This is a genomic window from Bacillus sp. 11B20, assembly GCF_056098985.1.
Genome location: NZ_JBLZWZ010000007.1, coordinates 807,403 through 865,073, shown reverse-complemented (window position 1 = coordinate 865,073; position 57,671 = coordinate 807,403). Strand labels below are relative to the sequence as shown.

61 protein-coding genes and 1 pseudogene (2 of these 62 only partly in view) are annotated in these 57,671 nt (G+C 39.6%); 13 read left to right on the top strand and 49 right to left on the bottom strand.

Annotation, left to right across the window (positions count from 1 at the left end; genetic code table 11):
• Positions 1-330, bottom strand: the 5' portion of a protein-coding gene (locus ACN6NB_RS08605) for a hypothetical protein (RefSeq protein ID WP_039178904.1). The gene continues 117 nt to the left of window position 1, outside the view; 330 of the gene's 447 nt are visible here — the first part of the coding sequence; it begins with the start codon at positions 328-330; the stop codon falls past the left edge of the window.
• Between the two features lie 296 nt (positions 331-626).
• Between ACN6NB_RS08605 and ACN6NB_RS08600 the strand changes: the two genes are divergently transcribed.
• Positions 627-1,169 (top strand): IseA DL-endopeptidase inhibitor family protein, encoded by a 543-nt coding sequence (locus ACN6NB_RS08600; RefSeq protein ID WP_039178902.1) that lies wholly within the window; start codon positions 627-629, stop codon positions 1,167-1,169.
• A 32-nt stretch (positions 1,170-1,201) separates the two neighbouring features.
• On the opposite strand, the gene ACN6NB_RS08595 is transcribed toward ACN6NB_RS08600, so the two are convergent.
• The 7 genes from ACN6NB_RS08595 to ACN6NB_RS08565 form a co-directional block, all read right to left on the bottom strand.
• Positions 1,202-2,050 carry an STAS domain-containing protein gene (locus ACN6NB_RS08595; protein ID WP_039178899.1) on the bottom strand — a complete coding sequence of 283 codons (849 nt, stop codon included), beginning with the start codon at positions 2,048-2,050 and terminating at the stop codon, positions 1,202-1,204.
• Positions 2,051-2,196: 146 nt separating this feature from the next.
• Positions 2,197-2,577, bottom strand: a complete 381-nt coding sequence (locus tag ACN6NB_RS08590) for a NucA/NucB deoxyribonuclease domain-containing protein (RefSeq protein ID WP_228280000.1) — start codon at positions 2,575-2,577, stop codon at positions 2,197-2,199.
• 259 nt (positions 2,578-2,836) lie between these two features.
• Entirely contained in the window at positions 2,837-3,745 is a 909-nt protein-coding gene (locus ACN6NB_RS08585; protein ID WP_144491261.1) for a trypsin-like serine peptidase, read from the bottom strand.
• Between the two features lie 194 nt (positions 3,746-3,939).
• Entirely contained in the window at positions 3,940-7,083 is a 3,144-nt protein-coding gene (locus tag ACN6NB_RS08580) for a bifunctional cytochrome P450/NADPH--P450 reductase (protein WP_144491260.1), read from the bottom strand.
• Positions 7,084-7,104: 21 nt separating this feature from the next.
• Positions 7,105-7,683, bottom strand: a complete 579-nt coding sequence (locus tag ACN6NB_RS08575) for a TetR/AcrR family transcriptional regulator (protein WP_059375412.1) — start codon at positions 7,681-7,683, stop codon at positions 7,105-7,107.
• A gap of 227 nt (positions 7,684-7,910) precedes the next feature.
• Positions 7,911-8,621 (bottom strand): DUF421 domain-containing protein, encoded by a 711-nt coding sequence (locus tag ACN6NB_RS08570; RefSeq protein ID WP_144491259.1) that lies wholly within the window; start codon positions 8,619-8,621, stop codon positions 7,911-7,913.
• A 64-nt stretch (positions 8,622-8,685) separates the two neighbouring features.
• Positions 8,686-10,902, bottom strand: coding sequence for an RNA ligase (locus ACN6NB_RS08565; protein WP_144491258.1), 2,217 nt, complete (start codon positions 10,900-10,902; stop codon positions 8,686-8,688).
• A 110-nt stretch (positions 10,903-11,012) separates the two neighbouring features.
• On the opposite strand from ACN6NB_RS08565, the gene ACN6NB_RS08560 reads away from it, so the two are divergent.
• Positions 11,013-11,204: a TIGR00366 family protein gene (locus ACN6NB_RS08560; RefSeq protein ID WP_039178883.1), complete on the top strand. Its 192-nt coding sequence runs from the start codon at positions 11,013-11,015 to the stop codon at positions 11,202-11,204.
• A gap of 12 nt (positions 11,205-11,216) precedes the next feature.
• On the opposite strand, the gene ACN6NB_RS08555 is transcribed toward ACN6NB_RS08560, so the two are convergent.
• From ACN6NB_RS08555 to ACN6NB_RS08515, 9 genes are all read right to left on the bottom strand, one after another.
• The gene (locus ACN6NB_RS08555) at positions 11,217-12,125 is read right to left on the bottom strand and encodes a DMT family transporter (protein ID WP_039178879.1); all 909 of its coding nucleotides are present in this window, start codon (positions 12,123-12,125) and stop codon (positions 11,217-11,219) included.
• A gap of 145 nt (positions 12,126-12,270) precedes the next feature.
• A complete protein-coding gene (locus ACN6NB_RS08550) occupies positions 12,271-12,993 on the bottom strand; it encodes a LutC/YkgG family protein (RefSeq protein ID WP_144491257.1) in 723 nt (240 codons plus the stop codon).
• The gene (locus ACN6NB_RS08545) at positions 12,993-14,414 is read right to left on the bottom strand and encodes a LutB/LldF family L-lactate oxidation iron-sulfur protein (protein ID WP_144491256.1); all 1,422 of its coding nucleotides are present in this window, start codon (positions 14,412-14,414) and stop codon (positions 12,993-12,995) included. The genes ACN6NB_RS08550 and ACN6NB_RS08545 overlap by 1 nt, the downstream gene beginning before the upstream one ends.
• Before the next feature lie 15 nt (positions 14,415-14,429).
• Entirely contained in the window at positions 14,430-15,152 is a 723-nt protein-coding gene (locus tag ACN6NB_RS08540; protein ID WP_058838693.1) for a (Fe-S)-binding protein, read from the bottom strand.
• A 189-nt stretch (positions 15,153-15,341) separates the two neighbouring features.
• The gene (locus ACN6NB_RS08535; protein WP_144491255.1) at positions 15,342-16,193 is read right to left on the bottom strand and encodes an SDR family oxidoreductase; all 852 of its coding nucleotides are present in this window, start codon (positions 16,191-16,193) and stop codon (positions 15,342-15,344) included.
• A gap of 100 nt (positions 16,194-16,293) precedes the next feature.
• The gene (locus ACN6NB_RS08530; RefSeq protein WP_059375422.1) at positions 16,294-16,707 is read right to left on the bottom strand and encodes an Rrf2 family transcriptional regulator; all 414 of its coding nucleotides are present in this window, start codon (positions 16,705-16,707) and stop codon (positions 16,294-16,296) included.
• A gap of 48 nt (positions 16,708-16,755) precedes the next feature.
• Complete coding sequence (locus tag ACN6NB_RS08525) at positions 16,756-17,229, bottom strand: VOC family protein (protein WP_052196523.1); 474 nt, start codon at positions 17,227-17,229, stop codon at positions 16,756-16,758.
• A 476-nt stretch (positions 17,230-17,705) separates the two neighbouring features.
• Complete coding sequence (locus tag ACN6NB_RS08520) at positions 17,706-18,482, bottom strand: adenylate/guanylate cyclase domain-containing protein (protein WP_144490488.1); 777 nt, start codon at positions 18,480-18,482, stop codon at positions 17,706-17,708.
• A gap of 24 nt (positions 18,483-18,506) precedes the next feature.
• Positions 18,507-19,979 carry an adenylate/guanylate cyclase domain-containing protein gene (locus tag ACN6NB_RS08515; protein ID WP_260984012.1) on the bottom strand — a complete coding sequence of 491 codons (1,473 nt, stop codon included), beginning with the start codon at positions 19,977-19,979 and terminating at the stop codon, positions 18,507-18,509.
• A 187-nt stretch (positions 19,980-20,166) separates the two neighbouring features.
• Between ACN6NB_RS08515 and ACN6NB_RS08510 the strand changes: the two genes are divergently transcribed.
• Positions 20,167-20,757: a Pycsar system effector family protein gene (locus tag ACN6NB_RS08510; protein ID WP_144490490.1), complete on the top strand. Its 591-nt coding sequence runs from the start codon at positions 20,167-20,169 to the stop codon at positions 20,755-20,757.
• Positions 20,758-20,930: 173 nt separating this feature from the next.
• On the top strand, positions 20,931-21,374 hold the full coding sequence (locus ACN6NB_RS08505; RefSeq protein WP_144490491.1) for a DUF2188 domain-containing protein: 444 nt from the start codon (positions 20,931-20,933) through the stop codon (positions 21,372-21,374).
• 23 nt (positions 21,375-21,397) lie between these two features.
• Here the strand turns inward: ACN6NB_RS08505 and ku are convergent, their stop codons facing one another.
• Positions 21,398-22,246 (bottom strand): non-homologous end joining protein Ku, encoded by an 849-nt coding sequence (ku, locus tag ACN6NB_RS08500; protein WP_144490492.1) that lies wholly within the window; start codon positions 22,244-22,246, stop codon positions 21,398-21,400.
• A 115-nt stretch (positions 22,247-22,361) separates the two neighbouring features.
• On the opposite strand from ku, the gene ACN6NB_RS08495 reads away from it, so the two are divergent.
• Together ACN6NB_RS08495 and ACN6NB_RS08490 are read left to right on the top strand one after the other, a co-directional pair.
• Complete coding sequence (locus ACN6NB_RS08495) at positions 22,362-24,194, top strand: DNA ligase D (RefSeq protein WP_144490493.1); 1,833 nt, start codon at positions 22,362-22,364, stop codon at positions 24,192-24,194.
• Between the two features lie 67 nt (positions 24,195-24,261).
• Positions 24,262-24,957, top strand: a complete 696-nt coding sequence (locus ACN6NB_RS08490; protein WP_126681889.1) for a YoaK family protein — start codon at positions 24,262-24,264, stop codon at positions 24,955-24,957.
• Between the two features lie 40 nt (positions 24,958-24,997).
• On the opposite strand, the gene ACN6NB_RS08485 is transcribed toward ACN6NB_RS08490, so the two are convergent.
• The gene (locus tag ACN6NB_RS08485) at positions 24,998-25,231 is read right to left on the bottom strand and encodes a hypothetical protein (RefSeq protein WP_024425111.1); all 234 of its coding nucleotides are present in this window, start codon (positions 25,229-25,231) and stop codon (positions 24,998-25,000) included.
• Positions 25,232-25,686: 455 nt separating this feature from the next.
• Entirely contained in the window at positions 25,687-26,799 is a 1,113-nt protein-coding gene (locus ACN6NB_RS08480) for a response regulator aspartate phosphatase (protein ID WP_126681888.1), read from the bottom strand.
• Positions 26,800-27,403: 604 nt separating this feature from the next.
• Here ACN6NB_RS08480 and ACN6NB_RS08475 point away from each other — a divergent pair.
• A complete protein-coding gene (locus ACN6NB_RS08475; RefSeq protein ID WP_144516348.1) occupies positions 27,404-27,775 on the top strand; it encodes an iron chaperone in 372 nt (123 codons plus the stop codon).
• 50 nt (positions 27,776-27,825) lie between these two features.
• Here the strand turns inward: ACN6NB_RS08475 and ACN6NB_RS08470 are convergent, their stop codons facing one another.
• The gene (locus ACN6NB_RS08470) at positions 27,826-28,407 is read right to left on the bottom strand and encodes an undecaprenyl-diphosphatase (RefSeq protein ID WP_144491253.1); all 582 of its coding nucleotides are present in this window, start codon (positions 28,405-28,407) and stop codon (positions 27,826-27,828) included.
• A gap of 228 nt (positions 28,408-28,635) precedes the next feature.
• On the opposite strand from ACN6NB_RS08470, the gene ACN6NB_RS08465 reads away from it, so the two are divergent.
• Positions 28,636-29,097 (top strand): macro domain-containing protein, encoded by a 462-nt coding sequence (locus ACN6NB_RS08465; protein ID WP_144491252.1) that lies wholly within the window; start codon positions 28,636-28,638, stop codon positions 29,095-29,097.
• A gap of 277 nt (positions 29,098-29,374) precedes the next feature.
• Here ACN6NB_RS08465 and ACN6NB_RS08460 read toward each other — a convergent pair whose 3' ends face one another.
• The 17 genes and pseudogenes from ACN6NB_RS08460 to spoVK form a co-directional block, all read right to left on the bottom strand.
• Positions 29,375-29,848: an antitoxin YezG family protein gene (locus tag ACN6NB_RS08460; protein ID WP_144485285.1), complete on the bottom strand. Its 474-nt coding sequence runs from the start codon at positions 29,846-29,848 to the stop codon at positions 29,375-29,377.
• Positions 29,848-31,770, bottom strand: coding sequence for a T7SS effector LXG polymorphic toxin (locus ACN6NB_RS08455; RefSeq protein ID WP_144491251.1), 1,923 nt, complete (start codon positions 31,768-31,770; stop codon positions 29,848-29,850). Before ACN6NB_RS08455 ends, ACN6NB_RS08460 begins: the two co-directional genes overlap by 1 nt.
• An 89-nt stretch (positions 31,771-31,859) precedes the next feature.
• Positions 31,860-31,994 carry a hypothetical protein gene (locus ACN6NB_RS08450; protein ID WP_254966822.1) on the bottom strand — a complete coding sequence of 45 codons (135 nt, stop codon included), beginning with the start codon at positions 31,992-31,994 and terminating at the stop codon, positions 31,860-31,862.
• Positions 31,995-33,104, bottom strand: a complete 1,110-nt coding sequence (locus ACN6NB_RS08445; RefSeq protein ID WP_059375450.1) for a response regulator aspartate phosphatase — start codon at positions 33,102-33,104, stop codon at positions 31,995-31,997.
• 305 nt (positions 33,105-33,409) lie between these two features.
• Positions 33,410-33,991: a YiiX/YebB-like N1pC/P60 family cysteine hydrolase gene (locus ACN6NB_RS08440; protein ID WP_099663282.1), complete on the bottom strand. Its 582-nt coding sequence runs from the start codon at positions 33,989-33,991 to the stop codon at positions 33,410-33,412.
• Between the two features lie 372 nt (positions 33,992-34,363).
• Complete coding sequence (locus ACN6NB_RS08435; protein ID WP_142352181.1) at positions 34,364-34,981, bottom strand: hypothetical protein; 618 nt, start codon at positions 34,979-34,981, stop codon at positions 34,364-34,366.
• Positions 34,982-35,327: 346 nt separating this feature from the next.
• A pseudogene (locus tag ACN6NB_RS08430) lies at positions 35,328-36,065 on the bottom strand (XkdF-like putative serine protease domain-containing protein); the annotation flags it as partial.
• Positions 36,066-36,431: 366 nt separating this feature from the next.
• Positions 36,432-36,662 carry a hypothetical protein gene (locus tag ACN6NB_RS08425; protein WP_474253310.1) on the bottom strand — a complete coding sequence of 77 codons (231 nt, stop codon included), beginning with the start codon at positions 36,660-36,662 and terminating at the stop codon, positions 36,432-36,434.
• Between the two features lie 534 nt (positions 36,663-37,196).
• Positions 37,197-37,448: a hypothetical protein gene (locus ACN6NB_RS08420; protein WP_144494812.1), complete on the bottom strand. Its 252-nt coding sequence runs from the start codon at positions 37,446-37,448 to the stop codon at positions 37,197-37,199.
• Between the two features lie 67 nt (positions 37,449-37,515).
• The gene (locus ACN6NB_RS08415; RefSeq protein ID WP_144490505.1) at positions 37,516-37,860 is read right to left on the bottom strand and encodes a structural protein; all 345 of its coding nucleotides are present in this window, start codon (positions 37,858-37,860) and stop codon (positions 37,516-37,518) included.
• A 448-nt stretch (positions 37,861-38,308) separates the two neighbouring features.
• The gene (locus ACN6NB_RS08410) at positions 38,309-38,794 is read right to left on the bottom strand and encodes an SMI1/KNR4 family protein (protein ID WP_186315123.1); all 486 of its coding nucleotides are present in this window, start codon (positions 38,792-38,794) and stop codon (positions 38,309-38,311) included.
• 886 nt (positions 38,795-39,680) lie between these two features.
• A complete protein-coding gene (locus ACN6NB_RS08405; RefSeq protein WP_313959867.1) occupies positions 39,681-39,851 on the bottom strand; it encodes an XtrA/YqaO family protein in 171 nt (56 codons plus the stop codon).
• Between the two features lie 967 nt (positions 39,852-40,818).
• On the bottom strand, positions 40,819-42,153 hold the full coding sequence (glnA, locus tag ACN6NB_RS08400; RefSeq protein ID WP_007499421.1) for a type I glutamate--ammonia ligase: 1,335 nt from the start codon (positions 42,151-42,153) through the stop codon (positions 40,819-40,821).
• Positions 42,154-42,213: 60 nt separating this feature from the next.
• Complete coding sequence (locus ACN6NB_RS08395) at positions 42,214-42,624, bottom strand: MerR family transcriptional regulator (protein ID WP_039178801.1); 411 nt, start codon at positions 42,622-42,624, stop codon at positions 42,214-42,216.
• Between the two features lie 90 nt (positions 42,625-42,714).
• Positions 42,715-43,995 carry a methionine gamma-lyase family protein gene (locus tag ACN6NB_RS08390; RefSeq protein WP_247544161.1) on the bottom strand — a complete coding sequence of 427 codons (1,281 nt, stop codon included), beginning with the start codon at positions 43,993-43,995 and terminating at the stop codon, positions 42,715-42,717.
• 6 nt (positions 43,996-44,001) lie between these two features.
• Positions 44,002-45,273, bottom strand: a complete 1,272-nt coding sequence (hflX, locus tag ACN6NB_RS08385) for a GTPase HflX (RefSeq protein WP_041084763.1) — start codon at positions 45,271-45,273, stop codon at positions 44,002-44,004.
• A gap of 121 nt (positions 45,274-45,394) precedes the next feature.
• Positions 45,395-46,354 (bottom strand): stage V sporulation protein K, encoded by a 960-nt coding sequence (gene spoVK / locus ACN6NB_RS08380; RefSeq protein ID WP_024424083.1) that lies wholly within the window; start codon positions 46,352-46,354, stop codon positions 45,395-45,397.
• Between the two features lie 320 nt (positions 46,355-46,674).
• Between spoVK and ACN6NB_RS08375 the strand changes: the two genes are divergently transcribed.
• Positions 46,675-47,433: an N-acetylmuramoyl-L-alanine amidase gene (locus ACN6NB_RS08375; protein ID WP_039178790.1), complete on the top strand. Its 759-nt coding sequence runs from the start codon at positions 46,675-46,677 to the stop codon at positions 47,431-47,433.
• A 67-nt stretch (positions 47,434-47,500) separates the two neighbouring features.
• On the opposite strand, the gene ACN6NB_RS08370 is transcribed toward ACN6NB_RS08375, so the two are convergent.
• From ACN6NB_RS08370 to ACN6NB_RS08330, 9 genes are all read right to left on the bottom strand, one after another.
• Positions 47,501-48,118, bottom strand: coding sequence for a hypothetical protein (locus tag ACN6NB_RS08370; RefSeq protein ID WP_058837640.1), 618 nt, complete (start codon positions 48,116-48,118; stop codon positions 47,501-47,503).
• 84 nt (positions 48,119-48,202) lie between these two features.
• A complete protein-coding gene (nrdF, locus tag ACN6NB_RS08365) occupies positions 48,203-49,183 on the bottom strand; it encodes a class 1b ribonucleoside-diphosphate reductase subunit beta (RefSeq protein ID WP_024424085.1) in 981 nt (326 codons plus the stop codon).
• Positions 49,184-49,200: 17 nt separating this feature from the next.
• On the bottom strand, positions 49,201-51,303 hold the full coding sequence (gene nrdE, locus ACN6NB_RS08360; protein ID WP_144491244.1) for a class 1b ribonucleoside-diphosphate reductase subunit alpha: 2,103 nt from the start codon (positions 51,301-51,303) through the stop codon (positions 49,201-49,203).
• Positions 51,263-51,655, bottom strand: coding sequence for a class Ib ribonucleoside-diphosphate reductase assembly flavoprotein NrdI (gene nrdI, locus ACN6NB_RS08355; RefSeq protein WP_008360380.1), 393 nt, complete (start codon positions 51,653-51,655; stop codon positions 51,263-51,265). Before nrdI ends, nrdE begins: the two co-directional genes overlap by 41 nt.
• A 265-nt stretch (positions 51,656-51,920) precedes the next feature.
• Positions 51,921-52,133 (bottom strand): hypothetical protein, encoded by a 213-nt coding sequence (locus ACN6NB_RS08350; protein WP_003212415.1) that lies wholly within the window; start codon positions 52,131-52,133, stop codon positions 51,921-51,923.
• Between the two features lie 79 nt (positions 52,134-52,212).
• Entirely contained in the window at positions 52,213-52,497 is a 285-nt protein-coding gene (locus ACN6NB_RS08345) for a YmzC family protein (protein ID WP_260982285.1), read from the bottom strand.
• Positions 52,498-52,692: 195 nt separating this feature from the next.
• Entirely contained in the window at positions 52,693-52,914 is a 222-nt protein-coding gene (hfq, locus tag ACN6NB_RS08340) for an RNA chaperone Hfq (protein ID WP_024424088.1), read from the bottom strand.
• A 25-nt stretch (positions 52,915-52,939) separates the two neighbouring features.
• Positions 52,940-53,896, bottom strand: a complete 957-nt coding sequence (gene miaA, locus ACN6NB_RS08335; RefSeq protein ID WP_039183114.1) for a tRNA (adenosine(37)-N6)-dimethylallyltransferase MiaA — start codon at positions 53,894-53,896, stop codon at positions 52,940-52,942.
• Positions 53,897-53,966: 70 nt separating this feature from the next.
• Positions 53,967-54,368: a YmaF family protein gene (locus tag ACN6NB_RS08330; protein WP_039178775.1), complete on the bottom strand. Its 402-nt coding sequence runs from the start codon at positions 54,366-54,368 to the stop codon at positions 53,967-53,969.
• 104 nt (positions 54,369-54,472) lie between these two features.
• Between ACN6NB_RS08330 and ACN6NB_RS08325 the strand changes: the two genes are divergently transcribed.
• The 3 genes from ACN6NB_RS08325 to erbB all read left to right on the top strand — a co-directional run bounded on the left by ACN6NB_RS08325 (position 54,473) and on the right by erbB (position 55,735).
• Positions 54,473-54,724: a spore coat protein gene (locus ACN6NB_RS08325; protein WP_129193063.1), complete on the top strand. Its 252-nt coding sequence runs from the start codon at positions 54,473-54,475 to the stop codon at positions 54,722-54,724.
• A gap of 309 nt (positions 54,725-55,033) precedes the next feature.
• On the top strand, positions 55,034-55,351 hold the full coding sequence (erbA, locus tag ACN6NB_RS08320) for an SMR family multidrug efflux transporter EbrA (protein WP_039178769.1): 318 nt from the start codon (positions 55,034-55,036) through the stop codon (positions 55,349-55,351).
• Between the two features lie 15 nt (positions 55,352-55,366).
• A complete protein-coding gene (erbB, locus tag ACN6NB_RS08315; protein WP_039178767.1) occupies positions 55,367-55,735 on the top strand; it encodes an SMR family multidrug efflux transporter EbrB in 369 nt (122 codons plus the stop codon).
• A 46-nt stretch (positions 55,736-55,781) separates the two neighbouring features.
• On the opposite strand, the gene ACN6NB_RS08310 is transcribed toward erbB, so the two are convergent.
• Together ACN6NB_RS08310 and ACN6NB_RS08305 are read right to left on the bottom strand one after the other, a co-directional pair.
• On the bottom strand, positions 55,782-56,231 hold the full coding sequence (locus tag ACN6NB_RS08310; protein ID WP_039178763.1) for an OsmC family protein: 450 nt from the start codon (positions 56,229-56,231) through the stop codon (positions 55,782-55,784).
• Positions 56,232-56,307: 76 nt separating this feature from the next.
• Positions 56,308-57,042 (bottom strand): poly-gamma-glutamate hydrolase family protein, encoded by a 735-nt coding sequence (locus ACN6NB_RS08305; protein ID WP_039178760.1) that lies wholly within the window; start codon positions 57,040-57,042, stop codon positions 56,308-56,310.
• Between the two features lie 584 nt (positions 57,043-57,626).
• Between ACN6NB_RS08305 and ACN6NB_RS08300 the strand changes: the two genes are divergently transcribed.
• Positions 57,627-57,671, top strand: the 5' end (the start) of a protein-coding gene (locus tag ACN6NB_RS08300; RefSeq protein ID WP_144491243.1) for a S8 family peptidase. The gene runs 1,281 nt beyond the window's last position; only the first 45 of its 1,326 coding nucleotides appear in the window; its start codon is at positions 57,627-57,629; the stop codon falls past the right edge of the window.

The window sequence follows — 57,671 nt, the reverse complement described above, 5'->3', positions numbered from 1 at the left end:
TACTTGACCGTTTCTCAAAAACACAATTGTCCATCTTCTATTACATCCCGCTGCAAATTGTACAGTTTGATGACCTCCGCCAACACCGTGCCCAGATATAAGCGACTGCATACTCTGTGGCTGCGAGAGTGCTTGTTGATACTGCGAAATGATATGCTGCGGCGGTGCCGGCGGTGCAGATTGTCCGCCTGAACCTTGCCCTGGCCAAGTACCTCCTCCGATCGGAAACCCAGGAAACCCTCCACCTTGAGGAATACCAACAGATGGAAATCCTTGCATCTGCCTATCATATGAGTACCCATTCCACACACCTTCATACGGATGATACATAATAAACACCACTTTCTTTAGACATTCATCACGACAGTATATGTCATAAATAAAAAAGTGTGTTAAACGTCTAAATAGAAATTTTTCCAAAAGACGTTTCGTTCTTCTTTAGAACGGTTAAATAATCATTAAGAAGAAAAATAAAAAAAATGAAAACTTTTTGTCTCCCTCAAACGTTATATAATTAGAAACAAAAGAAATAAAAAAACATTTAGATTTAATACTTGTAATATCACTGTAATTATTGTAACATTTGTAACATAAGAAGTTTTCATTGAGAAAAGGAGGCAATTGCCTTGAAAAAATTATTTGTTTTATTAACTGCTATTATGCTTATGATCTCATTACAAACTACAACATTGGCCGCTTCCAAGAAATCAGCCGCTTTGACAAATAAAGAAGCGTTACATATTGCCCTTGATGCAAGAGAACACTTTTGGAGTGCAATGTCAGGCTACAAAATTAAAGAACATTCTAATTACAAATTAAAATCATTTACCTATAAAGATATGACATACAACTATCTTTCTAAAACATTTGATACAAAGAAAAAATTAAACAGCTACCTATCTCAAGTGTTCACTCAAGATGCCATCAAACATGGTTTAAAAGATTATCAGTTTATTGTTCATAAAGGCAAAATGGCTGTTCCAGTCGGTGACGGAGATAACATGCTCAATTGGGAAAAAGCCACACCTAAACTTGTTTCTAAGAAACAAACAGTCCGCACATATGAATTTACTGTCCCAACACTTGATGGACGCAAAGTAAAACGAACTGTTACGTACGAAAAAGTACAAAAAGATTGGAAAGTCACACAAATTGACGCTGTCATCTAAATAAAAAACCAGGCCTCTCATCGGCCTGGTTTTTATATTGGAGAAAATTCAGTCATGCGGTCCAGCGCGTGAGCAAGTGATGATGCCGTGCGAAATTCATTAAAAGGAAGCCCGAGCTGTACTGCTGTTTGAGCAATTTCTGGTCTAATTCCTGAAATGGTCGTCTCTACTCCAATTAACCGAAGTGATGTGACAAGATCAAAGATTTGATGAGCCACCATTGTATCAATAATGACAACACCAGATAGATCAATACATAAATGCTGAACCCCTTTTTGCGAGCACTGTTTTAGCGTATTTTCTAAAATAATCTTTGCTCTCGCTGTGTCAATATCACCTACTAAAGGCAACAACGCAATCTGGCTTTTTAAAACAATCACCGGTGAACTCAATTCATAAATCATATCTCTTTGAGCCACAAGCTTCTTCGTTGTATTTTTCACATATTGCTGGATAAACACATGGATTGAAATATTAAACGCTTCGGAAATTAAATCATACCAATAAAAAATGCGGTCAATATCAATGTCACCTTGACGCTGTTTAATAAATTCTTTTAAGTAATGCAGAACGACTCTTTGATTGGACATGTATTCTCTTACGACATAATCTAATGGTGTATTTAAATGCTTCGGATCACTGGCTAAATCCTCAGACCATTTTTTAAATTCAGTATGTAAATATGTCTTGTCTTCAATAATAGCTCGTATAAAGTGCTGGTAATAATCTTGATTCTGCCGTTTTAGCTCTGCAATGATGCTGGAATCTGTTGAACGATATATCGATTCTGGATCATCGTCCTCAATTGATTCATACCATGTTTCAGTCAGCTTCTCTGCATGCTGCATAAAAAAATCGTATAATGCACGGTTCTTATCCATAAGCAAATGTCCCTTCACATTTTCTTCTTGTCAGTCTTTGTACCTTATAGATTGATTGTACCACTGAATCTTTTTTCCCTGCCAGCTCGGATACGCTCTGCCATAAACAAAAAAGCACCCGCTCGAGGGGTGCCTTTTCCTCAGATTTATTTCACAATAAATAATATTCTTTTCCCATCAGGAAATCCGCTGATTTGGTGCCCGACCCATGAGCCTGCTCCCCTATTATCAGATGGACTGACATATTGAACGCTTGCGCCTTTTCCTCCCTCAAGACAAACCGCCATCGGCCATTCATCCCGGTCAAATCCAGGTTTTGTCGGAATCCCTTTTAATGATTCTTGCCTGCGGGCATCTGCTCCATTCCTGTCAATGGTACACACATCTGAATGCCCTTTTCGAATGGCTTCTTGAATATGACTGCCTGTTTCAGGGTACCTTTCCTTTGGAAATTGAACGACATGATCATATCGATCAGCCCCTTTTGCTGCCTGCTTCTCTCCAAATCCACCTAACAACATGCCCATCCATATCACAAAACATAAAGCGACAGCAGCGATCCAGCCTCTTTTCATCTTCAAAAGCGCGTGACCTCCTCATCCATCTCAAGCATGATTTTGACTTAAAGGAAATGTGACATTTTAATGTATGAGTGGTTCGCGAATGACATGTGAAAAAATTGATGTAGCTCTCAATCTCAAATCCACAGGTTAAAAAAATGAATCCTCTATTAAATGAATTCATACAAAAAAGCTTGTCCCCTATGAAGGAAACAAGCTCTATTTTTTATTGCGCTTTCGCATAGTTTATAAACTCAACAAAGGCAGCTGTCGCTTTTGGACCGCCATTCATCGTTCCGTTTGAATACCCAGCGTTATGAACTCCAACAATTTGCTGGTTTTGATCTAGCATGGCAGAACCTGAATTTCCGCTGAATGTATCAATCGTATAGTATGCTAGATTCGTATCTTCTCTCGTCACAGGACCTGACATCTCCCATTGTGACACCTTGCCAGTCGATCTCATTTTATCACCAGGATATCCTGAGATTTTAATGGTTGTCCCAGTCAAGTTTGTCACCTGGCGGATGGATCGGTAGCCGACCGTATTGCCAATATTCGTATCGGTTTTGATTACGGCAAAGTCATATTGACTTGCACCAGTATTAATATACCCGCTTGGCACATAGAACTCAGTCATTTTTGCCGAACCGTTCACCGCAGTACTATCATTCATACCTGGATATACGGTTCCTTTTTCACTATAGCTTCTCGATGCCGTATTGTACACGCAGTGTCCGTTTGTCAAAATTTTATTAGGAGCAATGAGTGTCCCTGTACAGCTGGAGCCGCCAAATGTAATATAAGCAATCGAATTGTATGGTGCTATTCTTGTATTTGCTACTTTGGTTCTACCATCGTCTCCAATGACGACTTTTGTTTGAAAATCTTTTAAATATTTTGATAGTGGTTTTACTTTTTCGCCAACAGTAGAAGAAAGATCATCCACTTTGTCAAAGGATGAGGGGGCTTTCGTATCATTGTGGAAATCACTTGAAGAAATCACTTTTCCATCAGAAGTCACCATGTCATAATCAGACGTTAGTACTGAATCCGATGCGGCATGGGCAAAACTAGGCACACTTAAAGCACCAAAAACGAGAAGAGAAGGGAGTAACATTTTCACCTTTTTCATCATATTCCTCCTTTATGTCCTATATCAAAAATCATACGATTGTTTCATATTGGAGTAAATGAGAGAATATTCTTATTTTTTACAAAATATTTCATATTTAAATTAGGTGTTTTGTAACTTCCCAACCTTCATTCTATCGATCTCTTTCTATGTGAACAGAAAAAAACCGCCTAATTGGCGGTCTTTCCTCTTTGTCAGCTCCACACATCTTTTACATATCTATTGTCATTTGCAAGGGCTGTCAGCCAATTTTCAGCTGTTTCCTTCGAGCATTGTTTCTCGTTTTGATAGAGATCGATTAGTGTAGCCTCTACATCTGGGGCCATGACTTTTCCGTCTCCGCACACGTAAAGGTAGGCACCTTGATCAAGCAATTCGATGAGCATGCCGCCTTCTTCTTTCAACAAATGCTGGACATATACTTTTTGCTCATCGTAACGAGAATAAGCACGATGGATATGGATAACTCCGTTTTGCGCGGCAAGCTGCATTTCATCAAAATATAGATCATCTTCCTCAGGGTGACGGCAGCCAAAATATAAGTGGGCTTCGCCTAGCTGCTTCCCTTCCTTCTGCCACACTTCTCTTGCCTGAACAAATCCTCTAAATGGAGCAATTCCTGTACCTGGTCCAATCATGATCATCGGCACTTCTGATGAAAGAGGCAGCTGGAATCCATCTTGCGCTTCATGCAGGAAGCAGGCTACTTCTTCTCCTTCTTTTAGACCACATAAATAGGTTGAGGCAACTCCGGCATATTCTCCTCTACCGCTCCACGCTTTATCTTTTACAACTGCTACTGTGATACTGACTTTTTCTTCATCTACCTTAGGCGAGCTAGAGATCGAATAATAACGCGGTTTCAAACCTGGTAAAAGCGCCAAAAAGTGTACAAACGGCAGCTCGCACGCTTCATATTGATCTAATAAATCCAGCATGGTTACTCGTTTCTTTAAAATGGCTTCTTGATATGCTTCTCCAGCCATTTGTTCAAGCTCCACGCGGTGAGGCGGACATACCGTATGTGCTGCGAGCTCTCTTAGCTGTGTACGTGTCGCAGGCTCTTGAAGCTCAACATGTGAGGCGAGTAATTCTTTGATTGGAATCGGCTGTTCTAATGGTAAATGACTTGCCTCTTTCTCAGATGAAAGCTTGATATGCTGCTCTGGATTTAGTTTAAAGCGGCGGGTCACACGCTCAACGAGTGCATCACTATTTTTCGGTACAATCCCAATATGATCTCCTTCTTTGTATGCTTTTCCAGCTGGCAATTTCAGTTCAATATGTCTTGTCTGCCTCGTGCTTTTTTCTGATTGTAATTCTTCATTTTTCAATACAACAGCTGAAAAGGCATCATATATTTTGGCTACAGGACGCTCCACTAGCTCATTCGTATAAGCAACTGATAGGTTTGGTTTTTCCTTCCCCTTTTCTTGGAAGGTGAGCTTAAATTCTTTTGCAAGCTGTTCAAAGACAGTTTTCTGGAAAATTTCTTTATCCTCATCCATATCACCACCTGCATCACCTTCTCCTAAATCAGCTACACGTTTGGCACCTTTTCTTTCAAGGGCCTCATCAATCAGACGGGGGATCCGCTGGTACGTGCTCGCCCAGTTTCGATCTCCGCATCCAAAGACCGCAAATGTCACGTTTGATAAATCCTGCTCCTCATCCTGCGCCAGCCAATCCACAAATTGCTTCGCATTGTCAGGCGGATATCCGTTGTATGAAGCGGTCACGATGAGGACAGCGCCTGTATCTGGCAATTGGCGTGTATATTCATCAAGCGGCGCAGTGGTCACATCGAATCCTTTTGCTTTCCCGTCTTCCGCCAATTCGTTCGCTATTTGCTTTGCTGTGCCAAGATTCGATCCGTACAAAACTAGCAGCGGTGTACCGTGACTCGGCACTTTTGACTCACTAGATTGGTTGCTTTTCTTCGGTTCTTCTTTCGGTGGTGCCATAAAGAATTGTTGCTTCCTTGGCCGCACCTTGATTTTGAAATCGTTTGGTTTAATCGTCAGAGATTCTTTTAAATCAAGCTCATAAGATGTGTGATCAATTAACTCTAAATTATGCAGAACCATCGCGAGAACCATCGTAGCTTCATGCAGGGCAAACTGCATACCGATACATGCACGCTGTCCATTCCCAAAAGGCTTGTAAGCATGCTGCGGGATTTTCTCAGGATGCGTAAACCGCTCTGGTTTAAATTCTTCAGCATCCTCGCCCCATACCGCTGGATCACGGTGTAATTTAGGGAGCAGAACAGAGACACTTTGATTCTTGTGAATCGGATATTTTCCCCCGATTACTGTGTCCTCTTTCGCATAAAGAGAGAATGTAGGCGCCGTAGGCCAGAGGCGAAGGGCTTCATTTAACACCATACGAGTGTAGCTTAGCTTTTGCACTTGTTTAAATGTCGGCAATCCGCCTTGCAGCACCTCATCTGCTTCTTGGACAGCTTTCTTTAATTTCTCTGGATTCTTTAATAAGAAATAAATCGCAAAGGATAGCAGTCCGCTTGTTGTTTCGTGCCCTGCAATTAAGAAGGTGATGATTTGATAACGGATATTTTCATCAGATAAACGTTCACCTGTTTCAGGGTCCTCTGCATGCAGCATAAGTGACAGTAAATCATCGCCTGTTTTATCTTGTTTTCTTCGTTCCTGTATAATGTCATCTACTAATTGCTTCATAAAATCGACATGCTGATCAAATTCTTTTCTTCTTTTGATCATGAGTTTATCTGCAATCGGCAATCGGCTCGACTGCTCCATTGCTTCATTTAAGCCTTTCAGCATGCTCTCTATAAATGGATGCTGGTTTTCTTTATAAAAGCTGTTAAAGCGAAAATCAAAACCGCAAAGGCCGATCGTATCTAAAGTCAGCTTTGTCATATCCTCAGCTACTTCAATTTCTTCATCGCGGCCTGTTCTTTGCCATTTTTGTACAAGCTGTGTCGCAATATCGAGCATCATCTCATGATAGCCCTTCATAGCCTGCTGGCTGAATGCTGGCATCAAGATTTGATGAGCCTTTCTCCAGTTCGGTTCTTCTGTCCAACTCGTAAATAACCCATCTCCTGCAAAGGCTCTTACTTTACTGAGACTAGTCCCAATAAATTTATCAAAACGGCTCTCATCAAATACTTCTTGGACAAGCTCATGGCTGGAAACAAAAATACTTGTTGCATTTGAAAATTCAAACTGAAAAATCGGTCCTAATTCATCTGCCAGCCGCCAAAAGGTTTGAGAAAGCTCCCCCTTTTTTATATGGGGAATATTTTTAAAAGGTCCGTATGTTTTTGGTTTTGGAATGATTGATGTTTGCTTCATATGCCCACTCCCTTTATCTCTTTATGATGCAACGCTGATGGCGCGCCATAAACATTGCTCAATCTCCTCTAAAAATTCAATTGTTGGCTCTATTTCTTCTGCAAGAATTTGTTTATGCAGCTGCACAAAAGCACCAAATACAATCGATAAAATGGTTCTGCCTGAGAGGTTTGGATGAATTCCATCCTTTTTCCCTTCTTCAAAGATAAGGAACAGCTCATGTAACAAATGCTGCATTTTCTCTTTGCTCGTTTCGTCTAAGTAATGGGACCGTTTATCAATCTCTAAAAAATACAGCCCGCTTGGATTCTCCTTTGTAAACAAAACCAAGCAATAAAATACATGCTTAAAGTACGCCCGAATACTTACCTTTGGATCCGGACTGTTTGTGTTCATTTTGTCGATAAATGCTGAGAGGCTGCGCTGGTACAAAATATTGACGAGTGCCTCTTTGCTGTCGAAATAACGGTAAATGGTGCCCGCTCCGACGTTTGCTCTTTTTGAAATCATCGGCATTGTGGTGCCATCAAAGCCTCGTTCTATAAATAGTTCCAGCGAAGCTTTCATGATCTGTTCTTGTTTATCAGTCACTGCTGGCATTTCATCCCTTCCTTTTGAAATATAGGAATGAACGTTCATTCCGCAAACGGTATATTATATTAATATTTCAATTTCATCTATTTATACTTAAACACACTTATTTTACTCCGTCACCACATTTTCTGAAAATAATAATAATTGAGAAATGATACCTAGGCAGATGACATCCAAAGGACTTATAAAGATTGTCAAATGTGTGTCATGCAGGTGTCATCGGCACTACACATTCATTCCTGATCGATTGGTGACTGAATGTGGTCGTCATATGTATCAATATATAAGCTTCCATTACTTGAACGGACAGCATAAACAATGTCCTTTAAGGACAGCTGCCTTTTTTTAAGCTCTTCTTCTATCCATTGCTCTGTTAAATGATTTTCATGTATGTTTTTTTGGATGAGTTTCCCGTCCATGATGACTTCAATCGGCATGTAACGCTCTGCCTTCATGAATAAATGAAGATCCTTCCGTGTGACATTTTCAAACGAAGGGTATTTTTTCACTGACATATGCCCATCTGTTTCAATCATGGCAAATTCAACTTCACTAATATCAAAGATGTCTTTTTCTCTCAGCTGCTGATTTAAATAATCAAGGGTATATCTCATTCCCTTCATATTTCCTTCAAGAATTTTCCCATTTTGTATGACAAGAGTTGGTTTACCAGCCATCAGCCCTCTCATCTTCCGGCTTCTTAATGCAATCAGGGAAATCACATAAATAATCATGACAAGTGACACAAAGGAAATCGTTGTTTGCTGTAGCGGCAGCGTTGTATTAAACGCCAGGTTTGCAGCAATTGAACCTAAGCTGATGGCTGCTATAAAATCAAAAATATTCATTTGCGCAATGGTTTGTTTCCCTAAAAGACGTGCTCCTCCAAATAAAATCGCAAAAGCAAACATTGTCCGAAGAATCACTTCAATATGTTCAGACATGCAAGTGTCCACCTTTCATTTACATCAAAAAAAGCCTTTTCCTTAGAAAAGACTCTTTGTTAGACTATGCATTTATTTCATCATTATTCAATTGGGCAGTACTGCTTTGTTCAAATTGTGATCGCAGTTCAATAATTGAGCTATTCCTCACATGATCTGCTTCTTGCTCAAGAAGCCACGTATAGAACTTAGCTTGCTCCGCTGTTTGCAAAGCATGCATATATTTTTGCGAGGAACGCTTCTCTGCAACGCGCTGCTTGATCCCGCGCATCTGCTTCCAGAATTGATAATAGGGGAGCTTGAGTTTGGTCATAAAGCCGCGAGCGTCCTCAATGACATATCCCTCTTCTTTAATTGTGTCATCATGAGAGACCGCTTGATACCATTTATAAAAAGACGTCCAATCATGGAAAACAGCCACTTCCTGCTTGCTGGATATTCCAAGCTGCTCACTTAATCTTTTCACTTCAGCGAATGGTGCTTTTTCGTAGCTTAACTGCCGCTTCACTATATCAAGTAAAATGAGTTGATCTTGTTCATATGTGATAATATGCGGATCTTTTTCTGGCAAAATGACTTCAAACACCAGAGATACATGCTGGTCACGGACGTATGATTTGATGTAGTCAGCTTGCACGTCATCGAAGGTCTTATAAAATAGCTCTTCGACCCAGGAGGCATGCTGATTTTGTTTCACATGTGATGTATACGATTTTGACGTAAACACCAATTCATCTTCCATTTCGTTATACCCAACAGTTCCTAAGTATCCATTTGCTTTATCATATACAGTGACAGGGAATTGTAAATGGTTCACTAAATGCTGCATTCTTGTCTCCGGACGCTCATCAATGTTAAAAAATTTATTGTAGCTTCTAGACACAATCTGCTTTGAAACCATGTTGACAAACAAACCTCTTGCCTTCACATTCACATCGTCCCACTGCCGCTCACTAAAAGCCTTTTTCGTAAAATTAAAAGATGAAATATGGTGTGGAAGCTTTAATTCCTGTACATATTCATGCTGATCTAAATGAGCTAAAAAATCATCCAGTGAAATATCTGGCTGAACAGCAGTTGATTGTTTTTTCTCAGAGGTCCTGTAGACTGGATTGTCAATTTCATGAGTCTCAATCCCTTCAGCCGTGATTTTCAACACCCGCAGCTGCCCTCCAAATTCAACCTGACCTTCTAGGTTATAAGATCTTTCCGCTGCGTGAATTGGCAGTCTGTATAAATTGCGATGACCGTGAATTTGGATGACATCCAGCCCAGCCGTGTTTTGAACAAACAAGTGATCAATGTCATCTGAATATTCTCCTACGCCGTGAATGAGCTGCTGTGTTGAGACATGCAAAAGCTCTTCTGGCAAATGAGCAAGCCCCCCGTGGGTAACAAGAAATGTCTGATTATGGTACGTAAAATAAGTAAGCTGATGAAAGGTTCTAACAAACTTTCGTACTTCTTTTAAATCAAAGTCTGCTGCTTCAAGTTCAGGCGCAGTATGCCTGTTAAACATATTGCTCCTGACTTTTTCACCATGTGCAAACCGGTATAAATGCTGATCATGATTGCCTTCAATGACGATGACATTCCGGCATTCTCTATGGGCAAGCATCCATTCTAATACTTCTTTGTTTTCTATTCCTCTATCAAGAAGGTCACCTGCAAAGATATAAAGTTCGTTTTCTTTGATATCTCCTTGCAAATAGGTGGTAAGTGCGGTGTAACAACCGTGAATATCTCCGAAAACATGAATGGCCTCATATTGATCAAAGGATCGAGGCTGATAGGTCATCACTTGCGGATATTCCTCCGGCTTCAAAACAGTCACCCATGACGGGACCTTTTCTGTTTTTAACCGCTCGTTCATTTGATACAAAACAGATTCACGCACCACTTTGTGAGATTCACGTGAGCGATTTTGTAAAAGAGCTGTCTCAAGGGGCACCTGCGTGAAATCGACGACATACACCCTATAACGATACGATGTCGCTAAAGACTTATATTGAGAAATTGATTTGCTTGAAATATGTGTCGCATCAATCACAGTAAAGTCTCCGCGCTCCATACGGGCTATGAGTAAATCGAATAATAAAGACCAAACTTTGTGGTCATGCTTGCTTGAAATGTCTAGTTTCCCATTGACTGATAGCTGCGGCGGCTGGGTTAACAGCCGGATTTGATCCGCTGATAAAGTGTAAGGCTCTAAGCCTTGTTCTTTGATCCATGTTGATTTACCTACGCCTGGGAGACCTCGTAAAAGGACTAAAGTTCTCATATTGGTTCTCCTTTAATGAGTGATATTTTACCTATTATAGATAAATTATGGATAAATCTCAATCTTTTATTGATTATGGTAATATATAGATAGAAAAGGAGGTTTTACGTATGTTTAATGGAGAGAATATGGCATTCAACATGGGAGATCTTCTATTTCAAGTGTTCTCTCTTCTATTCATTGCCTTTATTGTGACAATCATTGTCCTCGCATTTCGCATGATTAGAAGAAAACGAATGGAATTGAAAAAAATCGAGGCAAGATTAAACAAAGTGATTGAAAAAAACGATCTAAAAGAGTAAAAAATCCGGGCGTTAACCGGATTTTTTTGTTTTCATCACGATTCCTTGACGCTGCTGCATCAAAAAGAAAAAGACACCTAAAAGAACAAGCAGACCGCCAAGCATTTGGAGCAGCGTGACTTTCTCTCCAAGCAGCCATACAGCAAGGATCGTTGCCCCAACAGGCTCTCCTAGAATACTCATCGAAATAGTTGTCGCATTAACATAAGTTAAAAGCCAATTATTAATGACATGAGACATAGTGGGAATGATAGCGAGCAATAAAAAGATTCCCCACTCTTTAGCCGGATAACCTATAAAAGGGGTTTGCTGAAGCAGATTGAATAAAATTAAAAAAAGACCAGCAAAACCAAATACACAAAAACTATAAATCCAATGAGATATTTTTCTTACAGCCTGTTGACCTATTAACAAGTAACAAACAACAGCGATCACACTCAAAAAGGATAAAATATCTCCTAAGATGGCTTCCTTGCTATGACCAATATCTCCCCAGCCTATCATGAGGGCACCAACAATCGCTGCACACATCGTCAATAGAGCAGACATCGTCGTTCGTTCACGGAAAATGAGGAATCCGCCTAATAAGGACACCATCGGTTGTAGAGCGATAATAATGGTAGAGCTTGCCACTGTCGTCAGCTTCAGTGAGCCAAACCACAGCACAAAATGGAGGCCTAAAAAGAAGCCTGACATACATAAGAAAAACCAGTCTCTGCGTTTTATTGAGAGAAATTCTTTTTTTCTTGGCAGGATAAATGGCAGCATGAAAGCCGCCGCAAAGATCATTCGATACATACTTAAAATAGCAGCAGGTGCATTTGACCATTTCACAATGATTGCAGAAAACGAAATAGCAATAATCGAAATCACAAGTGGCAATGCAATTGATTTCGTTTGAGCAGTTGTCTTGATTTCCATTAGCAGCTTCCTTTACATCAGCAGTAGATGAGCAGTTCATCTTATATGTCGTCATCTTACTATGTCCATTCACCTAGTGGCAAGATGATTTTTTAAAACTGGCGTCCGCTTGTTGGATGAAAAAAAGCTTTCATTACGAAAGCCTTCATTCATCATCTATTAACAGATAAATGGCCTGAACTGGACCATGAACCCCTACCACTAAATTCATTTCAATATCGGCAGAATTACTTGGACCTGATATGAAATGGATGGCGCCTTTCGCCTGCTCCCCCTCTTCTACTGAGCGATTAAGAGCCGAAACAGCCTGAATCATTCGCGGAACAATCGAGCTTTTCTCTATACACACGATATACATCATTGGCAAAAAATGCAGCGCTCTCCCTTGACCTTGATGGGATGAAAGGACAACTGTACCTGATTCTGCAAGGGTATAATCACTGAACACAACTGCATATTTCGCTTGTTCTGCCTGCCTTATGTTTTCTTCTCTTGATAGATCTGTATTCCAGCAGGCGATGGAAATCCCATCTCGTTGCAAGCTGTCAAACATAGGGCTAAAACCATATTGTTCAAAGCGATGATCACGCGATGTCATCACAGCCCCCTCACCATATTCTGTCATCAACAATCGTAATACCGAGGGCGCTTTCTCCGGTGTTGTTTCGACTACTCTTGTATGAATTTGCTGACATTGCTTTTTCAATTGCTCGACTAATTCATCTTTAGACAAACTTCCGTTTGTCTCCCACTGGACTTGATGCTTCCATGCCGGCCGTTGAATAGAGGCAGATGGGGAAGAGTTTTTGCCTAATTGATGCTGGATTTGAGATAAAAACGACTCCCGGTGAAAAATGGTCCCCTTCATCACTTCTCCTCCTTTTGTCTCTTTTTAAACCAATCCCTGAATCTTTCTTTACTTGGAGCTGGCAGGTCACGAATATCTGTCCAATTCTTTAAAGGACCTATTCCTTTTGAAATTTGTCCGTTTGTCGCCATACGATTCATCAATGCAGGGGCTGCTTTTGTTCCAAATTGATACATCCCGGGAGACGCTGCCCCCATGCCAAACATTTTCATCGCCAGCATTTCAGCTTTAGGCGCTCTGCCCTCTTTTTCTACGATCACCTGTCTATGTTTAATCAATAACTCATGAAGTGGAATTTTCACTGGACAAGCATCCGTGCAGGCTGCGCACAGACTTGATGCAAAGGGGAGCTCCTTGTAGTCATCATAGCCGCCAAGAAGCGGCGAAAGAACAGCTCCGATTGGCCCGGGATAAATCGAACCGTACGAATGTCCGCCAACATGCCGGTAAACCGGGCATACATTGATGCAGGCTGCGCACCGGATACATTGGAGAACAGGCTGAAAGGCCGTTCCTAATATATTTGACCGCCCATTGTCCACAATGACCAAGTGGAATTCTTCTGGTCCATCCACTTCACCTTCTCCTTTTGGTCCCACTACAGAAATATAACTAGTTAATTTCTGGCCGACTGCGCTTCTGCACAAAAGACCCACAAGGACATCCAGTTCCTCCATCGTTGGAACAAGCCGCTCCATTCCCATAACGGCAATATGCGTCTTCGGTATAGCCGTGACAAGATCTGCATTCCCTTCATTTGTTACAAGGCAGATGGACCCTGTGTTGGCCACTGCAAAATTACAGCCGGTCACACCAATATCAGCTTCTAGGAATTTTTCACGCAAGATGGCTCTTACAAAATTCGTCATTTCTTCGGGTGTTTCTGACATCTCATACCCTAGCTTCTCATGAAATACTTCCCATATTTGCTCTTTCGTCATATGAAGAGCAGGTGCCACAATATGTGAAGGCGGTTCATGGTCATCCACTTGCAGAATATATTCACCAAGATCGCTTTCTACCACCTCACAGCCGACCTCTTCAAGCGCTTGATTCATCTCGATTTCTTCTGTGACCATTGATTTTGATTTGACGACCTTTTTGGCTGCTTTTTTCTGTGCCACCTCTTGAATATATGCTGATGCCTCTTCCTTTGTTTTCGCAAAAAAGACATGGCCTCCGCGTGCACTTACACTTTCACTTAATTGATATAAGTAGTCATCAAGATGCGTCAGCGTATGCTGCCGGATTTCCTCACCAAGCTCACGCCACTTTTCCCAATTGCCAAGCTCCTCGCTTGCAGTCAGCCGCCTTTTATACAGACGTTCCTGTGCTGAGGAGACAGCACCTCTCATGACAGCGTCTTCTAAACCTTTCCCGATCCGTTCTTTAAAGGCCTTTTCTCCAATTTTCATACTCATGTGCCGTTCCTCCTCTTAAAGTCCGCGGCTGTTTAATACTTCTGCGATGTGCATCACTTGGATGGGTTTATCAAGACGGTTCAGCCTCCCGCCAATATTCAGCAGGCAGCCGCAGTCAGCACCAATAATATAATCAGCGCCTGTCTCCTCTATGCTTTGTACTTTTTCGTCAACCATCTGCTCAGAAATAGGGGTCATTTTCACTGAAAAGGTTCCTCCAAATCCGCAGCAATTTTCTGCGCGGGGCAATGGTCTCATCGTCAAATCTTTGACATTTGACAACAGCGTAAAAGGCGCCTCCTTAATACGCAGCAGTCTCGTCATATGACAGGAGGTGTGATAGGCTGCGTTCCCTTTCAGGCTTGCTCCTACATCTGTCACGTGTAATATATCAACAATAAACTCTGTTAATTCATATGTTTTTGCGGCAAGTGCCTCAGCTTTGGCCGACCACACTCGGTCTTCTTTTAAAAGATGAGGATATTCTAAAAACATCGCCTTACACGAACCTGATGGTGTCACAACATATTCAGCTGACTCAAAGGCTTTGATCATGTTTTTCGCTGCTTTAATTGTCTCCTTTGTATAGCCGCTGTTAAAGGCTGGCTGTCCGCAGCACACTTGTGCTTCTGGAAATTCCACTTCAACACCGAGTCTTTCCAATACTTCCACTGTCGCCTTTCCTACATTTGGCTGCATCGTGTCAACTAAACAAGTAACGAATAAATGGACTTTCATCGGCGAACTTCCCTTCTATTGCTGCATTTTGATTCATCATTCTGATCATCTGATGATTAAATAACAGGCCTTAATTTCATTTTAATCCCAAATTTCTGAAATTTCAACGAAGTGATTTGTCTAAAATTTGTACTTATGGACTTTGTTACTAAATAAAAAAACGCCCTTTTCATAGGGCGTTTTTGATGTTTATTTTGAAATCAATTCACGAATTCTTTCTTCAATAGGTGTTAACGGCCGGCCTAGTAATGTTTCGAAATCTTGGCTTTCGACAGCTAATGCACCATCGCGAATGCCGCTTTGAATGGCTTTGACAAATGGCACTGCTTCTTTTGGTACACCATTTGAAGCTAAAAATTCTCCAAATGTATCTACATCTATTTTTTCTACTTTGATTCCTTTTCCGCTCACCTTGCTGACAATTTGTGCAAGTTCACTATGTGTCCGAAGCGGGCCTGACAGTTCATATATATCCTGATCATGTACTGGAAGTGTTAACGCATTTGCTGCCGCTTCTGCGTAGTCATTTCTTGTTGCCCAGCCAACCTTTGCTTCGCCAATAGGGCTTAAAAATGGTGCGCCGCTGACTGACGCCAGAATCGTATCTTTTTCGTTTTCAACATACCAGTTGTTTCTTAAAAATACATGAGGAATGCCAGAGGCCAAAATGGCTTCTTCTGTTTTGGCATGGTCATTTGCAAGGACAAGCTGACTCTCTCTTGCATTGACAACACTTGTATAAGCAATAAAACTCACATTTGCTGCTTTTGCCGCTTCGATTGCCGCTTTATGCTGCTGCACGCGGTCTCCATCTGCCGTTGAAATGATCAACAGACGGTCAATGCCCTCAAATGCTGATGTCAATGTGTCTGGCTGAGTAAAATCTCCACGGCGTACATCCACCCCAGCATCCTTCAAATGTGCTGCTTTTTGCGGATTTCGAACACTGACTGCAATTTGTTCAGCCGATACTTTTGTAAGCAAATGCTTGACGACGAGCGATCCAAGTTGTCCCGTTGCGCCTGTTACTAATAATTTCATTTGTTGACCTCCTCATTTTTCGTTCAACGGTGATGTGCATTCGTTATAATCGAAATGGTTACAACAAAGGTGTAAAAAAAGCTCTAATGTACGAGCTTTTTTATTCCGCCTCTGTTAATAATTGCTGAATTGTCACTTGCTTTAGGTGATTCTCAAGTGCAGCTTGTGCTTCTTTTAGTTCATGCCGAAGTCTCGTGTCCATCGCTTGACCAATCGGGCATGCGATGACGGGCTGATGAAAGTTAAACAATTCTTCATCCTCGCTTACATCCACAGCACGATACACATCTAACAGCGTAATATCGCCGGCCGCTCTTTTTAAATAAGCACCGCCTACTCCGCGGCGAATCTCAATGAGACCCGCCCGTTTGAGCATTGCCATCATTTTTCGAACAATGGCTGGATTTGAATTCACGCTCTCTGCAATAAAATCACTAGTACACTCTTTTGGAACACCTGCAATAAATGACACAATGTGAACAGCAATCGGATACCTGCTGCTAATTTGTTTCACAATCTTTCACCACCGTTGTAATCAATATAGTTACAATAAGTGATTTTGTCAATCAATAAACGGATTTTTCTTTCGTTCCCAATCCTCATACGTCATGATATCGTAGTCTTCTCCTGTATCAAGTTCAAGTGGAGCAATGCATTCAAGCAGATTCTCATCTGGGTCAAGAAAATAGATCGCTGCATGAAATTGCGGCGGATTATCGAGAACTAAAGGCTGCTTTTCTTCTGAAAAACCAAACATTGGGTGAATGCTGATGCCTCTTTCAATCAGCCAAGTCTTGATCTGTTCGATACTAGACGTTGTAATTTGAAAGGCAACGTGCCGAGTCGAGGGATGGTATGGAAAATGGTTCATATCTACTTTCCACAGGCCAAGCCAGCTCTTTCCTTTCTCAATCCATAAAAAAGCAACTCGTTCATTTTCATGAGCAAGTGTCAATTCCAACTTTTCATAAAACGCAATAGATGCCTTCAAGTCACTCACAGGTAAATGTGCTTCATATAAACCTTTCATCATCATCAAAATCACTCCTTTTCTACCTTCTATTCTGCAGGAGTTGATGATATTCTGCCTCAGCAAAACGATGTATTTTAGCTCTAACATTGGTTTGATTAACTATAGTAATATTTTAAGAGGATATTATGTTCATCAAAATTATAAGTATACTCTCTTTTTAATTTATTTAATAGTTAAATAGAACTTCAAAAATATGTATAAAATGTTATTATATGATTTTTAGATAGGGAATATACCAATAATATTCATGTTTAAAATGGAAATAAGGAGTGAGACTGACGTCATTCCCAAATAGAAAATTCCCTAAAAAATAAGGCACAGTGCTTTAAATATATGAATAATGATTAGAATTGGAAAAATACAGCGAAAACAATTAAGGAAATTCCACTTATTGCACAGGGGGCAGTTTAAGCTTAGTTATTGCACGTTTACCGTGACTTATGTTTTTTCATATAAAAAGCCCACATCAGTGAGCCTCCTCATTTATTCTCTTCTGCCCAGTTGTTAATGTCTAATCTAAGGAAATTCCCCACATAAACACTTCCAAACGTATTATGATTCTTTTCTGTCAAGAAATCCTGGAACGTTTGCTGAGTCTCAGCATTTGCAATATAAGTACCTGCACTTACATAAACCTCTTCTGTAACACAAATTGCGTACGATGTATATTCTTTATAAGCTAGTCCACACATTTTTGATGCTTTGTTTACAACGTCTCCCATGTATACCAAATCCTTAATCCCACTTCCGCTAAATCCCGCTTTAATGACAAGAGCCCTTCCATAGGCAACTCCAATGCCCGCTTTCAACTCATCAAAGTCTTTCCATTTCTTCTTGTATTTCACGTTTAGGACATTCATCATTGCTTTGGCCATAGATGAAGCTTGAAGAGCTTCGATTACCGGCGATTCAGCACCTTCTATATCCCCAGCAAACATAGCTGACACACAGTCTCCAACAATGTTAATCTCCTTACACGTTTTAAAGCTATTAACGATGGCGACCATTTCACTGATATATGCTCTATAGAGACGTGCTAAAGATTTGGACAATTTTCCGTGTGTTTTGATTAGGTCTGTTGAACCTCTCAAGTCGATAAAAATCGCCGCACATTTCACGTATTTTCCATTGTTAAAGGTTAAGTCATCAATATCAGGGATATCATCTGACTCTTCATACGATGTACTGTCATACAGGATAGAGTCAATTCTTTTTAAACTGTTTTCAAGATTGAAACTTTTATGGCTTGACCTCATTTAATGATTCCTCTCTCTCTCGTACTATTCAATAAACAGACCTCTGCGATTTACGATTTCGTTTTCTATTCCCAATTGTTTGAGAACATTCCTGAGCCGGAGAACGTTATCAACAGATGGATTGTGGTGCTGAATGTGATAAATAACGGCTTGCAAGTACTCCTGCTCTCGACCTACTTTTTTAATAACCGGAACTGAGTTGGACTCTAAAGGAATGAAAGCGGTTGGCAAATCTTCTGTCAATTGTCCAATCAGAATCCGAAACGCTAATTCCGATTCACCTTTGCCATGTAAATACATTACGATTTGAAATACGTGCAATTCATTGTGGACAGTCCCGGCTTTCTTTCCAATTGCCGCCCCTAAATCTTGAACTTGCTTCAATTCAATTAAAAAGTCCTCTAGCTTCATATGGTTTGTTCTTTCCCTGAGTGCGGTCACTTTAACAGTGTAGGTTAGTTCTTTTTTCCTGTAAGCAAGGATTCTCTCAATATCCTGTTCTTTCTTCTCCAATTCTTCTTCTTTTTTCTTCACAGCTTGTTCCCGGCTCTGCAGTTCCTGGAGTTTCCTCTCCGCTTGGGACTCTTTTGCGGCGACGGCTACTTCACGTAGAACAATTTGTTCAAAATTACTCAACAGTCCACCAACTTTGGATTCTACACCTTTAACAATGTCCGTGACGATACGTCCAATATCATTACCTTCTGATTCTATGATGCCTTTGTGAGAAGACATTGCTCGTTTCTCATCTGATTCTTCCCCATCAGATGGTTCCTCTACTAGCTCCGCTAGGTAAAATTCACGAACGCTATACCCTTCAAACAAGGTATCGCCTTTAAGTCGAAAGGTCTTTGTCCAAATTTCAGAACCGTCACTATTTTTCTTGTATTCAGAAGGAAGTTTCTCATAAAAACGCTTTGTCACAAAAATCTCAGATGCTTCTGCGAGGTCGGTGTGTTTGCTTGCCACGTTTGCCGTCTTTCCTGCCCACACCAAATCTCTAGAGTCATCTCCTTGATGTTTAATCCCGATGGGTGTGACTAGGATTCTTCCCGTATCAATTCCCACACCACAAGCAATTTCTTTTTGGTTGACGTTTTTTCGGGAGAGCGGGTTAAAAATATATTCAACGACACTTGTAATGGCACGTGCGGCATCCATAGATTTTTGGATAGAGCTTTCTTCTGCATCATCAACGAATACACCCATCACTCTGTCGCCAGCAATTTGTCTAACTCTCCCACCGCTTTCATACACACACATTGACATCGCTCTTGCAAAAGCACGATAGATTTTTGCCATACTTTTGGCTTGAGACTTATCCGATAACTTTGTGGAGCTCCTGATATCAACAAAAAGAATTGTGCAGTTGGTTACTATCAACCCTTTGTTTTTATCCGGCAAGTCATCAACTGACGGAACATTGTCTCCCTCGAAATCATCTACTTCCATTTTTGTGGTAAAGATGGTTTCAATTTTTTCTTCTATTTTCTTCAACCCTTCTTCTGTTACCTTAGACAATTGCGTGCTCCCCTTCCTCATTGCAACATTCACAATTTTCATTATACTATTTGTGTGGTCGCATGATCGAAAGTTTGATACGATTTACGTAAGAATTTGTTCTTGCAAAAGAATTGTGAAATGGCTATAAAAAGAATTATTCGATGTGTAAAGGAGAGCGAGTATGTCAGAAGAAAACAAGTTGAGTGAAAGTGAAATAAAAGAGGAAGCGGTTCAAACATTAGAAAGAATAAATTTTTGGATTTCAAACTGCGACACCAAAATATCCTTCTCGTTAGCGTTTGCAGGTATCCTTCTCGGAGGATTTTTTTCGAGCGGTATTATTACCGGTTCATTAAACAAGCTAATGAAAGGGCTCAAGGAGATTGACAAGGATACGCCTTATTTGAAGATTCAATACTTGGAGATAACAACTGTTGTTCTAGTGATGTTCATTATTTTAATGATTGTTAGCCTCACCTACCTTTTTAGAGGGAAGAAAGGTTCCATTGACACAGGCGTTTACAATGAGGCGGATTTATCGAAGGATTCTACTCTCTTCTTTGGCACCATTCAGAACAAATCTTTTAACACATTTAAAAACAGTATGATTGGGATAAAGAAATACGAGCTGGTGAATGATTACCTATCTCAAGTCTACATCAATTCAAAAATATGCAACAGGAAATTCACACTCTACAATAAAGGAGTAAACTGGCTAATCGCATCAACGATTGTATTTATCATTCTAAATGGAATGTTTCTATTCTTATAAAAAAGACTCAAGAGAATTTCTTGGGTCTTTTGATTAGGCTATTAGTGAGGAGGGTAAAGTATAAATATTTTCACTAAAGTGTACTTATATTTGCGATCAGCTGCCAAACTATGTTTGATCCATTGCAGATGGGGGAAGGTGTTCAAATAAAATAACAGAAAGGAGCGGTTTATATGCCTTGGACGATGAACGATTATCCAGCTTCATTTCAATCATTAGACAACGTTATTCGAAAAAAAGCGCTTGAGATTGCCAATAAAATGATACAGGAAGGCTATGAGGAAAATAGAGCCATTCCAATTGCAATCAGTCAAGCGAAAGAGTGGAAAAAGAACGCAACGGAGAAAGAGGTAGAGAATTTCTCATCTCATGGTTCTGTCAAACCTTCTGAGGGCAGTAGCTCCGCAAGACCAGAGCTCATGGATCATGCGCAGCATGTAGTGAAGCACGAGGAAGGCTGGGCGATTCAAACAGAGAAAGCGAAACGAGCAAGTGAGGTCAAAGAAACAAAACAAGAAGCAATTGACCGGGCAAAGGAGATTTCAGCTAATAAAGGAACATCCGTTGTCATTCACCGAAAAGATGGGACGATTCAGGATGTGTTAAAGCCGCAATAAGACCGCTTGTCAGCGGTCTTATTTTATGCATTCTTTTCTTTTTTCGCTGGTGTTTTTCTTTTCTTAGGCGCTGCTTTTTTCGCTTTGTCTGGTTTTGAACGGTCGATTGATGCCTGTAGTGCGGCCATTAAATCAGTCACATTGGATGCAGGATCTTTTTTGCCTGTCGTTTCTGGTTGAACGGTATGTTCTCCAGATATTTTATCGCCAATTAAATTCATCAGCTGTTCTCTGTATTCATCTTGGTATGCCGCTGGATCGAATGTTGTGGTCAGCTGCTCGATTAAAAGGAGCGCTGTATCTAGCTCTTTCTTGACAATGTTCTCCTCTTGGGGGATATTCGGTACATCTGATACTTGTCTAATTTCGTCAGGGAAATGAATGGTTTCCATCAGCAAAATATGTTCATAGCACCTAACGATCGCTAATTGCTCCTTTGAGCGGATCATAATTTTTGCCACACCAATTTTCCCCGACTCCTCTAAAGCTTTTCTTAATAATGAATAAGCCTTCGCTCCGCCGGTATCCGGTGATAAGAAATAACTTCTTTCATAATAGATTGGATCTATCTCTTCAATCTTTACAAAATCAATGATTTCAACGGCTTTTTCTTCATTTTCTTTTCGCAGTTTTTCTAGCTCTTCATCGTCCAATTCAATAAATTTATTTTTCGCATATTCATACGCCTTCACAATTTGTTCTGGCGCTACCTCTTCACCACAATTGGCACATACTTTCTTGTAGTTAATGGGCGTGTGACAATCTTTATGCAGCTGTCTTAATTTAATGTCTTTGTTCTCTGTAGCGGTAAACAGCTTGACTGGAATATTGACCAATCCGAAACTAATGCCGCCTTTCCATACTGTATGCATCGCGCTTCCTCCGTTCTTTTCTCCTTACTATGTAATGTTTTCATCAGACTTATGTATGTGATTGAAAATTTCATCCCACTCTAAGAACACATGATATAAGGAAGTGACATGCACAATGAAACCTATGCGATTAACACCTGCACATGATATACCTGGCGGTGCAGACTGGGTGTATGAATTAAAATATGATGGCTTTCGGGCTATTCTTGTATGGAAAGAAGACGAGATTCGTTTAGAAAGCAGGACCGGAAAACAGCTAAATGAGCAATTTCCTGAAGTGATGGATCAGTGCGAACAATTAAGAGATGAATTTGCTCCCTTTTTACCACTGACACTTGACGGAGAATTGGTCTTTTTACTAAGTGAAGAGCAAAGTGAGTTTGCGAAGGTTCAGCAAAGAGGCCGGCTGAAAAACAAAGAAGCCATCCAAAGACAGGCTGAACGATTTCCATGTCATTTCATTGCGTTTGATCTATTAAGATGTAAAGGGAAACCTCTCGTTGATTTACCGTTGACGAAAAGAAAAAATCAGCTGCAACAAGTTTTCCAAGACGCAAAACTCCCTTCATCAGTTCAGCTGGAGCACCCTTCCCTGCTGCAGGTCATTCATACAGACCCAGACCCTGAATACATGAAAAACTTGATGACGATGTATTTAGCAGAAGGGTTAGTAGCGAAAAAAAAGACGAGTAAATGGCATGACAATACTCGTTCAAAAGAATGGCTGAAAATAAAAAACTGGCGGTATGTATCTGTCATTGTAACCCGTTTTGACAAAGAAAATGGCTATTTCCAAGGCTGCATTTATCAAGATTCGGCTCTCATCGAGGTTGTCCAATTCAAGCATGGATTTTCTAAAGAAGAAGAACAAACACTGCGCAAGCTATTCCAGACAAAGGGCCAGTTAACAGGAGGATCATCATATGAAATCCCTCCTTCTATCGTTGCCAGCATTGCTTGTATATCCTTTGATGGATCGGCGTTAAGAGAGCCGCGTTTTTCTTCCTTTTTACTAGATGCGGATCCATCAGCATGTACATTTCAGCAAATGCTCAAACAGCTGTATCCACTCCCTGTTGTTATAGACGTCACTCACCCTGAGAAACCCATTGTCCCGGCCCTTCAACTGAACAAGGCAGATTACTTACTTTATTTAAGACAAGTGGCTCCCTATCTTTTGCCCTTTTTACGTGAAAGGCGTCTTACTTTAATTCGGTATCCGCATGGCAGTGGAGACGAATTCTTTTATCAAAAGTCAACTCCTGATTATGCGCCGGATTTTGTTTTGACAGATGAAGTTGATGATATTTCTTACACGGTCTGTAATGATCCTCGTACGCTTCTTTGGCTTGGCAACCAGCTGGCGATGGAGTTTCATATCCCTTTTGAAACAAGAGATACCGATCGGCCGACAGAAATCGTCTTTGATCTGGACCCGCCATCTGTAAATGAATTTCATCTAGCTATCGAAGCTGCTAAACGAATCAAAGCGCTTTTAGACGGACTTTTTCTCACAGCCTTTATTAAAACAAGCGGAGGTAAAGGGCTTCAAGTCTATATTCCTTTAAAGAAAAATGCCTTCACATACGAAGAAACAAGAAAATTCACTGCGTTTATATGCCAATTTTTATGTGAGCAAGCACCGGATCTATTTACTCTGGAACGTCTTAAGAAAAAACGCGGCAATCGCTTGTATTTAGACTACATTCAGCATGATGCTGGAAAAACAATTATCGCTCCATATTCCCCGAGAGGAAATGAGCTTGGACTTGTTGCGACACCGCTTGAATGGGACGAACTCTATCATGATGAGCTTCATCCTACTCTTTTTACGATGCCAGCTGTCATAGAGCGTTTAAAGGAAAAAGGCGATCCGTTCCGCCGCATGAGGCACCTTGTGAATGATGATGCTTTTAGACAAGTCTTACATCAGCTTGCACACATGTGACCTTCTCATCAGATGGACATCCGCGGTCATGAAGCGTTACACTTATTCATTAGAGAGGAAGAAAGGGATGACGATTTTGACCGCACATTCATTTCGTAATACAGCTTTGATTTTCTTATGTCTTTCCGCAGGAATTGTGGATGTGATTGGCTATTTAAGCCTAGGGCATGTGTTTACAGCCAATATGACAGGTAATATTGTGCTGCTTGGCATTGCAGCAGGAAGCTCCTTACAGCTAACAGCCCTTCATTCCATCATTGCTCTAAGTGGATTCGTTTTAGGGGTTTTACTTGCAGTTGTGGTAGGCGGGAAGCATGAGAAAGCGTTTTGGCCAAAAGCCGTGACACGCATTTTTATCATAGAAGTGATGATTTTGCTTCTATTTGCTCTCATGACCATTTTCCCTTATACACAAGGTGCTTACTTTATGCTGATCATCCTTTTAAGTATGGCCATGGGCATGCAGACAGCAGCCGCTCGTAAATTGAATGTTGCTGGCATTTCCACAACTGTTCTCACGAGTACACTCGCTAATCTATTTGAAGATGCAGCTCAGCGCATATCATACAGGGAAAAAAGAAAAGCTCCTATCCAGCTTGTCAGCTTGATGCGAATAGGCTCTATTGTCTTCTATTGCCTTGGTGCGGCTTTAGCTGCATACACAGATCGTTACGATCCGTTTATCATCATTTGGCTGCCGATCATCATTCTAGGCATCATTGTGATAACAGCTGGATTGAAGCACTTTCACCAATTGAAATAGCCTCTCTTTAGATGGCTATTTCAATTAATGTGATCTTACACTAATAACTCCTCACATAAAATCCAGGAGGGCGCCCCATGATGAACGTAGAACCATATGGATATCCAGAAAATGTCCCGAATCCTCCGTACCCGGGAAAACCGCCTAAGCCAGAGAATACACCAGGGCTCAAATAATATCCGCCAAAGCCGATATGGGAACCAACTGGCCCAATATGTGCCCCGCCTCCGCTAAAACCGCCTCCATGAAAACCACCATAAACCCGTGGATACATACAATCACCTGCCTTCAAATCAGACCTTATCTCATCATATGCATGACAAAAGGGGCGGTGCTCCTGCTTTTTCTTTTCCTTCTATGTACATTAGACCAATTTGATAAAATTTGAATGAAAAGTCCTGCAAAAAATTAAATTAAGCAAAGAAAAGTGACCTTTTTAACTTGTTGCTCTGCCCTATGTTTATTTAGAATAATGGAGCAGGTAATAAATTTGCACACCCCCTTTGTTGCGAATTCTTCTTATTAAACGTTCTTGCAGCGTTTAATAAGAAGAGCCTATTAAAACACAAAAAACCCTTGCTGACGATATCAACAAGGGCGAGAGATACATTGTATTAACCACCAATGATTTTTTCTGCAACTTCGAATGAACCCGCAACGTTTTGCGATAGAACAGTCGCAGCGACCGCTAAACCAACAACAAATAATACTTTTAGTCCTGTTTTCATCTTAAATCAACCCCATTCTTTTCATATGTAAATCTGCTTCTAAACTTTTGTTCAAGTAAAAAACAGACTGCTCATAAAGTGCTTGCTTTTCACAATATTTTGCTGCAAATTGTGATAGCTCTTTTACTTCATGATATTCATTCTTCTCTTCTAACTTTCTTAATTTCTCATCAATTTGCTGAAATCTTTGTGGCGCATGCGTTAAGTAAAGATCATGTACGATGCCTATTTTTAGCTGAAACACTTCATGCGAAGCATCTTTTATTCTGGCATATGCAGCCTCTATATATTGGCTTGCACGCTGCTTCTCACCAATCACACAGAGTTCCCGGCTGATCAGATACGTAGAATGGAAAAAGAAATCTGAATCATAGTACTCTTGATGGGACAGTGCTTTTTCAAGATGACGTATCGATTCCTTCGGTTTGTTCCAAAATGAATATAAAATGGCCACATTGTGATGAAGCTGAGCCAGCATAAAATCATCCTGCTCACTTGTCAAAACTTCTTCTGCCAGACGATAATTCTCAAGCGCCTCTTCATACCGGCCGATCTCTGTTAGATTCGCTGCTATAAGAGAGTATGAAAGGGCCGTTCTTCTTTCATACTGCTTGTGCCGCTTATAGACGTGAAGCGCTCTGCGGATATAGCTTAATGAGAGCATGATATGACTAAGCCGGTAGTAAAGCCATGCCACTTTAAAATCGAAATCAGCACGTTCTATCTCACTTGGAATTTTATCTAAGAGCTTTTCAGCACTTTGATACATTTGCAATGCAACCTCATAATTACCTTGATGCTGCTCATACACACCCTCATAGAAATCGAAATAATAGGCAAGACGATTAGACAGGTCATCTTCTTTTTTTCCATAATGACCCTCTATACTTTTCGGTGAAACATTGCCCTTTTGCCCTCTTAAATTGTACATAAGAATGTGATGTCTTTTCTCAAGAAGAGAATAGTATATGAGGATATCCGCATCGTCAATTTCCTCTACTGCTTGTTTCGCTTTGGCAAATAACCGTTCTGCCTCATCTGCATGATCTTTTTTGATTTCCATGTTCCAGTCATTTAATAATGATGCCAATTCCGCAACAGGAACTTTGCTCATTCTACACCCCCAATCACCTTCAGCTGCAGCACATGATTTCACTAAATATGGAACTGCTATTAGCAATTGCTAATTCGTCCATTTGACATCATTTTAATATGAATCACTTGAATCTTCAATAACCGTTTCCATTGAAAGTGCGTTTCTTTCTCCTAGTCAATGATATTTGCAAAAAAATTCCGCCTTTTTTTAAAATAAACATCTCGAGATGAAATGAAAAAAGCACATTGTTAGGGCTTTCTAATCTTATGATGGTTAATACCGCATCATTTCAAAGACTATTTTGTGCGATTCTCCTAATGAACAGTAAACTAATGATCAGCGCAGCTTTTCATTTATCCAGTTTCTTTATATAATATGATCAATCACTTACACGCCTCAGTAGCTCTAGAAGGGAAGAGCGCCGTAAAACAAATTGTAGCTGGCGGGTCGCAAGGCAAGGGTTTCAGAAGCACCGAAAAGCACATGAGCTGAGACAGGTGAAATTCCTGTCGGTGAAATTCCGTAGGGAAGCGTGTTGCCCCTAGCCTATGCTTACGAAAGGAGTGCGGGTTCGAATCCCGTCTGAGGCTTATGAGGTCGATGGAAATGGAGGATAAATATCATGCATGTGTTTGAAGAATATATCAGCAACATCGGTAACCCCGAGCTGAAGCAGCGCACTCAAGACATCTTACAATGGGTAGAAGACACATTCCCTCAATTAGAGCCAAGAATTGCTTGGAATCAGCCTATGTTCACAGATCACGGCACATTTATTATTGGGTTTAGCGTCGCAAAACATCACATTTCTGTCGCACCAGAAGGAAAAGGAATTGATCAATTTTCAGCTGACATTGTACAAGCTGGGTACGATCATGGCAAAAAGATGTTTCGCATGAAAGAAAGCTTGCCAGTTGAATATCCTCTCCTGAAAAAAATTATCGAATTTAATATAGAAGACAAAGCGGATTGTTCAACGTTTTGGCGAAAATAAACAGTACCCCGATCTCAGCTTTACAGATCGGGGTATTTTACTGCTGCATGTTATTTTGTTCTCTTCCCTACCAATTTTTGTTCAAGCCATTCATAGCATGACAAGATGGAATTAACACTTTTTTGAAATATCGGCAAATACACAACAGCAGCGGCTGTTAAACACGCTATAGCAGCTCCTACGAAGACATCAAATGGATAATGAACACCTACCCAAACCCTTGAAAATCCAACAGCACACGCAATGATCAGCCAATAAAAGTGGCGTTTATGAAACAGCCAAAAGATCAGGCAAATCGAAAAAATAAAGATGGTATGATCACTCGGAAACGAGTTATTCACTTCTTTTTGAATCAAAAGATTGACGTGGCTCATTTCTGCAAAGGGCTGCTGATTGAAATAAAACACCCCTGCGATTTTCCCGAGTAACTCTGCCAAGATGAAGGTCAGTCCAGCAGAAACGACCATCGCCCTATTGTACCTGCTGCGATTTTGAAACCATACAAACAGACACATGAGTGCTGCCAGCAGCACTGTATATTCAGCTAGTCCAATAAATATCGGATTCATGGAACCATAATCAATACTGAGCTGATTCACCCACCTAAATAAATCTTCATTAAATTCCCGCATCTCATTTCATCCCTTTTTACTTGATTTACGATAAGGATAATGGAAATGAGATGTCTGCCTCCATCGATCGAACGAACAAACCATGGAATCATATGACAGGTTTGTCACTTTGCTGTCACTTGAACATCATGTACTAACTAAAAACTCATCAAAGGCTATTAAATCACAGGAACAAAACTGTTATAATAGAACATAAGTTTGCATTTTATCAAAAAGGGGTTACTGCATATGATCAAAACGGTAGACGGTAATATATTAGAGGCAAGCGAAGACATCATTTGTCACCAGGTGAACTGTAAAGGAGTCATGGGAGCTGGATTAGCGAAACAGATCAAAAGCAAATATCCGAATGTGTACAAAGATTATAAACAGTTATGTACAGAACAAGGAGATGACTTGCTAAGCTCCATTCAACTCATCAGAACAAAAGATGGAAAAACAATTGCCAACCTATTTGCCCAAGCTGGGTATGGAAGAACAAGAAAGCAAACCGACTACGATGCTTTACGCAGCTGCTTTCAACACCTAAAGGATACAGTGACACAATCACCTGAAGAGAAAAACCAAACGTCCATCGCCATTCCATATGGGATTGGCTGCGGCTTGGCCGGTGGCGATTGGACCACTGTTGAAGAGATGATTGAAGAGGTGCTGGGTGATTGTGAGGTGACGGTTTATCGGTTTAGATAGAGGGTAATGAATAATGAAATTAGAAGAGGAATTTGTTTTTCGATCTTTTTGCTTTCGTTGATCGGTTTCTTTAACATGCTAATCAATAACAATTGATTCCAATCACAATCAATATTTTTATTTTGTCATTACATGTGTCTGTTTTGTTATTGAATAAAAGGAGTTATTATTTAATAAGAGCACCATTTCTGCTTGGAATGGTGCTCTCAATTAGTTCTCTATTTTATTTCTATAATCTATCAAAATGAAATTTATAACATCTTAAAACATTCAAAAGTTACTCCAATGTAGAAAGATATTTTTCTAAATGTTTTTTACCAGAATTACTTTTAGGTATTATACCTAGATGATTATATTTCCAAATGGTTTTTCTTTCATGAGGGTTTGTATTCGAAAGATCATCATAATTAAATTCTATATTGAAATGTCCCGTTTCATTAAATATCATTGTGAAATTTGTCCAGGGCTCTTGACCACTTTGTTCAAACGCTCTCCTAAGTTCTTGGATACAGTCAACTAATTGATGCCATCTTTCTCTGTATTCATGTTCACTCACTTCAAACAATTCAGTGATCTCATGACTATAGATCGGCTGATCACCATTTTCCTTAGGTAAAAAATAAAAGTAAGCAGTCTGTGAACCTTCAACTACTTCACCATATAAATACACCTTTATCCAATTGACAGGTATTGTCTTAACTACAATATCAACTATCTGTTTGTATACATATTCTAGTTCTTCTTCATTCATTATTTTTTCCCTCCATACACATTATCGAATCGTCTGATTTCCCATTCATCATCACCAATTTTATACTTAATATCAAAAGTTTCTGGACGTAGAGAATCAGCTTTATAGTTAGGTGTTATCTTTACTTTAACCTGATCACCATTTTGAAGAGCATCAGCCCATGCATTCTCAAGTTTTTTCCATTCACCTTTATTTAAATTTCCATTCATTGGCACAAGATTATCAATATCCCCTGAACCTTTAAAAATAGTTGCAATCAAGTGACCTCCGTCATCATCTAGTAATCGATCTGGCTTCCCTGAATTGGATTGAGCATATTGGTTTCTTTTGACCTCTCCGTATTTTAAATCACTTGCTTCGACTTTGACAATACGTCCGTAGTGATCGGTTGTATAGGTGTAGCCTTGCTTTGTTGAATAAACAACATTTGGTTTTAATACTTTTTTACGTTTCCATCTCACATAGTGATCTCCGTAGCTAACAACAGTTGGTGGTGATTTTGGTGCTGGTAATCGTCTGCCTGTCTTAGAGATACCGTATCCTGAATTGTTGTCTAGACGCTTTGCCATAGAGAGGAGTTTATTTTTGAGATTTTCTCCGTCAAACACGTTATACGGCAGCTTCGGGCCGCCAGCCATTTGAAACTTTGGTGAGTATGGCAATAGATTCGGAATAGAGACTCTGTCTAATGATTTTGCTCCTTGTTCAAGGCCTTTCTTCACCGTTGTTTTTGCCGCTGTTGTCCCCGCTTTTGTAATGGCACCTGCCCCTTTAGACCCAAAGACGATTTCTGCTAGAGAGCCAGTGGCATAGGCGAACCAGTGTGATCGAGAATATGCATCACCATTAATGACTTCTTTTTGGAATGAGTCTGAAATCGATTTTCCAATCGCTTTCGACGTTTCAATTGGATGGGAAACAGCCGTTACGACCGATTCAACGGCATCTCCAGGATCTGTCACAAGATCATAGATGCCAACTACTGTATCTTTGGCCACATCATATAGACCAACTGCTGCACCTTTTACAACATCAACGAACCCCTCTGATGCTTCTTCCTGCGCTTTGATCTGGAGAAGCTGGCTGTAATACATTTTTTGATCGTAAGAAAGGTTTTCATATCCAATTTCGTCTACAATCTCAAAGTATTTCTCTTCTGATATACACGAAGGATCGTTGAGCTTTTCTTTCAATTCTTTGATTCTTCGTTTCTCTTTTTCTTCTTTTTTCACCTTTAAATATGCTTTCACCTGTGCATCGATTTTATCATGATTCTTGTACACATCTGTCTCATGAAATGCTTTTGCATCGTAATACATTGGCTGCGCATTTTCCCCTTTTCCTGTAGCAGCCATCATTTTTGCATAAAAAGTGGCGAGGTGTTTTTCAATCGCTTCTGATTTTGCGTATTCTGTTTTTAGCTCATGATCTATTTTATGTACAGCCTCAATTGCATCTTTTCTTTTTTTGTTCGCATCATCTAAATGTTCATTGACCTCTTTACTTGAAAATACATTCAGTTCTATGAGATCACTGATGTCATCAAAAATAGTGGAGAGAGCTTCTTTTTGTTCCTTAACCATATCTTTATTATTCTGAATCCCTTGTTTCAGTTGAGCGTCTAAGAAATGCTCATCAATAAATGTACTCCCGCCTAACGATTCATCATCAAGCTTTCCTTTTACCCCATCTAAAAACGCTTTTTGCATATCGATAAAGTCAAGATAAGTGTCCGTGTAAAGCGCAAGATCCTCATAAAAGGCTTTGATATTATCTGCACCTTTTCCAGTAAATTCATCACCTAATCCCGACACACTTTTTAATGCTTTTTTCACATGCTGCATTTCGTCTCGAAGCTCCTGATAGACTTTTGACCTTTGTTCGACAGCTGAAAGTAAAGATGGAGCATCTAATATTTTCATATAAAAAAGACTCCTTTTATGGCGTATTCTTTTACTAGAATACCATAAGGAGTCTGACACTTTAATCCACTTTATCGTTTTTTAACCAATTATCCTCCAGAGCTCCCTCTTGATGCGACGGTTTGGACATCATCATGTTGAGGTTGAATGAAACCATTTGTAAAGAAAAGTGTACCTAATGCTACCACAGCTATTGATAATGGAATAAAAAAAGACTTTTTCATTTAATTCACTCCTTTTCCTACAAATTGACTTGCATGTAAGGCTCTTTTATAATAACTCAATGATTGTTGCAACAAGCCTTTTTCCTCTAAATATTTCGCCACATCAACCAAGATTTCCTCTAAATCAACCCAAACTCTTCTTTCTTCAAGCTCTGCACACAAATTACTGATATTGGCTTGTTGAGTTTCATTTGTTTCATATAATAGTTCTTTTAACAATTTAAATTTAATTTGAAAAATGTGATGGTTCACTTGTTCCGACAAAGAAATGCCTAGATCAACCCATTCAATCACTTCATTGCTTTGATTTGATACTTCTATTCTGGCTAGTTCATATAAACATCTCATTTTTAATAACATTTGTTTCTCAATTTCTTCATAACTCAGTGTGCGTCTAAAAAATGCAGATGCTTTCTCAGCATTCTCTCTTTTGCTTTCCAAAAAACCCATGCTGTAATAGAGATGAATAATTAAATGATTGTCATTGATACTTCGGATCATGTTCTCTGCTTCGTTAAAAAGTTCACTTGCTTTCTCATATTCAAATTGATCGATTAAGTTCAGCGCATGCAGCATTCTACAGTTAATTTGTCTTTTGATATATGATTCATGTGCATTAAATGTGTCACAAGCAATTTGAGCATGATATTTAGATAAGAAAGTCATTTTCAAATCATAAAATAGAACAGCTAGTTTATAATGAAATTCTGCTTTTTCTATTTCATCATCAACATAAGCCAACTTCTTCTCAGCTATTCTGAAATAACTTAGCGCCTTATCATAATCTTGTAAGTAGTCATGATAGATCCCATTATAGAAATAGAAGTAATAGGACATGAGTTTGTTTGTCTTCTCTTCTTTTTCGTCTGGTGCATTCCTCTCAAAGAATGGTTTATCTAGGTTTTTGCTAATATTCTGAAGTTTTAGCTTAAGTCTAAAGCTTAAAAGTTGATAATACAAAAGAACATCTTGATTTTCTTCCATTTGCTCGATTGCCTTGTCTATGTCATCTTGCATTTCAATAGCTGCCGACAAATCCCCTTTTTGTATGGCAAGATTCCAGGTGTTTAACATGTTTCCTACCTCCTGAGAGGCAATTAATTCTGTCATCCCTTTACCCCCTTCTAAGCAAATCCCTTATAATATTTTAACACTAGATTTACAACATATGTAAAGACAAACTGTCCCTAATAGAAATTTTCGGTATCCCGCAAATACATTGAATGAGTGACTTTAGAATCGCTGATTAGAAGTGACAAGCAACTGAACGAATTCTGAGTTCTTTTAGAAGGGCTACGCTAAAAGTGGAATTCACAAAATGTTATTTTAATGCCTATCACAAAAAAATCAACAGGTAATTGCATAAACAAACAAGCCTTTCTCATGTCGAAGGCCAGTTTGTTATGAATCAAATATTAACCTATTCGAGCGATAGGAATAACATTTTCATCAGCAGCAATGTGTTCAGGAAAAATAAAACCTTTTGTATCTGAGGTAAAACAAATATCTGCCTCTTTAAAACATACATCTACAAATTCAGAGCAGATAAACTCCTCATTATCTTTATGTTTACCTACTCCCAATCCTATTCGAGCAACTATCTGTGCTATTTCAGATTTATCATAATTCTTGTTTAATAAAGATAAACCTTTAACAATAATGGTATTTTGTTTTTCACCACCATCTTCATTTAACTGTTTGTGCCGTGCAATATATAGCTTCCCATCATAACTTTCATTTGTATTCTCATAGTTAGTCAAATAATGTTCTAAAGGAACTATTCTAACACCATCGTCCTCGACACTTTCAATTATTAATAATAGCCCTTTCCACTTCAGAATAATACCAACATGACTAAAGAGTGAATTGGAAACTTGTTTAATTAACTTACTTACCAAATATTCACCCGAACATAATAAAAGGTCACCAGTCCTCAGATCATTCTTTAATTCGGTATATTCTATAGTATTTATACTTTTAAATTTATCCGAACTCATCTAAATTACAGCCTCCTTGCCTAATTTAAAAATAATCCCTCAATTTCTAAGGGCATTAAAAATTAATACTTTTCTGGATTACATAAGTATCTTTTCACTAATTTTCATATTTAATACAATTCTAATATATTTACTGAAAAGGATCTTCAGCTCTTAAATTAACCAAAAGACGCATAAGGGCTCAATCATTTTGTAAATATCCCATCTTCTTTATGCTATCTCCATATTCTTTTGAAATCCAACTAGTATTATGATTATAGAGTATCAGCAAACAATCATTTTCGTTGAGTATTTATTTTAGACATACTTTCTTTATTCAAGTTTCTAAAAACAAAATGAAAAGAGCAACTTCCATGTCAGAAGTTACTCTTTTTAATCTTCATCTTCAGGATCTTCGTCTACACCCAATATCAAATTCTCATCTTTAAAATACATTTCATAAAGTGTACGCTCTGTTACTTCTCCTTTTTTAATTCGTTGGTTCAGAATAAACATTAAATCTATAGGTTCACGCTCATAATAAATGCTGTCGCCTTCTTCGAAATGAAGAATAGGCTTGTTTAAGTATGCATAAGATTTTGGCTTAGTAAAGCACGTCCACTTTACTTGAGGATGGTTTCTTCTAATAACTTCTGCATAATAAATCCCGATATCCATTGCTATTGCATAGTCCACTTTTGCAATTTCAACTGGATTAGCCAATAAGCTCTTTTTTTCATCTTCATAAATAAAATCAGGATATTGCCTTAATTCTTCTAATTCTCTACCAATCTCTTCTTCTGATAATTCATAAATTTCAATCTGAGATAAAAACCAACTATAGATATCTATAAGTGATTCGGGGGTGAAATTAAAGTCCACCTCTTCATTAGTAACATTTTTCAAAACTTCAATCCGAAGTGGTATCTGATTAACAAACCAATCGAAGAGAATTTTAGCCTCTTTTTTTGATAAAGTTTCAAAGGATTCCATTATAATTGGTGGTTCCATTAATACATACTCCATTAAATTTCTCCCTCATATTTTAATTATTTTCGAATATTGGCTATACTGCTCTAACTCAGTTGTATTTTATGGTTTGCTTGCTCAATTCTACCAGTATTTGTGCTTATAATGAAGTAGTACTACTTTACTTTATCAATCAATTCAATTTTTTAATCGGAAATCTTTAACCACTTGTTTCCTTACAAGAATGAGAAGTTCGTACAACCTATATTTGATACATCGATCCAAATTATTTGCATCTCTTGGACCTAGACATCCCTGCAGTTGCGGCCATTTCTTTTGCGACAGCTTCGTCAATTTGTTTTTTTTGCGTATTAGGCTATCCTTCGCCTTCCCCCTTTTCAAGGTCATCCAGATGTTTTACGACCGGTGCAATCGTTTCCTCTAGCATCTTTTGCAAATCTTCTTTGTTCACTTCTTCTTCCTTCTTCTCTTCCGCTTGACTCAACAGATTGTCGATAGCGGCTCTTGCATTTTTCAATTCAGTTAAGTTAGCAGCGGAAAACTTCCGACCTGCCTTTTTTACTTCTTCCGCTGGCTTCTCATTTTTCAAAAAGAAGTTTTTAAGCAAAGAAAAAAGCCCCTTCTCATCAGAAGCTGGCTCACGCTCTTGCTTTCCTATATCCGCTGTTCCGGCCATTGAATATCCGGTGATCTCGCCCTTTTGAATCTGATTCCAGATTTCATCGGAAGCCTTCGTCACAAGGACCCACGATCCTTTCTTGATAACTTCACCGCCCATTTCAAAATCGGAAGGAGCAATGTAAGATTCAACGACTTCCCCGACACCGCCTTGGAAATCATGTTGCTTGTCGATCTCACGTGCATCTTTTAGGAACCCGTGAGCGGCTTTCTCAATCTCCTCCGGTGTCATGTAATCCCCATGTGCATCAGCAACGTTTGGTTCGTATACAATACCGTACACAAGACGCTGCACATCATCAACCTTCGCAATGACCTTGTTCTCTTTTTGAAAGTCTGGCTGTTTTTCTGACTTCATAAAAAAGAACTGCTTTTGATTAGCAGCCTTGTCCACGTATGAAACGTGTGTGATTTTTGCATTTATCAATTCACGTTAGAATATGAAGCCTCCTGAATGTGAAGCTCATTGTACATTGACACAAAGTTCCCTACCAAAATGACACAAAGTACCCACTTTTATCGATTAGATTTATGACTAATTGGCAATAGTAACATGTTCTTTTCGCATTCCGGCAATCGGGACAAGAACTTGTACCGATAAAATAAAAAGCCGCTAAAATAGCGACTTCAATGGGGCCATGTTCTTGTCCCTCGACAATCTTTAATAAACGGAGCAAATTTGTCCCTGGACAATTTTCTGTACCATTCATACGGAGTATCCCTCAACCGTGTTTAACCTCACATCGTATCAGTTTTAAGTGCATGTGATTGATGTTCTTTTCCCTGGACATCTTTAATCAATCTTACATGGTCTAAAAGTTTCATGTTTAGCTTCATACTCTTCTATTAATCGGATTTTATTTCCATCAAATCTAATCATTGATATACCATCAAATGAATAAAGTTGTTCTTCTTTTGCTTTAAAAAACCATTCTACAAAAAATAAGGTATCATTTACTTGATGAATATTTTTTATCTTCCATTCTAAGACAACTTGCTTCAGTAACATTTTTTTGATCCACAAATGGACTTCCTCTATACCCACATAAAGAAATATTCTTTTATAATTTTTTCTTTCATAAGTACTCCTCTATTTTTAATTAAGCGCAGTTCTTAACTAGTGTTTTGAATCTATTATATCAAAATGAACAAAAAAAAAGTTCTTGGTTGGAATTTATGTCATTCTACACTCCTTCGCTTTATTGGTGCACTTTAAAGCCTTGTTATATTAGCGGTGTACCAAGTACACTAAGTACACCTACTATAATGTATAAGGAGAATGTGAAGCTGCCGCGCTCTCGTTTAAGCTTGGGGGCGTGCCAAGCCCCTCGCCTATACGAAAAAGGGGTGCTCTTGTAAAGAACACACCCCTTTATTTAGGTAACTTAAATTCTGTTATCCCATTGGGATTTTAGGTAACTTAAATTCCGTTAAAAGAAAAGAGCCAATGATAATTACATCATTGGCTCTTCTTAACTTTAAAGATATAGTTTCTTTCAATCCACACTCCTCAAGGGAGCGACAAGCTAATAATACTAATCGTTCTAGCAAAGTCTAGTCAATTATTAGGTTTATTTGTTGCATCAATGTAATGCTTATTAGATTTCTTATTCTCTATAATATCTTCAGTCCTACCCAAAAGCATTTGAATTTCTTTTCTATTATACTGCTTTTTTATTTTCTCTTTAAATGCTGTTTGTTGATTAATAGTTGATTTATGCATCTTTTTCCCAAATTGTTTCAAATAAATCCCGGTGTATTTACTCTGTTCAAATGATGTAAATTCGTTGGTTTCGTTAATTTCATTCATAAGAAATCACCTCCTAAACATATATCGGAGGTGATTTGGAAATTTTCAGGTGTTCACTGAATTGGTTCTATTTAATGTAAAATTCGCTAGTGTAGAATGTTCCAAGAGTTGCAATATGATTGCCCTTTTTGTCGTAACGTTCTACATCCACTCTAAATCGATAAGTACCTTTTTTGTTACCAAATGACTCTTTGATGTCAAATTGATCATAAAGTTTTTCACCTGGGTTAAGCGGGTTCGGGGAGTTTGTTTTAATTGTCTCCCACTTGCCATTAACCTTTCTTTGTGAAATTAAATTGGGACCAGCACTAAAATCGTTGTGGTTTTGCACCGGAATTCGTACGACCTTATCCTCTCCAATTTTGTGATTTGCTTTTGTTGGATTGGCAGATACACCAAATTTTGATGCCATGCTCATCATCTCCCTCTTTATATTTTTGCGCTCCTATCCCTCACCAAAGCACCTGCAGCCATACACCCAAAAGACGACTGTTCCCATCAAATCATCGTTTCCTCCGGATACGGCCGCCGCAGACCAGCTGCTATCCAGGCTCAGAATGTCCCTCTCGTATTGCCACATTCCTCAACACCTTTGTTCCGTATCCAGATACGCCATTGATAAGGGAAAGACGCGTCTTCCAATAAAAAATGCGGACACCAATCAAGGCACTTAAAGTGCTCAATAATCAGCGTCCGCAGGTTCTTCCTTCTGGACAAAATATTCACGTTCGTTTTGCTTGTCTCTATCATACGATGACCCACGCATGAAAAAAGGTCCCCATTTTATCCTCCTTTTTGTCGGCTTTTTCTCCGCATTACAAATAAAAATAGTGCCCATAAACATGGACACTTTGGTTCTATTATTCCCAAAACGCATCGCCTTCAGAATTAATATACTTCTGAAGAAAAGTTTCAAAATCTACATCAAGCAGCCTATATTCTAGACCGTCTTCAAATAGATAAAGGTTGGAATTTCCCTTATTTATCATCAAGTAGCACCCTTCAAAAAGAGCAGCAATAGCTGTTCCATCAACCTGATCAAAAAAATCATTAGACAACTCGGATTCGATTTCTTCTAAACTGAAAATGTGTAATCCTCCACCCACCTTGTTCCCAAAAACTATGTCTTCAAATATTCTTGCGCCATTATGTAGACATAAAAACTCTTTGAAATCGTCAGGCAATGCATGATGTTTCTTTTCAAATTGTTTTATATTTTCTTGATCGGCTGGAGCATTGAAGGTACAGCATTTTTCATAGACTTCACCGTCTACCGAGAAATTGATGGTGTTCTTCTCATCTAATTGATTTTCAAGCTTTTCTAATATCTGCACGATCCTACTCAATCTTTCACCTTCTATCTATATCCTCTCCAACAAGGAGAAACCTCTTGTTGATGCAACGTTCTTGTGAGTGCATATAAATTACCCATTTTATTATCTCCACCATATTCTAAAGGAATAACATGTTGAATGTCTAAACTAGACCAATCCCATTTAGAATCTCCGTATTTACTAATATACATCTGATATATTAATTTCGGATGTCCTTATCTCTCTTTACTCTATCTTCAGGCTTATACCATTTCATATTTGCTTTTGTTGGTGATGGTAATGATTTACCACTATGATTTCTCATCAATCCCTTGAAGTAATCACAATTGTTCAGATTTCATCCTACCACTCCTTGAAAGTTCATATGGAAATTTTCTTGTAATCTATCTAATTCTGAAAATCGTTTGTATTTTTACAAAAACACCCTTGAATTTTTTATAAAATATAGGATAATTAGGTATATCAAAATAAACAAGCGAGGGTTTTAAATGAGATTTAAAAAAATTATAACTTGTTCCGCGTTATCCTTTGCTTTACTTGTTTCTGCATCTCCTGCATTTGCTTCAACTTCTAATGCAGACAGCAACATGAGTCAAAAGGTAATAACTCCTCAAGCCGAGCTGAAAACTATTCATCTACATCTAAAAACCAATAAACAAAGAACTATCAAATGTTTCGGTGTCTTTAAATTAAGATGCTATAAATGGTGATTGTACTTGAACAGGCAAATATCAAGGTTGGTATTAAATGAGATAGGAGGGTGACTCCCTATCTCACTTTTAATTAGCTAACTTTAAAGTAAATACCTGCCATCACTATGCCTGTTTTAATAATTTCAGAATCATCAGCAATTAACTTATTTTTGATTTTTGACTGTCCCTATAGCAGGAATCTCCTGCTATATTATTTTGTATGAACTCGAGTAATTTAAGTTTGTAAATTGGGCGTCGTGTGTAGTGATTTCCGTTTTCCCGTAAATAGGTGTTTCAGCTAAAAACGTTTGATTGGAATGGCCATCTAGGATAATGAGTTTCACTTCTCCTTTGGTCATAAAGTTATTAATGGAAATAGTTGAATTTGTAAGTTATTCATGCGCAGAAGGCCTCCCAGTTATAATGAATTATCGAGATTCATTAAATCTGTAGCCTTGTGCTTTGGTTCTTTTTATTTGCCCCGAAGAGTTTGCAAATCATGTATACATATTTTAAAAAGGTTTTCGTCCCTTAAAAAGACAGGTCAACCAGCACCTTTAAATCAGCTTCAGTAAGTGCCTCATCCAAATTTTCCGCCCAAGACTTTGGAACAACCAAGGTTTTACCACTAAGGAACCTTACTAATGTCATCCTCGGCTACTTTAAGTACATAACCTGCTTTATTAAGTGTTTCTCTTTTTCCTTTCCTAGATGCTTTAATCCAGACTCCTTCTAAGAATTTGTTTTTCATCTGATAATTTTTCCATCCTTTCCTGATCCGACTGAGCAGTTCATATTTTTTAAGTGGTTCATAGAGGTGAACACTCTGTCCATCGTCTAAGCGATAGAGTAGGAACCATCGTTTTGATCGTTTGCGTGCCTTCTTAAGCATTCCCGTCAGAATCGTCTTTTACACTTTGAGAGGAATCTAAATTATTATCAGATGTTTCTTCCGTCTGTACCGGTTTACCTTCGTTAATCTGATCCTCCTTTCAATCCCACCACTTTACGTTCAATGTCCATGGACTTTTTCTTAAATCTTAGTTTTTTCTGCAGGTAAGCTCAATTCATCCTCTAACTGTTCCAGCTCATGATCAACAATAATGTGAACTACACTACTGTGATCTACTGATAATTTATAATCAGACACTCTACATTTGCAAATATAGCGGAGAATATCGTTTCACTTGAACTTCGTACCAATCATTTCAGCAAGGTTTTGAATACTTTTTTGAGACCTTCGTTGAAATTTCAAAGCCCCCTTTTTTCTGGGGTGAATTGTGGGTGATGGCTCCCTCAAAACAAAAACCCCCTGAAGCCAATGGCTTCAAGGGGGTTTATTTATTAATACTGAGACATATACTGATCGCGTTCCCATGGGTGTACTTGGGTTCTGAACATATCCCATTCAATTTCTTTTGATTCGATGAAGTGCTCGAATAGGTGATCGCCTAGTGCGTTGATCATGACTTCGTTTGATTTCAGCAGCTCGAGTGCTTCTGCAAGTGTTGCAGGTAGGTCAGCGATGCCGTTTTCAAGGCGCTCTTCTTTGTCCATGACATAGATGTTTCTGTCGATTGGTGCTGGTGCGTCTAGTTTGTTTTTGATTCCGTCTAGACCTGCTGCAAGTAATACGCTTAGTGCAAGGTATGGGTTTGCAGATGGGTCTACGCTGCGCACTTCTACACGTGTGCTGATGCCGCGTGATGCCGGGATACGGATCAATGGGCTGCGGTTTTGTGCACTCCATGCTACATAGCAAGGTGCTTCATAGCCAGGTACAAGACGCTTGTATGAGTTAACCGTTGGGTTTGTGACTGCTGTAAAGCTTGTTGCGTGCTTGACGATACCTGCGATAAAGTGTCTAGCAGTCTCGCTTAATTGTAAATCTGCTTTTTCATCAAAGAATGCGTTTTTACCATTTTTGAATAATGATAGGTTACAGTGCATACCAGATCCGTTTACACCGAACAATGGTTTTGGCATGAATGTCGCATGAAGACCGTGTTTTCTCGCAATGGTTTTGACAACGAGTTTGAATGTTTGAATGTCATCACAAGAACGGATTGCGCCTGCATATTTGAAATCAATTTCGTGCTGTCCTGGTGCTACTTCGTGGTGAGATGCTTCAATTTCAAAGCCCATTTCTTCAAGTTCTAGCACGATATCACGGCGGCAGTTTTCACCTAGATCTGTTGGTGCAAGGTCAAAGTATCCACCTTTATCGTTTAGTTCAAGCGTTGGCTCGCCTTTTTCATCTAATTTAAATAAGAAGAATTCTGGCTCAGGTCCAAGGTTAAAATCACTAAATCCTAGTTCTTCCATTTCCTTTAAGATACGCTTTAAGTTGTTACGCGGGTCTCCATCAAACGGTGTCCCATCTGGCTTATAAATGTCACAAATAAAGCGTGCAACTTTACCTTTTTCTGCTGTCCAAGGGAAAATAACAAATGTGTTTAGATCTGGGTATAGGTACATATCTGATTCTTCGATACGTACGAATCCTTCAATAGATGAACCGTCAAACATACATTTGTTATCGAGAGCTTTTTCTAACTGGCTCACAGGAATCTCAACATTTTTAATTGTTCCGAGAATGTCTGTAAATTGCAGACGGATGTACTTTACGTTTTCCTCATTTACTAATTTTACGATATCTTCTCTTGTGTACTTTGCCATTTCGTAAAACTCCTCCCCTACAAAAGGTAAAATGTGTATAGCAATGCTTTTGCTAATTGGTTAACGGAAGAACCTTGACATATCCCCCTGCCTAAAGGTCGTCCCTTGTTGGAAACGTCCAGCCTGAATGAGTTCCTTCTTCAGTAGCTTCCTGAGTTCATCATCTGACAAGTTGTGCTTAGCTGTGGTTTTTTCCTCCGTCTTTTTATCAGACGATGGATTTTCTGCCTCAGCTTTGGCAAAAAGCTTTTTGATTCCTGCCATGTTTACACCTTGTTCGATGAGGTTTTTAATTTCTAGTAATTTATCAACATCATGAAAAGAAAATAATCGGCGGTTTCCATCACTTCTTGCTGGAAATACTAAACCATTTTCCTCATAATAGCGAATTTGTCTTGCAGATAATTCTGTTAGCTGCATGACAATCCCAATTGGGAATAAAGGCATTGAGCGGCGAATGTTATCACTCATCTCAACTGTCTCCTCCTCTTTGCTTAAATTTATTATATGTCATGTTATATTATGTGTCAACACCATGTTAGGAATATTAACATGATTTTTTTATTGAGCAGGCACTTCAATAAAACCTTGATCCAATAAGGCATCGACAGCACTGCAAATCGCATTTTTCACATGGGCATACGTGAGACCACCTTGCACGTAGGCAGTATAAGGCGGTCTGATCGGACCATCGGCTGATAATTCGATACTGGCACCTTGTACAAATGTGCCCGCTGCCATAATGACATCATCCTCGTAGCCCGGCATATAGCTTGCATGCGGTGTGACGTGACTGTTAATCGGAGATGCATACTGGATTGCCTGACAGAACGCAATCATTTTTTTAGGATCTCCAAATTCGACAGATTGAATCAAATCCGTTCTTTTCGCATTCCATGCTGGATTTGTTTGGAATCCGAGCTTCTCAAGAAAACGAGCCGTAAATACTGCGCCTTTTAAGCTTTGAGCCACAACATGCGGCGCCAAGAAAAAGCCTTGATACATTTCCTGGAGCGCATACAGCGATGCACCCGCTTCACTGCCGATGCCCGGAGATGTCATTCGATAAGAGCAAGCTTCGACCCATTTTTCTTTTCCAACGATGTAGCCGCCTATTTTGGCAAGGCCTCCGCCTGGGTTTTTAATAAGTGAACCGGCCATGAGATCAGCTCCGACATGACACGGCTCTTGTAATTCAGTAAATTCACCATAACAGTTATCTACAAACACAATGATTTCTTCATTTATCTCTTTCACAAATGAAATCATTTGCTCAATTTCTTCTATAGTAAAGGATGGCCTCGACGCATAGCCTTTTGAACGCTGAATGCCGATCACTTTTGTTTTAGAAGAAATCGACTCTTTTACTTTGTCGTAATCGACTGATCCATCTTGAAGCAAATCAATGGCTTTGTAGTCAATCTGGAAATCTTTTAATGAGCCTGTCCCTTCTTTCCCGCGAATCCCGACAATTTCTTCTAGCGTGTCGTATGGTTTTCCCGTCATGTAGATCAATTCATCGCCAGGTCTCAGCACACCAAATAAAGCAATGGAAATCGCGTGTGTGCCGGAAATGATCTGCGGACGGACAAGGCCGCTTTCTCCTCCGAAGACATCCGCATAAATCTTTTCTAACGTGTCTCTCCCCATATCATCGTAGCCATATCCAGTTGTTGGATTAAAGTGAGAGTCACTGACTTTGTGCTTGCGATAGCTTTCAAGCACCCGCCACTCATTTTGTTCGCTCGTTTGATCAATTTGCTGATGCACGTGTAAAATCTCTAGTTCTGTTTCTGCTGCTGCTTTTTCTAAAATACTGCCGTGTTTTAATGTGTGAAACATCTTGATTTAATTCCTTTCCAACATATACTTCTTGATTTGACCTAAGATGGTCTGATCCTCACCACTATATCCGGTGATGTCGTAAATCTCTGCTTCTTTTTGAAATTCTAGTGATTCCACAAGCGTTTCTGATTTTAATGCGGAGATAAGCTTCCCTTCATACGCTGGAATCTTCACATGATATGGCTTTAAAAAGGCTTTTTTCAGCTCAGCCATAATATCCGCTTTTAACCTTTTTACATCTTCTTTGCGTCTAGCACTGATTAATATATGGCGATGCTTTGAAGATGGGATGAAATCTGGTCTGATTTGATCTTCCTTATTATAAACAGTCAGCATTGGAATACGGTCCGCTTCTAATTCTTCTAAAAGCTCATGAACCGTTCGTTCGTGTCCTTCATAATCCTCATTAGAAGAGTCGATGACATGAAGCAAATAGTCGGCTTCCTTCACTTCTTCAAGGGTGGAACGAAATGCGGCGATCAGTGTTGTCGGAAGGTCTTGGATAAAGCCAACCGTATCCGAAATGAGCACACTGTAGCCAGATTCTAATGTCATCTTACGTGTCATTGGGTCAAGTGTCGCAAACAGCAGATCCTCTTCATGACTATCTGCTTCTGTTAATTGATTAAACAAAGTTGATTTTCCGGCATTCGTATACCCGACAATGGCAATTTGGAACACACCATTTTTCTTTCGGCGTTCCCGGTATCTTGTTCGATGTTCTTTGACTGCAGATAACTGCCCGTTAATTTCGTGAATGCGGTTTCGAATATGGCGTCTGTCTGTTTCAAGTTTTGTTTCACCTGGACCTCTTGCGCCAATTCCGCCTCCCTGTCTTGAGAGGCTGATCCCTTGTCCACTTAGTCTCGGCAGGGCATACTGAAGCTGGGCAAGCTCTATTTGCAGTTTCCCCTCTCTTGTACGGGCTCTTTTTGCAAAGATATCTAAAATCAATTGCGTACGATCAATAATTTTTACATCTAAAGCAGTCGCCAAAGCTTTTAGCTGGCTTGGAGAAAGCTCGTCGTTAAAAATAATGACATCACATTCGAGTTCCTCGCAAAGCACCTCAAGTTCTTCTACTTTCCCTTTACCGATATATGTTGCGCTGTCTTGTCTATTTCTCTTCTGCGTCATCACGCTGACAGCTTCACCGCCAGCCGTTTTGGTTAAGGAAGCTAATTCTTCCATTGAGTATTGAAAGCGTTCATCCGTTACATGCGGCAATTGACAGCCGACAAGGATCGCTTTTTCTGTCATTTCATGTTCATTCAACGTCAGTTGTTTCCTTTCTGTACTTAAGTTTTCAGTAGTACCATCATACCAAACAGATCACACGTATACCACTATTCGGATGGTTTATTTTAGTGACTCTTTATAAAAAGGATACGCCATTTCAAGAAGGCGTATCCTCTTTCATTTGAAGATCGTGACTTTTAATGGTCAGCAAATCTTTTTTATCATAATGATCCACAAGAAGCAGTCTCATCGCCTGGGTTCGTATGGCCTTTTCAATGGTGTTTCGTACAAACCGGCCATTGCTGAACTTTGCCGGGCTCGTGGTACTTTTAATGTGCATTAAATAATCCCGCAGCTTCCATTCGGCTTCTTGTGTAAATACATATTCTCTGTCTGCCATCATTCGTTTAGCAATATCCATGAGTTGATCGACTGTATAATCAGGAAAGCTGATGTTGATTGGAAATCTTGATTGCAGACCGGGGTTTAAAGAAAGAAAATGATCCATTTCCTTGGAGTAGCCAGCTAAAATTAGAATGAATTCGTGCTGTTTGTCCTCCATATGTTTTACAAGGGTATCAATCGCCTCTTTTCCAAAATCCTTTTCTCCTCCGCGTGCAAGAGAATAGGCTTCGTCAATGAACAAAATACCGCCTAGTGATTTTTTAATTAAATCCCTTGTTTTTTGCGCTGTATGACCAATGTACTCTCCAACAAGATCACCGCGTTCCGCTTCGATTAAGTGACCCTTTGAGAGCACATTCATTTCAAAGAAAAGCTTCCCGACAAGTCTTGCAACTGTGGTTTTCCCTGTGCCAGGATTTCCTTTGAACATCATATGAAGCGCTTGTTTCCCTACCTTCAACCCTTGTTCCTGCCGTTTTTGATTAACAAAAATCCAAGCATAAATCTCTTTTATGTTTCGTTTCATTTCATCCATACCGACAAGGCTGTTCATTTCACGCTCTATTTCCCGTAAGATGCTGTGTTTTGCCTCATTTTTCTGCAAGGCTTCTAGGTATTCTGCCTCTGAGTCTGCATCAACCAATACTTGCTTTTGTCCGTTAAGTATAATATTGATTTGGCCGTTGTTTTTATATGTGACAGCTCGCTCCAACGTATTCACCTCTCGCTCTTCTCTCTTTATTCTATTCGGGTGGAGCTGTAATCGTGACAATCGCCCGCTTAAGCCCAAGTTTGCTGTCAAAATGACCCGAGATACCGAATATTGTAGGGATTTGTGCGGTTTCCCAGGAAATGATGTGCTATTTCCATTGTATTCATCCCGTTTGGGCGGACAAACCAACAATTTGTTTTTTCTTAGAAAAATGTAGCTTTTTGATCACAAATGATGCAGAAAAGAGTCTCAATGATTTCCGCATTTTGTACAGGCAATTCTTCTATTTTCTCATAAAATAAAGACGAGGTGATGAATAGATGGTGAAAATTTTTATTGATCCTGGCCACGGAGGAACAGATTCTGGAGCTAGTGCTAATGGACTTTTGGAGAAAAATATAACACTTCAAATCGCGCTTTTACTGAGAGACATTTTGATTAGTGAATATGATGGGGTTTCTGTCCGCTTAAGTCGTTCAACTGACCAATCCGTCACTTTGTCCCAGCGTACGAATGCAGCAAACAGCTGGGGAGCTAACTATTTCGTATCTATTCATATTAATGCTGGCGGGGGCACAGGGTTTGAAAGCTATGTGTATCCTGGCGTTTCAGCACCGACCACCACGTATCGCAACGCCCTTCATGATGAAATTGTCCGCTCAGTTGATTTTGCTAACCGCGGCAAGAAAACTGCGAACTTCCACGTTCTTCGAGAAACTTCTATGCCCGCTATTTTAACAGAGAATGGTTTTATTGATACGACAGCCGATGCTAATAAGCTCCGCAACGCAACCTTCCTTCAAGGCATCGCTCGCGCTCATGCGACTGGTCTAGAAGAAGCCTTTCAATTGAAAAAAAAAGCAAGTAATCTTTATAAAGTGCAGGCAGGAGCTTTCAAAGTGAAAGCCAATGCAGATGAATTAGCAGCCACACTTAAATCCAAAGGCTTTGACGCATTTGTTGTATTAGACGGAGGTATGTTCCGAGTACAGGCCGGGGCTTTCCGTACAAAGCAAAATGCAGATGACCTCGTCGCAAGATTGAAGCAGGCCGGTCATGACGCATTCGTTTTCCAATAATCCGAAGCTGTTGTAACGAAACAAACCGGCTCAAGTCTTCTGCTGAGCCGGTTTGTTGTGTATTTATTTACGCTAAGATGTTGACGACAAATTGAGACCATGTTTCAAGACGATCGAAGTATTCAGGCTTTTTCAAATCGGCTGTTTTCATCCATTTTCCTGAGATTTGATCTGTTTCTTTTACTTCTACATGAGCACCTGGAGATAGTTCAAGCGCTGATAACAGTCCAATGTGCACACGGCCGACACTGTTGTCATCGTCATTGATTAATCCAAGGGTTTTCATTTCAAGTTTGTCTTCTTCTTGAATTGAAAGTTCTTCGTCCAGCTCACGATCCGTATTTTCTTTTAGAATCTCAGCAAAGTTTTTCCCTTCAACGAAATTCATATGCCCCCCAAAGCCAAGAGATAACTTATGATGTAAGCGAGTCTCTCCTCCGCCTTGAAGTCTTTCGTATACATATACTTCGTCCTCACGCTTAATCACAACATAAGGAATCGGCTGCTTGAAGTCAGGATTTTCTTCTGCATCGCCTCTTCGCATCTGCTCGAAGTGCTCTTCGATTTCTTTCATAATGGTGCTGATTGTTTTCTCTTCACTGTTCACACCATTAAACGCAAGTGTTTCATTTTGGAACACGCGCGTACGCGGTGCAACTAAAATGATTTCGTCCATTTTTCCCATGTTCGGTAACCTCCAGTATGTAACACATTGTTAGAAATGGCAAAAAGCCAAAACGAGTGATGCGTTTTGACTTTTACGCTTTCCTTATGATTCATCTCCAAAGAAGAAGTCGTCATCTTTTAACGGCTCAACTGTTGCTTTTTTGTAGCCGTTCCCTTTCATTGAGAAGAAGTCATGCGACTTTGTTTTTGTATTGAGTCCGTTCAATACAATAGGGTTAATCTCTTCTTCTTCAAAATAAGGGGCAAATCCAAGGTTCATTAACGCTTTATTGGCATTGTAACGAATGAACTTTTTCACATCATGCGATAAATTGACTTGGTCATAAATATCTTCAGTGTAATGAAGTTCATTTTCATAAAGCTCGTTCAAGAGGTCAATTGAGAAATCATACAGCTCTTTTTGCACATCAGGTGTTTGTTTGTTGTAAATTTCTTGTGCTAATAATCCAACGTACACACCATGAATCGCTTCATCACGCAAAATTAAGTTGATGATTTCACCGCTTTGCATGAGCTTTCCTTGCCCATAGAAATATAGCGGGTAGTAAAAACCACTATAAAACAGGAAGCTTTCTAAATAAACAGAAGCCACCATTGCTTTAAAGAGAGAAATAGGATCGTCCTTTTGAATCGAACGGTATAAACTGACAATCATATCTGCTTTCTTTTGCAAGAATTTATTCTTTTTGACCCATTCAAACACTTCACTGATCGTTTCAGTTGGTGCGAGTGTCATGAAGATATTGGAGTATGATTTCGCATGTACCGCATTTTCCATCATTGCCATAAAGTTGAGTACAGCTTTACGCTGATGGCCGTCCACATGTTCAGCCACAATCGGCATCCCTGTATTTCCTTGTTCTGTATCAAGTAAAGTCAATCCAGCAAGTACCTTCATGTACGTATCTCGCTCTTTTTCACCTAAATATTTCCATGTTAAGAGATCTCCGTTTAAGGAAATCTCTTCTGGAAGCCAGAACTGCTTCACATTTTGGTTGTAAAACATTTGTGTAAAATCGTCTTCGTGTTTTGACCAGTTGGCTGCATCATAAATTTTTGTCACGTTAAACTCTCCTTTAATCAAACAACACAAGAAAGACAGCCTTCCTGCCCTGTATCCTTCGTTCTTGCATAATAAAGTGTCTTAATGCCTTTATGGTGTGCATAAAGATCGATGCGGTTTAAATCACGCGTTGTCATCGTATCTTTCAGGAATAGTGTAAAGCTGATTCCTTGATCGACGTGCTGCTGAATTGTTGCGATCATATCGACCACTTTAAACATGTCCATATCGTACGCTTCTTTATAGAAGAACCAGTTTTGCGCTGATAGACCTGGCATTGGGTAATAGGTTTTGCTGTTGCCGTATGTTCTTTCTTCGATACGTTCCATAATTGGCATCACAGAGGCTGTTGCCGATTGAACATAAGAAATGGAACCTGTTGGTGCAATACATAAACGATAGCTGTGATACATGCCATTTTCCGCTACAAATTCTTTGAGTGCTGCCCAGTCTTCTTTTGTTGGAATGTGCATGCCTTCAAATAGTGCTGATGCTTTTTCTGTTTTTGGTGTGAAATCATTTTCCACGTATTTATTGAAGTACTCACCAGTTGCATAGCCAGAGCCTTCATAACGATGGAATGTTTCTCCTTTTTCTTTCGCAAGCTCACTTGAGCGTTTAATTGAATAATAGTTCACCATCATAAAGAACGTATTTGCGAAATCTCTTGCTTCTTCACTTTCATAGGCAATTTGGTTTTGAGCTAAATACCCATGAAGGTTCATCGCACCAAGTCCGATTGACTTCATCGCTTTGTTCGCTTTTCGAACAGCCGGTGCATTGCGAATGTCTGTTGTTTCAGACACAAGCGTTAGTGAGTCTGTTGCAAGCTTAACCGTTTTTTCGATCGATTTGTTTTTCATGACATTCATGATATTTAATGAACCAAGGTTGCAAGAAATATCAAGACCGATTTCATCTTCTTGATCATAGTCCGTGTAAGAAGAAACCTCTGAAGCCTGAAGCACTTCTGAGCAAAGGTTTGAGAATTTCACTCGTGAAATATGGTTCAAAGCATGCTCTCTGTTTACATTATCTTGGAACATGATATATGGATAGCCTGATTCTGAGCGTAGAACAGCCAATTTTTCAAGAAGCTTTCTCGGATTGACTTTTTCTTTTTTAACTTTCGGGTTTTCTACAAGCTCGTCATACATTTCTTCCATGTCCATCTCATCAAGATGCTGTCCATATTCTTTATAGACTGTGTGCGGATAGAAAGTGTAAGCTGTTTTATCTTCTCTAGCAAGCTCGATAAATTTATCCGGGATGACGACTCCAATGGACAGAGTCTTCACGCGAACATCTTCATCTGCAGAGATTTTTTTCGTATCTAAGAAATCATTGATATCTCTGTGGAAAATATTCAGGTAGGCACTGCCTGATCCTTGTCTTTGCCCCATTTGATCTGCATATCTGAATGCATTATCAAGAAGCTTCATCACGCCGACGACACCTTTTGTCGCGTTTTCTACATCTTTGATTGCTTCGCCTTTTGCACGAAGTTTTGACAGGTTCAAACTGACGCCGCCGCCTAGTTTTGACAGCTGCATTGAAATATCAATCGCTCTTGAAATATCGTTTAGTGAGTCATTCACTTCAAGCAAGAAGCAGCTCACAAGCTCACCGCGTCTTTTACGTCCAGCGTTCAAGAAGGTTGGTGTACTTGGCTGGTACTCTTGATTGATCATCAGTTCTACAAACTCAAGTGCTTTTTCTTTATCCCCACCCGCAAAGAAAAGTGCTACAACTGAAATGCGGTCTTCATAGCGTTCAAGGATTTTCTTTTTATCATTTGTTTTCAGTGCATAGTCATTGTAAAACTTAAATGCACTCATAAATGATGGGAATCTAAATTTTTTGGCATATGCAGCTTCAAAGACTTCTTTAATATCTGCCATGCTGTATTGTCTTAAAAATTCTTCCTCATAGTAGTCGTTTTCTATTAAGTAATCAATCTTCTCTTCTAGATTGTGAAAAAAGACCGTGTTTTGATTAATGTAATCTACGAAATAACTATGTACAGCTTCTTTGTCCTTATCGAACTGAAACTTTCCTTCTTTTTGAATCATAATTTCGTTATTTAATTGTATCCACTTTGGAACCTGATTTTGTGACAATTCTTTCTACCTCCTGTGTAAACAATTCAACATCCCTTTTTGTTCCGCTTAGTTCAAAGGTGTGCAAAATAGGAACTTGATATTGTTTAGAAATCGTATCGGCGCTTTTTGCAAAATTATCTCCCCACACTTTGTTGCCACTCACCGCAACACCTAGTAAAAGGTGAGCATTTTTTTCTAAAAAGGACTGAGTGGTACTAGGGACTTGTCCAAATCCTGTCGTAAAGGTGACGAGAATAAACGGCGTATCCAAAAACTCTTCTCCAGTCAATTTTCGTTTGTCTGTAAAAGGGGTCTTGTCCAAAAAGCGTTGAACATTTCCTGTTTTTGAATCAAATACGATTTGAATCAATTCCATCACGACCTAGTTTTTAGTATTGTTGATCATTTCGCTATTCACTATATATAGTATACTATGTTTTTTCAAAACACAACATATAGATGTTCGAAACGAAAAAAATCAACCAACCCGGCCGAACCTTCATAGCCGAACTCGTACGTTCAAATAAATAGAGCAGAACAGGATCTAAAAATAGACTGCTCTACTCCCTATTCAACTGAAACCGCAATCTATCATAACACGAAAAAAAATCGCTTAGTAGACTAGACTTTTTGTTTTATTTTTTGTAGGCATCGCACTGTAAATCTTCTGACACTTCTGTAATTTCCACTTCAACACCTAATTCTTTTAGCACCGCTTCAAGCGCAGAGACGATTGAAGCTTCTCTCACTAATTCTTTCCCATTTACAGAAACACTTGTTCCATATTCGAAACAGGAATCGTCTTCACAAGTTTGTTCCCAATGATTAATTTTAATTTTATGTGTCATGAACTCATCCTTTTCTGTCTAGATGTCTGATGCATGATTATAGTGTAGCGGCTTCACATTCATTTGTAAATTTACGTGCTTACTCTTCATCATCAAGACCATCATCATATTCTTCTTCATCCCATTCATCTATGTATTTCGTTGTAACGAGAGTCAGTTTTCCCTCTTTTTCATCAAATCGGTACACATGTACTTGATCATCTTTCACAACAGCAAAGTGATTATTTTTTAGTGCAGCAGATGATGGTAAAACTCCATCTGCATTTTCATGAGAATGGTTATTCCAACTTTCTTGTCTCGTTTCAATGTTTGAGATAGCACACGATCCAAACAAGACTACAATTCCAATCAAAAGGAGGATCACTCAAATCCTTCTTAATTCAAGCTCTGCATTTTCCATATGAATCCCCTCACCCTTCTAATATCCAATAAGGAATTATACGGAAAATTGGCAGAAAAGTTTCATTGCATACAAAATAGCCCCTCTGCACTGACAAAAAACGTAGCGGGTTCGGCCGGTTTATTCGCAGAGGCATGGGGCTATTCAATACAACCTATCCTATTCTAATTCCAGATTTACATTCTTTTGAGGTGCAAATGTAGAAATGGCGTGTTTATAAATAAGCTGCTGCTTTCCTTCTGTTTCAAGCAGCACCGTGAAATTGTCAAATCCCTTCACTTGACCGCGAAGCTGAAAGCCATTCAGTAAGAATACTGTGACAAATGTATTGTCTTTGCGGATCTGATTCAAAAACTGCTCCTGAATATTAATCGGTTTCATGTTTCGTCCTCCTTGATTCTGATAACTACAGTTTCGCTTTAAGTCCAAGCTTTCCTGCTATATATGCGAAAATTTCCTCTTTTTTGTCTGAAAAGTGGCAAGGTGGTGTCATATCAAACCAAGTGACCGCCATTTTATTACGGAACCACGTGAACTGACGCTTCGCATATCTACGGGAATTTTGCTTTAATTGCTGGATGGCTTCATCAAGTGAGCAGTCACCTTGAAAATAGGTATACAGCTCTTTATAACCAATGGCTTGAACAGACTGACAATCCTTCAAGCCTGATTGATAAAGTGCTCTCACTTCTTCAATTAAGCCCTCATCTATCATCATATCAATTCTTTGATGAATGCGCTCGTACAAAAGCTCTCGATCCATTTTCAGCCCAATGAAGGCTGTATCATAAAGAGGAACTTCTTGATGCCCGTTTTGCATTTCCGACATTTTCTGACCTGTTGTATGGATCACTTCCAGCGCCCGAATCACGCGGCGGACGTTATTCGGATGAATAGCATTTGCCGCATCAGGATCTACTGCCTTTAGCTTTTCGTGCAGCAAAATCGCGCCGTGCTGCTGTTCAAACAGCGCCATTTCTTCTCTAAAAACAGGATCACTTTTCTCATCCGTAAATGTGTAATCATATAAAACAGATTGGATATAGAGGCCTGTTCCGCCGACAATCATTGGCGTTTTCCCTCTAGCGGCAATCTCTTTGATTTTCGAACGAACCAGCTGCTGAAATTCAGCTGTCGAAAAAGATTCGTCCGGCTGTTTAATATCAATTAAATGGTGCGGGATGCCATTCATTTCTTCGGGAGTGATTTTAGCTGTTCCGATATCCATCCCTTTATAAATCTGCATAGAATCCCCGCTGATAATCTCTCCATTAAATGCTTTGGCTATATCAATGCTCAATTTGGTTTTGCCGACAGCCGTCGGCCCTACTAATACGATTACTGGCTGCTTCGCTTTATTCATAACATCACTCTCTTTTACAAAACTGCCTACAGTATAGCATAACTTTTCTTACTCTCCTATATCCTGGCCATCACCAGCCAAGCGGTTCATTTCCGACCACTTCATATGTTTTTCCTTTTAAACGATGCTTATGTGTTGGCTGATTCTCATCTGGACTATAGACGACACCTCCATATGGGATGGGAACAGAATCGAGGTAGGCAGGATAGGTGACTTCCTCAATCTCGTGATAATGTGTTCCATCCACTCTAGGAATTGCAGGACCTGTGATACCGTAATACCTGTGGAAATGCCCTCTTTCAAAGGAGGTGATCCCGCGATAAAAATGAGTATGCCGGTCGGTACTGCTTCCATTCACAGGCTGAGAAATACCTTCTATTAAATGATAATGCCCCTCTGTTACATCCGTACGTGCTTTATACGCATGAGCATGCGGCGGACACTTTGCCCAATCAGATGGATACAGGCCCATTTCTAACATTCCTCCTTATATTAGGCGTTCACCCAAACATATGTAGGCAACTGGAATACACTGATGTCAGTTACAGTGATTTTATGAGAAAGGAGCCTTTTATTATGAATTATTTTGACGTACCTCCGTTTATTCAAGAAGACATGAGAAGACCTTTTGGTTTCGGATTTGGACGTCCTGGTTTTGGGTTTGGGAGACCCGGATTTGGATTTGGGAGACCTGGATTCTTTGGACCTCCATTTTTAGGTGGTTTTGCTGGAGGCTTGCTTGCTGGATCTCTGCTTGCGCCAGGATATGGTTATGGATACCCTTACCCGCCTCCTTACCCGCCGTACGGACCATACCCTTGGTATTAAATATGACGTTTAAGTGAAAACATCCGTTCATAAAATGAATCGATTGACACATTCTTTTTTCATGGGTTAACATTTACTTTACCGACTGTTCAGTAAAGTAGGTGTTTTTTTTATGTCTAAAACCAAAAAAGAGCAAATTTTTGATGCAGCTGCCAGCACGATTTTAAAAGAAGGGTTAAGCTAGCTCACCCTTCATCAGATGGCAGAGCATGCTGGTTTTCAGAAATATTTCAGCTTGAACCGCTGAAAAGAGAGGATAAAAACCCTTTTACTTCATCGGATTTTACACCTATTAGAGGAGGGATGATGATGATCCTCGGATATCTTTTTTTGGCAGTGGCCATTTTTTCTGAAGCCATTGGCGCCGCGATGTTAAAATTATCTAATGGTTTTACACGCTGGAAGCCAAGCGCTGTCGTTGTGGCTGGCTATTCACTTGCTTTTTATATGCTGTCATTGACACTGAACATTATTCCGCTTAGCATGTCTTATGCAACATGGTCTGGGGTTGGTACGGTCCTCACGGCTATTTTTGGCGTGCTCTTTTTCAAAGAAACCTTGAACCAAAAAGCAGTCATTGGGATGGCGATGCTTGTCTCAGGGGTCGTACTATTAAATATGTCATAAAGGATGTGAGAGAGCATGAAAGGAATGCTCTACTTAACAGGAGCCATTTTAACGGAGGTTTTTGGCAGTACAATGCTGAAGCTTTCTCAAGGCTTTTCGCAGCTGCTGCCGAGTATCGGGGTACTGATCGGATTTGGATGCGCCTTTACTTTCCTCAGTTTAGCACTTAAAACCATTGAGCTCTCATCTGCCTATGCAACATGGTCTGGTGTTGGAACAGCTCTCACTGCTCTTGTAGGACTTGTCCTGTTTAACGAAACAATCAGCACGAAAGGCTTCATTGGCCTTGCACTTGTTATCTGCGGCGTGATTGTCTTAAATCAGTCCAAGAAGCAAAAGAACGAAACCGAAGCACAACTCGATCAAACCGAATGGACGTCATAAAAAAAGTCATTTTCTCCATATTTCAAGAGAAAATGACTTTTTTGTTTTAACGACCGGCTTGAATAGTTTCTTCTAAGGAAATGTTCACATTACCCTGAACAGCTCTTGAGATCATACATGAGCTTTCGGCTTTATGCGCAAGCTTTCGGGCCAGCTCAATATCTTGTGCGGAAGCGGTCTCTTTGAGGATGATGACAGGTCGATGAATGATTTCCTCATAAGTAAACACACCATTTGTCACATCTACGACAGCTTCAGAGCTCATCGATAGATCCTCTTTCTCTAATTGACTCCGCTCCATCATGGCTGCAAGTGTAATGATATAACACGTAGCCGCTGCACCTAAGAGCATCTCATCTGGATTGGTTCCAATACCTGGACCGTCCATTTCCTTTGGAATCGAAATCTTTGTTTTTAATTGTTCACATGCGATTGTACCCACATCGTTACGCAGACCAGGCCAGCTTGCCTGAAGATGAAAATGATGACGCGTCATATCCGTCTCTCCTTTTGTTATCACTGTTCATAGTGTAACAAGAATTCCCCTGCTTGTCTTAACATGTGCACGGCCCTTATGTATATTCTTCATCAAGCACTGTGCGAATTGCCCTGACATAACGATAGAACGTCTCGTTTTTTGTACTAGACCGCCTCCGAAAGTCGAAACTGTCAAATAAAGCTTCACGCTGACTTCTGCTAATCTCAAGCTGCACACTTTGCCCTGTTTTAGTAAGATTATTAATATTATGATTGCTTGTCCCGCTCAGGGTTGCGTGTGCGACAGCTAGTTCAGCAGAAAACCCGTTCCGCTCTAATGAGCTCACAATTTTCTCTGCACGGTCGTAATCTGTTCCGCCGACGAGAGTATGGTCAATTCCTTCCTCGCCTTTGTATCCATGCACTGCTAACACGTAATCATGTGCTTTTGCCTGCGCGACGCCGATTGGCTCATCAAAGTTTGTACTTGTAATATGAAGTTCTGATGCATTCTCTCTTAGACCTTCAAATAAATACGTCGAAAAATCGTTGTCAAAAAAATGGACAATCTCGCTCACGCCGCCTTCAATCCTCCCGCCATGAGGTGACATCACAAGAAGGCGGCTGCCGGGCACTGGGTTGGCTGTAATGTTGTAGCTGCTTGTTGATTCGTTTTCTTCCAGTTCTTTAAAATTTCGATAAATATCATTTGAACCGCTTTCGTCTTCCCCACCTGATGACACTGGCTCATCATGTTCCTGTGCTTGCATGGTATAATAAACGCCCCATCCGATCGCAAGCAGGAGAAGCAAAGCAAAAAACTTCTTCATTCCCGTTCTCCTTTAACAGATTTCTAAGCCGTTTCTATGATTTATATTGAATCATCATTTCTTATCATTTTTTCCACATTTTCTCTTCACGTTTGATCATAACACTCTAGATCATGAGATTCCTCAAAAATAAGATAATTGCATTTATATACACAGAAACGCCTCTCCTCTTTGAAAACAGAGTTAGAATAGTATGACAAAGAAATGACGTTATGTTTAATATGACCTAGTCCTATCCAGTCTGTTTTCTTTAATTCGGCTTTTTTTGATAAGGATTTGATTTTTTCCATCTGTCACGCATCACATTTATATGAGCATTGACCCTGTCTACACCACTCCTTTTTCTGCAAAATCCTTTGATTCGCTGGTTCTCTTAGAAGAACTCTCCCACCTATCATCGGCAGATTCTACATGATTTCCACCTTTTTCTATTATTTTACAAAATGTAAGCGCTTTTCTTTTTTGAAAGGCATAAGCAAGCCGCCAATATAAAGAAAAGAAGGGACAAGAATCCGAACCAAGCAGTTCTCAATCACATAACGTAAGAGTGTACGAGAATGGATAGCTGGAATGGAGGACATCACATGTTTGGATTTTCTATGGTGCAAATGGTCAGAACACATGCTAGT

Coding starts and splice junctions, on each gene's coding strand:
- ACN6NB_RS08595 (WP_039178899.1), bottom strand. CDS start 2,050: ATGGATAAGAACCGTGCATTATACGATTTTTTTATGCAGCATGCAGAG.
- ACN6NB_RS08590 (WP_228280000.1), bottom strand. CDS start 2,577: ATGGGCATGTTGTTAGGTGGATTTGGAGAGAAGCAGGCAGCAAAAGGG.
- ACN6NB_RS08585 (WP_144491261.1), bottom strand. CDS start 3,745: ATGAAAAAGGTGAAAATGTTACTCCCTTCTCTTCTCGTTTTTGGTGCT.
- ACN6NB_RS08580 (WP_144491260.1), bottom strand. CDS start 7,083: ATGAAGCAAACATCAATCATTCCAAAACCAAAAACATACGGACCTTTT.
- ACN6NB_RS08575 (WP_059375412.1), bottom strand. CDS start 7,683: ATGCCAGCAGTGACTGATAAACAAGAACAGATCATGAAAGCTTCGCTG.
- ACN6NB_RS08570 (WP_144491259.1), bottom strand. CDS start 8,621: ATGTCTGAACATATTGAAGTGATTCTTCGGACAATGTTTGCTTTTGCG.
- ACN6NB_RS08565 (WP_144491258.1), bottom strand. CDS start 10,902: ATGAGAACTTTAGTCCTTTTACGAGGTCTCCCAGGCGTAGGTAAATCA.
- ACN6NB_RS08560 (WP_039178883.1), top strand. CDS start 11,013: ATGTTTAATGGAGAGAATATGGCATTCAACATGGGAGATCTTCTATTT.
- ACN6NB_RS08555 (WP_039178879.1), bottom strand. CDS start 12,125: ATGGAAATCAAGACAACTGCTCAAACGAAATCAATTGCATTGCCACTT.
- ACN6NB_RS08550 (WP_144491257.1), bottom strand. CDS start 12,993: ATGAAGGGGACCATTTTTCACCGGGAGTCGTTTTTATCTCAAATCCAG.
- ACN6NB_RS08545 (WP_144491256.1), bottom strand. CDS start 14,414: ATGAGTATGAAAATTGGAGAAAAGGCCTTTAAAGAACGGATCGGGAAA.
- ACN6NB_RS08540 (WP_058838693.1), bottom strand. CDS start 15,152: ATGAAAGTCCATTTATTCGTTACTTGTTTAGTTGACACGATGCAGCCA.
- ACN6NB_RS08535 (WP_144491255.1), bottom strand. CDS start 16,193: ATGAAATTATTAGTAACAGGCGCAACGGGACAACTTGGATCGCTCGTC.
- ACN6NB_RS08525 (WP_052196523.1), bottom strand. CDS start 17,229: ATGATGATGAAAGGTTTATATGAAGCACATTTACCTGTGAGTGACTTG.
- ACN6NB_RS08520 (WP_144490488.1), bottom strand. CDS start 18,482: ATGAGGTCAAGCCATAAAAGTTTCAATCTTGAAAACAGTTTAAAAAGA.
- ACN6NB_RS08510 (WP_144490490.1), top strand. CDS start 20,167: ATGTCAGAAGAAAACAAGTTGAGTGAAAGTGAAATAAAAGAGGAAGCG.
- ACN6NB_RS08505 (WP_144490491.1), top strand. CDS start 20,931: ATGCCTTGGACGATGAACGATTATCCAGCTTCATTTCAATCATTAGAC.
- ku (WP_144490492.1), bottom strand. CDS start 22,246: ATGCATACAGTATGGAAAGGCGGCATTAGTTTCGGATTGGTCAATATT.
- ACN6NB_RS08495 (WP_144490493.1), top strand. CDS start 22,362: ATGAAACCTATGCGATTAACACCTGCACATGATATACCTGGCGGTGCA.
- ACN6NB_RS08490 (WP_126681889.1), top strand. CDS start 24,262: ATGACGATTTTGACCGCACATTCATTTCGTAATACAGCTTTGATTTTC.
- ACN6NB_RS08485 (WP_024425111.1), bottom strand. CDS start 25,231: ATGTATCCACGGGTTTATGGTGGTTTTCATGGAGGCGGTTTTAGCGGA.
- ACN6NB_RS08480 (WP_126681888.1), bottom strand. CDS start 26,799: ATGAGCAAAGTTCCTGTTGCGGAATTGGCATCATTATTAAATGACTGG.
- ACN6NB_RS08475 (WP_144516348.1), top strand. CDS start 27,404: ATGCATGTGTTTGAAGAATATATCAGCAACATCGGTAACCCCGAGCTG.
- ACN6NB_RS08470 (WP_144491253.1), bottom strand. CDS start 28,407: ATGCGGGAATTTAATGAAGATTTATTTAGGTGGGTGAATCAGCTCAGT.
- ACN6NB_RS08465 (WP_144491252.1), top strand. CDS start 28,636: ATGATCAAAACGGTAGACGGTAATATATTAGAGGCAAGCGAAGACATC.
- ACN6NB_RS08460 (WP_144485285.1), bottom strand. CDS start 29,848: ATGAATGAAGAAGAACTAGAATATGTATACAAACAGATAGTTGATATT.
- ACN6NB_RS08455 (WP_144491251.1), bottom strand. CDS start 31,770: ATGAAAATATTAGATGCTCCATCTTTACTTTCAGCTGTCGAACAAAGG.
- ACN6NB_RS08450 (WP_254966822.1), bottom strand. CDS start 31,994: ATGAAAAAGTCTTTTTTTATTCCATTATCAATAGCTGTGGTAGCATTA.
- ACN6NB_RS08445 (WP_059375450.1), bottom strand. CDS start 33,104: ATGACAGAATTAATTGCCTCTCAGGAGGTAGGAAACATGTTAAACACC.
- ACN6NB_RS08440 (WP_099663282.1), bottom strand. CDS start 33,991: ATGAGTTCGGATAAATTTAAAAGTATAAATACTATAGAATATACCGAA.
- ACN6NB_RS08435 (WP_142352181.1), bottom strand. CDS start 34,981: ATGGAACCACCAATTATAATGGAATCCTTTGAAACTTTATCAAAAAAA.
- ACN6NB_RS08420 (WP_144494812.1), bottom strand. CDS start 37,448: ATGAATGAAATTAACGAAACCAACGAATTTACATCATTTGAACAGAGT.
- ACN6NB_RS08415 (WP_144490505.1), bottom strand. CDS start 37,860: ATGGCATCAAAATTTGGTGTATCTGCCAATCCAACAAAAGCAAATCAC.
- glnA (WP_007499421.1), bottom strand. CDS start 42,153: ATGGCAAAGTACACAAGAGAAGATATCGTAAAATTAGTAAATGAGGAA.
- ACN6NB_RS08395 (WP_039178801.1), bottom strand. CDS start 42,624: ATGAGTGATAACATTCGCCGCTCAATGCCTTTATTCCCAATTGGGATT.
- ACN6NB_RS08390 (WP_247544161.1), bottom strand. CDS start 43,995: ATGTTTCACACATTAAAACACGGCAGTATTTTAGAAAAAGCAGCAGCA.
- ACN6NB_RS08375 (WP_039178790.1), top strand. CDS start 46,675: ATGGTGAAAATTTTTATTGATCCTGGCCACGGAGGAACAGATTCTGGA.
- ACN6NB_RS08370 (WP_058837640.1), bottom strand. CDS start 48,118: ATGGGAAAAATGGACGAAATCATTTTAGTTGCACCGCGTACGCGCGTG.
- ACN6NB_RS08350 (WP_003212415.1), bottom strand. CDS start 52,133: ATGACACATAAAATTAAAATTAATCATTGGGAACAAACTTGTGAAGAC.
- hfq (WP_024424088.1), bottom strand. CDS start 52,914: ATGAAACCGATTAATATTCAGGAGCAGTTTTTGAATCAGATCCGCAAA.
- miaA (WP_039183114.1), bottom strand. CDS start 53,896: ATGAATAAAGCGAAGCAGCCAGTAATCGTATTAGTAGGGCCGACGGCT.
- ACN6NB_RS08330 (WP_039178775.1), bottom strand. CDS start 54,368: ATGGGCCTGTATCCATCTGATTGGGCAAAGTGTCCGCCGCATGCTCAT.
- ACN6NB_RS08325 (WP_129193063.1), top strand. CDS start 54,473: ATGAATTATTTTGACGTACCTCCGTTTATTCAAGAAGACATGAGAAGA.
- erbA (WP_039178769.1), top strand. CDS start 55,034: ATGATCCTCGGATATCTTTTTTTGGCAGTGGCCATTTTTTCTGAAGCC.
- erbB (WP_039178767.1), top strand. CDS start 55,367: ATGAAAGGAATGCTCTACTTAACAGGAGCCATTTTAACGGAGGTTTTT.
- ACN6NB_RS08310 (WP_039178763.1), bottom strand. CDS start 56,231: ATGACGCGTCATCATTTTCATCTTCAGGCAAGCTGGCCTGGTCTGCGT.
- ACN6NB_RS08305 (WP_039178760.1), bottom strand. CDS start 57,042: ATGAAGAAGTTTTTTGCTTTGCTTCTCCTGCTTGCGATCGGATGGGGC.